At 63.0% G+C, this 56,114-nt stretch carries 53 protein-coding genes and 1 riboswitch (2 of these 54 running past the window's edge); of the genes, 20 read left to right on the forward strand and 33 right to left on the reverse strand.

Features of this window, described 5'->3' with window-relative positions:
• A protein-coding gene (locus B9N93_RS00705; protein ID WP_085209958.1) for a multifunctional CCA addition/repair protein crosses the window boundary here: on the reverse strand, nt 1-1,082 show its 5' portion. 172 nt of this gene lie to the left of the window's left edge; only the first 1,082 of its 1,254 coding nucleotides appear in the window; its start codon is at nt 1,080-1,082; its stop codon lies beyond the left edge, outside the window.
• Between the two features lie 67 nt (nt 1,083-1,149).
• On the opposite strand from B9N93_RS00705, the gene B9N93_RS00710 reads away from it, so the two are divergent.
• Entirely contained in the window at nt 1,150-1,428 is a 279-nt protein-coding gene (locus B9N93_RS00710; RefSeq protein WP_085209960.1) for an Rdx family protein, read from the forward strand.
• On the opposite strand, the gene B9N93_RS00715 is transcribed toward B9N93_RS00710, so the two are convergent.
• From B9N93_RS00715 to B9N93_RS00740, 6 genes are read right to left on the reverse strand one after another with little or no spacing between them, the layout of a single operon-like run.
• Nucleotides 1,425-1,865 (reverse strand): type IV pilin protein, encoded by a 441-nt coding sequence (locus B9N93_RS00715; protein ID WP_085209962.1) that lies wholly within the window; start codon nt 1,863-1,865, stop codon nt 1,425-1,427. The two genes, B9N93_RS00710 and B9N93_RS00715, sit on opposite strands and share 4 nt — an antisense overlap.
• Before the next feature lie 22 nt (nt 1,866-1,887).
• The gene (locus B9N93_RS00720) at nt 1,888-5,985 is read right to left on the reverse strand and encodes a pilus assembly protein (protein WP_176225077.1); all 4,098 of its coding nucleotides are present in this window, start codon (nt 5,983-5,985) and stop codon (nt 1,888-1,890) included.
• 10 nt (nt 5,986-5,995) lie between these two features.
• A complete protein-coding gene (locus B9N93_RS00725) occupies nt 5,996-6,556 on the reverse strand; it encodes a pilus assembly PilX family protein (protein WP_176225078.1) in 561 nt (186 codons plus the stop codon).
• Nucleotides 6,557-6,575: 19 nt separating this feature from the next.
• Complete coding sequence (locus B9N93_RS00730; protein WP_085209968.1) at nt 6,576-7,697, reverse strand: PilW family protein; 1,122 nt, start codon at nt 7,695-7,697, stop codon at nt 6,576-6,578.
• Nucleotides 7,694-8,188, reverse strand: a complete 495-nt coding sequence (gene pilV, locus B9N93_RS00735; RefSeq protein WP_085209970.1) for a type IV pilus modification protein PilV — start codon at nt 8,186-8,188, stop codon at nt 7,694-7,696. The genes B9N93_RS00730 and pilV overlap by 4 nt, the downstream gene beginning before the upstream one ends.
• Nucleotides 8,179-8,754: a GspH/FimT family pseudopilin gene (locus tag B9N93_RS00740; RefSeq protein WP_085209972.1), complete on the reverse strand. Its 576-nt coding sequence runs from the start codon at nt 8,752-8,754 to the stop codon at nt 8,179-8,181. The genes pilV and B9N93_RS00740 overlap by 10 nt, the downstream gene beginning before the upstream one ends.
• Nucleotides 8,755-8,974: 220 nt before the next feature.
• Between B9N93_RS00740 and B9N93_RS00745 the strand changes: the two genes are divergently transcribed.
• Nucleotides 8,975-9,175, forward strand: a complete 201-nt coding sequence (locus B9N93_RS00745; protein ID WP_085209974.1) for a hypothetical protein — start codon at nt 8,975-8,977, stop codon at nt 9,173-9,175.
• Nucleotides 9,176-9,221: 46 nt separating this feature from the next.
• Here the strand turns inward: B9N93_RS00745 and B9N93_RS00750 are convergent, their stop codons facing one another.
• Nucleotides 9,222-10,115 (reverse strand): phosphoribosylaminoimidazolesuccinocarboxamide synthase, encoded by an 894-nt coding sequence (locus tag B9N93_RS00750; protein WP_085216127.1) that lies wholly within the window; start codon nt 10,113-10,115, stop codon nt 9,222-9,224.
• Nucleotides 10,116-10,198: 83 nt separating this feature from the next.
• Here B9N93_RS00750 and djlA point away from each other — a divergent pair, with 83 nt between their 5' ends.
• Together djlA and B9N93_RS00760 are read left to right on the forward strand one after the other, a co-directional pair.
• Complete coding sequence (gene djlA / locus B9N93_RS00755; RefSeq protein ID WP_085209976.1) at nt 10,199-11,026, forward strand: co-chaperone DjlA; 828 nt, start codon at nt 10,199-10,201, stop codon at nt 11,024-11,026.
• A 17-nt stretch (nt 11,027-11,043) separates the two neighbouring features.
• Nucleotides 11,044-11,526 (forward strand): YajQ family cyclic di-GMP-binding protein, encoded by a 483-nt coding sequence (locus tag B9N93_RS00760; RefSeq protein ID WP_085209978.1) that lies wholly within the window; start codon nt 11,044-11,046, stop codon nt 11,524-11,526.
• Here the strand turns inward: B9N93_RS00760 and B9N93_RS00765 are convergent.
• From B9N93_RS00765 to B9N93_RS00795, 7 genes are all read right to left on the reverse strand, one after another.
• Nucleotides 11,473-12,252: a 16S rRNA (uracil(1498)-N(3))-methyltransferase gene (locus tag B9N93_RS00765; protein ID WP_085209980.1), complete on the reverse strand. Its 780-nt coding sequence runs from the start codon at nt 12,250-12,252 to the stop codon at nt 11,473-11,475. The genes B9N93_RS00760 and B9N93_RS00765 overlap by 54 nt on opposite strands.
• 2 nt (nt 12,253-12,254) lie before the next feature.
• Nucleotides 12,255-13,598 (reverse strand): adenosylmethionine--8-amino-7-oxononanoate transaminase, encoded by a 1,344-nt coding sequence (locus tag B9N93_RS00770; protein ID WP_085209982.1) that lies wholly within the window; start codon nt 13,596-13,598, stop codon nt 12,255-12,257.
• 154 nt (nt 13,599-13,752) lie between these two features.
• Nucleotides 13,753-13,965: a hypothetical protein gene (locus B9N93_RS00775; RefSeq protein WP_085209984.1), complete on the reverse strand. Its 213-nt coding sequence runs from the start codon at nt 13,963-13,965 to the stop codon at nt 13,753-13,755.
• Nucleotides 13,966-13,989: 24 nt separating this feature from the next.
• Nucleotides 13,990-15,039, reverse strand: a complete 1,050-nt coding sequence (gene hypE / locus B9N93_RS00780; protein ID WP_085209986.1) for a hydrogenase expression/formation protein HypE — start codon at nt 15,037-15,039, stop codon at nt 13,990-13,992.
• A 16-nt stretch (nt 15,040-15,055) separates the two neighbouring features.
• Nucleotides 15,056-15,511 (reverse strand): hypothetical protein, encoded by a 456-nt coding sequence (locus tag B9N93_RS00785; RefSeq protein ID WP_085209988.1) that lies wholly within the window; start codon nt 15,509-15,511, stop codon nt 15,056-15,058.
• Between the two features lie 105 nt (nt 15,512-15,616).
• A complete protein-coding gene (hypD, locus tag B9N93_RS00790) occupies nt 15,617-16,711 on the reverse strand; it encodes a hydrogenase formation protein HypD (protein ID WP_085209990.1) in 1,095 nt (364 codons plus the stop codon).
• On the reverse strand, nt 16,708-16,956 hold the full coding sequence (locus tag B9N93_RS00795) for a HypC/HybG/HupF family hydrogenase formation chaperone (protein ID WP_085209992.1): 249 nt from the start codon (nt 16,954-16,956) through the stop codon (nt 16,708-16,710). The genes hypD and B9N93_RS00795 overlap by 4 nt, the downstream gene beginning before the upstream one ends.
• A 158-nt stretch (nt 16,957-17,114) precedes the next feature.
• Between B9N93_RS00795 and B9N93_RS00800 the strand changes: the two genes are divergently transcribed.
• From B9N93_RS00800 to B9N93_RS00820, 5 genes are all read left to right on the forward strand, one after another.
• Nucleotides 17,115-20,186 (forward strand): DEAD/DEAH box helicase, encoded by a 3,072-nt coding sequence (locus B9N93_RS00800; RefSeq protein ID WP_085209994.1) that lies wholly within the window; start codon nt 17,115-17,117, stop codon nt 20,184-20,186.
• Between the two features lie 53 nt (nt 20,187-20,239).
• The gene (dhaL, locus tag B9N93_RS00805) at nt 20,240-20,866 is read left to right on the forward strand and encodes a dihydroxyacetone kinase subunit DhaL (RefSeq protein WP_085209996.1); all 627 of its coding nucleotides are present in this window, start codon (nt 20,240-20,242) and stop codon (nt 20,864-20,866) included.
• Between the two features lie 32 nt (nt 20,867-20,898).
• Nucleotides 20,899-21,888, forward strand: coding sequence for a dihydroxyacetone kinase subunit DhaK (gene dhaK, locus B9N93_RS00810; RefSeq protein WP_085216128.1), 990 nt, complete (start codon nt 20,899-20,901; stop codon nt 21,886-21,888).
• Between the two features lie 3 nt (nt 21,889-21,891).
• Nucleotides 21,892-22,734 carry an SWIM zinc finger family protein gene (locus B9N93_RS00815; RefSeq protein WP_085209998.1) on the forward strand — a complete coding sequence of 281 codons (843 nt, stop codon included), beginning with the start codon at nt 21,892-21,894 and terminating at the stop codon, nt 22,732-22,734.
• A gap of 66 nt (nt 22,735-22,800) precedes the next feature.
• Entirely contained in the window at nt 22,801-23,196 is a 396-nt protein-coding gene (locus B9N93_RS00820) for a hypothetical protein (protein WP_085210000.1), read from the forward strand.
• Nucleotides 23,197-23,361: 165 nt separating this feature from the next.
• Here the strand turns inward: B9N93_RS00820 and B9N93_RS00825 are convergent, their stop codons facing one another.
• The 7 genes from B9N93_RS00825 to metK all read right to left on the reverse strand — a co-directional run bounded on the left by B9N93_RS00825 (nt 23,362) and on the right by metK (nt 30,037).
• On the reverse strand, nt 23,362-23,907 hold the full coding sequence (locus B9N93_RS00825) for a flavodoxin domain-containing protein (protein WP_085210002.1): 546 nt from the start codon (nt 23,905-23,907) through the stop codon (nt 23,362-23,364).
• A 66-nt stretch (nt 23,908-23,973) separates the two neighbouring features.
• Complete coding sequence (locus B9N93_RS00830) at nt 23,974-24,447, reverse strand: BON domain-containing protein (RefSeq protein ID WP_085210004.1); 474 nt, start codon at nt 24,445-24,447, stop codon at nt 23,974-23,976.
• 87 nt (nt 24,448-24,534) lie between these two features.
• On the reverse strand, nt 24,535-25,392 hold the full coding sequence (metF, locus tag B9N93_RS00835) for a methylenetetrahydrofolate reductase [NAD(P)H] (protein WP_085210006.1): 858 nt from the start codon (nt 25,390-25,392) through the stop codon (nt 24,535-24,537).
• Between the two features lie 62 nt (nt 25,393-25,454).
• On the reverse strand, nt 25,455-26,498 hold the full coding sequence (locus B9N93_RS00840; protein ID WP_085210009.1) for a glycosyltransferase 61 family protein: 1,044 nt from the start codon (nt 26,496-26,498) through the stop codon (nt 25,455-25,457).
• Nucleotides 26,499-26,585: 87 nt separating this feature from the next.
• Nucleotides 26,586-28,010 (reverse strand): adenosylhomocysteinase, encoded by a 1,425-nt coding sequence (gene ahcY / locus B9N93_RS00845; protein ID WP_085210011.1) that lies wholly within the window; start codon nt 28,008-28,010, stop codon nt 26,586-26,588.
• A gap of 86 nt (nt 28,011-28,096) precedes the next feature.
• A riboswitch (S-adenosyl-L-homocysteine riboswitch) is annotated at nt 28,097-28,173 on the reverse strand.
• A gap of 58 nt (nt 28,174-28,231) precedes the next feature.
• A complete protein-coding gene (locus B9N93_RS00850; protein ID WP_085210013.1) occupies nt 28,232-28,852 on the reverse strand; it encodes a Uma2 family endonuclease in 621 nt (206 codons plus the stop codon).
• 3 nt (nt 28,853-28,855) lie between these two features.
• Nucleotides 28,856-30,037 carry a methionine adenosyltransferase gene (metK, locus tag B9N93_RS00855; protein ID WP_085210015.1) on the reverse strand — a complete coding sequence of 394 codons (1,182 nt, stop codon included), beginning with the start codon at nt 30,035-30,037 and terminating at the stop codon, nt 28,856-28,858.
• Nucleotides 30,038-30,314: 277 nt separating this feature from the next.
• Here metK and B9N93_RS00860 point away from each other — a divergent pair, with 277 nt between their 5' ends.
• On the forward strand, nt 30,315-31,052 hold the full coding sequence (locus B9N93_RS00860; RefSeq protein WP_217807246.1) for a tetratricopeptide repeat protein: 738 nt from the start codon (nt 30,315-30,317) through the stop codon (nt 31,050-31,052).
• A gap of 40 nt (nt 31,053-31,092) precedes the next feature.
• On the opposite strand, the gene hypB is transcribed toward B9N93_RS00860, so the two are convergent.
• Genes hypB through hflK form a run of 4 tightly spaced genes read right to left on the reverse strand, consistent with a single transcriptional unit; the run spans nt 31,093 to nt 34,360 of the window.
• Nucleotides 31,093-31,986, reverse strand: coding sequence for a hydrogenase nickel incorporation protein HypB (gene hypB, locus B9N93_RS00865; protein ID WP_085210019.1), 894 nt, complete (start codon nt 31,984-31,986; stop codon nt 31,093-31,095).
• 3 nt (nt 31,987-31,989) lie between these two features.
• On the reverse strand, nt 31,990-32,331 hold the full coding sequence (gene hypA / locus B9N93_RS00870; protein WP_085210021.1) for a hydrogenase maturation nickel metallochaperone HypA: 342 nt from the start codon (nt 32,329-32,331) through the stop codon (nt 31,990-31,992).
• A 59-nt stretch (nt 32,332-32,390) separates the two neighbouring features.
• Complete coding sequence (gene hflC / locus B9N93_RS00875; protein ID WP_254899312.1) at nt 32,391-33,368, reverse strand: protease modulator HflC; 978 nt, start codon at nt 33,366-33,368, stop codon at nt 32,391-32,393.
• Nucleotides 33,365-34,360, reverse strand: coding sequence for an FtsH protease activity modulator HflK (gene hflK, locus B9N93_RS00880; RefSeq protein ID WP_085210023.1), 996 nt, complete (start codon nt 34,358-34,360; stop codon nt 33,365-33,367). The genes hflC and hflK overlap by 4 nt, the downstream gene beginning before the upstream one ends.
• 179 nt (nt 34,361-34,539) lie before the next feature.
• Here hflK and B9N93_RS26140 point away from each other — a divergent pair, with 179 nt between their 5' ends.
• Entirely contained in the window at nt 34,540-34,674 is a 135-nt protein-coding gene (locus B9N93_RS26140) for a hypothetical protein (RefSeq protein WP_254899313.1), read from the forward strand.
• Nucleotides 34,675-34,699: 25 nt separating this feature from the next.
• Here the strand turns inward: B9N93_RS26140 and B9N93_RS00885 are convergent, their stop codons facing one another.
• From B9N93_RS00885 to B9N93_RS00905, 5 genes are all read right to left on the reverse strand, one after another.
• Nucleotides 34,700-35,905 (reverse strand): DUF4350 domain-containing protein, encoded by a 1,206-nt coding sequence (locus tag B9N93_RS00885; protein ID WP_085210025.1) that lies wholly within the window; start codon nt 35,903-35,905, stop codon nt 34,700-34,702.
• Nucleotides 35,902-37,419, reverse strand: coding sequence for a DUF4129 domain-containing protein (locus B9N93_RS00890; RefSeq protein ID WP_085210027.1), 1,518 nt, complete (start codon nt 37,417-37,419; stop codon nt 35,902-35,904). Before B9N93_RS00890 ends, B9N93_RS00885 begins: the two co-directional genes overlap by 4 nt.
• The gene (locus B9N93_RS00895; RefSeq protein WP_176225080.1) at nt 37,409-38,386 is read right to left on the reverse strand and encodes a stage II sporulation protein M; all 978 of its coding nucleotides are present in this window, start codon (nt 38,384-38,386) and stop codon (nt 37,409-37,411) included. The genes B9N93_RS00890 and B9N93_RS00895 overlap by 11 nt, the downstream gene beginning before the upstream one ends.
• Nucleotides 38,387-38,497: 111 nt before the next feature.
• A complete protein-coding gene (gene chrA / locus B9N93_RS00900) occupies nt 38,498-39,856 on the reverse strand; it encodes a chromate efflux transporter (RefSeq protein WP_085210031.1) in 1,359 nt (452 codons plus the stop codon).
• Complete coding sequence (locus tag B9N93_RS00905) at nt 39,853-40,812, reverse strand: chromate resistance protein ChrB domain-containing protein (RefSeq protein ID WP_085210033.1); 960 nt, start codon at nt 40,810-40,812, stop codon at nt 39,853-39,855. Before B9N93_RS00905 ends, chrA begins: the two co-directional genes overlap by 4 nt.
• 460 nt (nt 40,813-41,272) lie before the next feature.
• Between B9N93_RS00905 and B9N93_RS00910 the strand changes: the two genes are divergently transcribed.
• Nucleotides 41,273-42,088, forward strand: a complete 816-nt coding sequence (locus tag B9N93_RS00910) for a hypothetical protein (protein WP_085210035.1) — start codon at nt 41,273-41,275, stop codon at nt 42,086-42,088.
• 114 nt (nt 42,089-42,202) lie between these two features.
• Nucleotides 42,203-43,294, forward strand: a complete 1,092-nt coding sequence (gene thrC / locus B9N93_RS00915; protein ID WP_085210037.1) for a threonine synthase — start codon at nt 42,203-42,205, stop codon at nt 43,292-43,294.
• A 187-nt stretch (nt 43,295-43,481) separates the two neighbouring features.
• Here the strand turns inward: thrC and B9N93_RS00920 are convergent, their stop codons facing one another.
• Together B9N93_RS00920 and queF are read right to left on the reverse strand one after the other, a co-directional pair.
• The gene (locus B9N93_RS00920; RefSeq protein WP_217807247.1) at nt 43,482-44,570 is read right to left on the reverse strand and encodes an RES family NAD+ phosphorylase; all 1,089 of its coding nucleotides are present in this window, start codon (nt 44,568-44,570) and stop codon (nt 43,482-43,484) included.
• 40 nt (nt 44,571-44,610) lie between these two features.
• A complete protein-coding gene (gene queF / locus B9N93_RS00925) occupies nt 44,611-45,000 on the reverse strand; it encodes a preQ(1) synthase (protein WP_085210039.1) in 390 nt (129 codons plus the stop codon).
• A 142-nt stretch (nt 45,001-45,142) separates the two neighbouring features.
• On the opposite strand from queF, the gene smc reads away from it, so the two are divergent.
• The 7 genes from smc to B9N93_RS00960 all read left to right on the forward strand — a co-directional run.
• Nucleotides 45,143-48,652, forward strand: a complete 3,510-nt coding sequence (gene smc, locus B9N93_RS00930) for a chromosome segregation protein SMC (RefSeq protein ID WP_085210041.1) — start codon at nt 45,143-45,145, stop codon at nt 48,650-48,652.
• 382 nt (nt 48,653-49,034) lie between these two features.
• Nucleotides 49,035-49,844 (forward strand): cell division protein ZipA, encoded by an 810-nt coding sequence (locus B9N93_RS00935; protein WP_085210043.1) that lies wholly within the window; start codon nt 49,035-49,037, stop codon nt 49,842-49,844.
• The gene (gene ligA, locus B9N93_RS00940) at nt 49,841-51,874 is read left to right on the forward strand and encodes an NAD-dependent DNA ligase LigA (RefSeq protein WP_085210045.1); all 2,034 of its coding nucleotides are present in this window, start codon (nt 49,841-49,843) and stop codon (nt 51,872-51,874) included. The genes B9N93_RS00935 and ligA overlap by 4 nt, the downstream gene beginning before the upstream one ends.
• A complete protein-coding gene (locus B9N93_RS00945) occupies nt 51,871-52,797 on the forward strand; it encodes an Rpn family recombination-promoting nuclease/putative transposase (protein WP_085210047.1) in 927 nt (308 codons plus the stop codon). Before ligA ends, B9N93_RS00945 begins: the two co-directional genes overlap by 4 nt.
• A gap of 98 nt (nt 52,798-52,895) precedes the next feature.
• Nucleotides 52,896-54,362 carry a 4-hydroxy-3-polyprenylbenzoate decarboxylase gene (gene ubiD / locus B9N93_RS00950; protein ID WP_085210049.1) on the forward strand — a complete coding sequence of 489 codons (1,467 nt, stop codon included), beginning with the start codon at nt 52,896-52,898 and terminating at the stop codon, nt 54,360-54,362.
• 16 nt (nt 54,363-54,378) lie between these two features.
• Nucleotides 54,379-54,774: a HEPN domain-containing protein gene (locus tag B9N93_RS00955; protein WP_085210051.1), complete on the forward strand. Its 396-nt coding sequence runs from the start codon at nt 54,379-54,381 to the stop codon at nt 54,772-54,774.
• An 18-nt stretch (nt 54,775-54,792) separates the two neighbouring features.
• Nucleotides 54,793-56,114 carry the 5' portion of a ParA family protein gene (locus B9N93_RS00960; protein WP_085210053.1) on the forward strand. It continues 34 nt past the right edge of the window, so only the first 1,322 of its 1,356 coding nucleotides appear in the window; its start codon is at nt 54,793-54,795; its stop codon lies beyond the right edge, outside the window.

Here is a 56,114-nt window from a genome sequence, read left to right on the forward strand (position 1 = left end):
TCAGCCTGCGGATAAGGCCGTTGCTCGAAGCCGGTGCGGCCCTTGGCGTCGGCTTCGCAGGCCAGCAGGAAGGCTTCCAGGGCATCGCCGCGATGGAAGGCTTCCAGCCGCTGCAATAGATCGACCACCGTGCCGGGACGCAATTCCAAGGCCCGGTGGCAATGGCCGTGATAGCGCATGGTTTTTTCCGCCAGCTTGCGGAAGGCGTTGGGCACCTTAAGCCGGTGGCACAGGCTGTCCAGCGCGGGCAGTCCGGCTTGCTCGTGGCCGCGGTGCCGGGGCCATTGCTCCGGCGGGGTCAAGCCCTTGCCGAGATCATGGGTCAGGGCCGCGAACCGCACCACCGGATCGGGCGAGAGTTCCGCCGCCGCCGCCAGCACCAGGAGGGTGTGGACGCCGGTATCGATTTCCGGATGGTGCTGCGGCGGCTGCGGCACGCCGAACAAGCGGTCGATTTCCGGGAACAGCCGCGCCAGCGCCCCGCACGCCCGCAACACCTCGAAGAACCCGCCCGGCCTGGGTTCGTTCAGCGCCTTGAGCCATTCCGCCCACACCCGCTCCGGGACCAGGGCGTCCACTTCCCCCGTCTCGACCATACGCCGCATCAAATCCAGGGTCTCGTCCGCCACCCGGAATCCCAGCGGCGCGAAACGGGCGGCGAAACGCGCCGCCCGGAGGATGCGCACCGGGTCTTCGCCGAAGGCGGGCGAGACATGGCGCAATAAGCGGGCTTCCAAATCCCGTATCCCACCATAGGGATCGATCACGCGGCCCTCGGTGTCCATGGCGATGGCGTTGATGGTGAGGTCGCGCCGCAACAGGTCTTGTTCCAGCGTGACCCCAGGCTCGGCATGGACTGCGAAGCCGTGGTAGCCGGGGGCGGTTTTGCGCTCGGTGCGGGCCAGGGCGTATTCCTCGCGGGTTTCCGGGTGCAGGAATACCGGGAAATCCTTGCCCACCGGGCGGAAACCCTGGGCCACCAGACTGTCCGGGGTCTCGCCCACCACCACCCAATCGCGTTCCTTGACTTCGAGTCCGAGCAATGTGTCCCGCACCGCGCCGCCGACCAGATAGGTTCGCATGGTTTTTCCCCCTGGGGTTCCTGTTAGCATGGGGGCTTATTGTAAACAGCAACGGGAGGAGCGAAGCATGTCCGGGAAACCGCGGGTCGAGATCGAATATTGCACCCAGTGCCGCTGGCTGTTGCGGGCGGCGTGGCTGGCGCAGGAGCTATTGACCACCTTCGAGGAGGAACTGGGCGGCGTGGCCTTGATCCCCGGCACGGGCGGGGTGTTCGAGGTGCGTTGTGGGGACAAGACGCTATGGTCGCGTAAGCAGGAGGGGCGTTTCCCCGAGGCCAAGGAGTTGAAGCAGCGGGTGCGCGACGAGATCGCCCCCGACCGTTCGCTGGGCCATTCCGACCGCTAATTGCGCCAGCAATCGGCGACGGCCAGCCCCGGCAGCGCGTTGACGATGCCCCGCACATTGGTCGAACTGAGCGTCAGGGTGCCGCAACGGTCGTGGGCCTGGACGCCCACGGGCACGGCCTTCAAGGTGTAGCCGGTGGCGGTGAGGTCGGCGATCTGCAATTGGTAGTTCGGCGGACCACCCGATGGCACTTGGTCGGGGAAGATGGAACCGGGGGCCGAACCCAGGGCGGCGGTGGCGTAGCTGCTGTCGGTGGTGAACAGCCGCTCCAGGGCTTGTTGCAGGCCATATAAGGCACCTTCCGCGTCGGCCCGCCGCCCGCTCCGCACCTGCTCCGTGTAGCTCGGATAGGCGATGGCGGCCAGGATGCCGACGATGGCGAGGGCGACGATGACTTCGACCAAGGTGAAACCGGAAGGATGCGGAGGTCTGTTCATGGCGGGGTATCCCGTGGGGGGTTCAGCGGATTTGCCGCCAGGATTGGCGACCTGGGTTGTCGGCGCTATTGCCTTTTTGCACTTCCGCACCGGCCCGGCCCTCGTCGTCGACGCCGGTCGAGGTGTTGGTGATGCGGTGGATATGGCTGCCGTCGCGGACGATGCGGGTGGAACTGGGGATGGCGTCGAAGGCCAGCCCCGAGGGCGCCCCGCCGTTCCCGACATCCTCGCCGTCGATGTGGCCGTCCTTGTTCACGTCGAACAGCGGCGCATCGACGGGGGGCGCGCCCCCGGTGAAGGCGTCCAGTTCCATGATCCAGCCGCTGCCGCCGGCGGTGCAGTGCTGCTGGGTCGGCGCGAGGGTGGTATAGGTGATCTTGCCGTCGTGCAGCACCGGGTCGCTCACGGAGCGCTCGCCCTGGACCTCGCCGCCGGGGCCGATCAGGTCCAGATACCAGCCTTGCTGGGTGGCGTAATCGACCGGGTTGGACGAGGTGAAACGCGCCTTGTATAGCCCCAGGCGGGCTTCGCCGAGGATGGTTTGCCGGGCCAGCTTGGCCTTCGTCACCGGCGGGACCGCACCCGTGGCCGGGTTGGCGTCCCAGATGCCATAGAGGGTTTGTGGTTGCTGGCCGATGGGGGCATTGGGGTCGTTGTCGCCCTGGAGGAAATAGCGGCCCGTGCCGAAGTACACCATGAAGCCGGATAACTGGCCCTGGGCCAGCCCGACCTGGGGCTTGCCGGTGATGGGTTGGCGGTCGGCGTCGGCGCAAGGCGTGTCGTGGTTGACGCAGGCGACGAACAAAGGCGCGGGCCGACCGCCGGCATGATGGGCGAAATCCCAGTGGTCGAGTCGGGACGCGGTGAAATCGAGCTTCCAAAGGTTGCCGGTCAAATCCCCGGCGTAGACATAATCGGCCTTGCGGTCCTGGTTCATATCGATGGCGATGGGCGCGGACAGGCCGTTTTTGTCGATCCAGGCGTTGCCGCCCGCCTGGGTGTCGAAGCGCTTGAGGAGTGTGCCGCTGGCCAGGTCGAGGACGAACAACACCGCGTGGCCGTTCTGGCTGTCATAGCCGTTCGCCACCAGGGCCACCCAGGGATGCTCCTCGTCGTTGGTGCGGAGCAGGAGGGCTTGGGGCAGGCTATAGCCCAGGTCGGGCAGCGGGGTGCTGCCAGTGGCGGCGAATTCCCATAGCACGTTGGCGGTGCCGAACCCGCCCGGATGGCCGATGTCCAGCGCGAAAACGCCGCGCCCGCCCGCGCCGACCGTGCCCAGCAGCAGGGTTTTCCAGCGCCCGCCCAGATAGGCGTCGCCCACCCAGGGCGAGCCGTCCACGAAGAATTTATGGTGGCTGGAATCCTGGATATAGGCCGGGGAACTCAGCCGGTTCAGGTAGGCATAGGCGGTGCTGGGCACATAACCGAACACATCCTCGCCGCCCGCCGCGCCGTCGGTGGCGTTGAAGGCGTGGAGCATCCCGTCGTTGCCGCCGATATAGAGCATCGGAGGACGGTTGGCCTTGTCGTTGGCGAGATAATCGGCATAGGCGGCACCCTCGACACCGGGCAGCAAATCGTAACCGAAATCCTGGTCGCCGACGAAGGCCGGGCTGGAATTCACGAAGTCGCCGAGCAAGCGCTCCGTACTGCCCTTGGCGTCAGTGCGGTCGCGGAAGGGACCGCCGTGGCGCATTTCCTTCGAGGTATCGCCTTTGAGGAACTCCACCCGCGCCGGGCCGAGCCGGTCCGGCGGGAGGGTTTGGTCGGGATCGTACCCGCTGTCGAGTTGGGCCTGTTGATCGCAATTCAAGAATTCCCAGTCGAAGGGGATGGCCTTGCCGACCGCGCCGCCGCCGCAGGCGGTGCCCTGGGGGTTGTAGGAGAAGATGTGTTGTTGGCGGTAGGGATAGGAGGCGCTGGATAGTTGGGTGGAGGCTTGCCAAACCGGCGGGTCCGAGAGCCGCCCGTCGGCGAATCTGAAGGCGTAGACCTCCCCGCTCCAATTGCCGCTGTCGAAACCGGCCATGAACACCAGGGTATCGGCGCTCAGATAAACCGAGGTGGTGGCGACCGAGGAGGCGGAGCCCGAGTTTTGCGCGATGGTGTTGATGATCTCGCCCAGTTTGTCACGGAGGTCCACGGGGTTTTTGGCGCTGAACAACTGGCCCCGGCCATTGAGGGTGGCGTGCCAGAAGTCGTCCTCCTTGTCGGCGATGGTGAACGCGCTGGTGTTCGATGGCCAGTCCGCGGCGGTGAGCGCATAGGGGTCGAGGCTGGGATTGTCCGGCTTGAACAGCTTGCCCGGAACCCCCAGGCTGACCCCGTAGAAATTCATGTGGGGGTTGCTGTTGCAATCCAGGCCGGGATCGTGGCCCGGCTTGGCGCAGGCGCTGGGGATGGGTACCTGGCCTGGGGAGAGGCCTGGGGTGGCGGAATTGAGTCCGACATAATATTTCATGGCGATATCGGCGAGGGTATCCGAAGCGCCGTCTTTATAAGGGTCTATCCCCGAGAATATATTTTTCCCGTCGCCGCTCTTGAAGAGGCTGTTATCGACATTGCCGACGCCTATCGTGACATTGGCTTTATAGTCGTAGGCACCGTCCGTGAACAGGATGCCCGAGTTTTTTTGGCAGGCATATTGGATGGTGTCCGCCTGCTCGAACAGCATCCCCATATATTTCACCGCCTGCCGGTTGGGCGTGGCCCCGTTGAAGTTATAGTAATAAACCCCATCGCTATTATTGGTCAATAAGGAATTACGGTCGCCGACATTGCTCATATTCTTCAATGCCAGGCTAGGCAAAGGGTTTTTTATATTATTCACGCTGGGCGGTGGATCGATCACGGCGTTGATCCTGAAGATACCCAGGTTCATGCCCTTGATATGTTCCAGGGCGAAACCGATGGCTCCCCGGGTCGCCAACTGCCGACTCCGGTAATAGGTGAACCAATTGGCGAAATTCCGCAAGGCCGCCTCGCATTGGCCCAGGTCGGAGAAATGGGCGCTATCGCAGCGGATTTGGTATTGCTTCATCCGGGTCCGGCTTTGTCCGGCCAGGTTCCAGGCGCTCTTGTCCAGATAATCAGTGCCGCTGCCGTTATCCAAATCCCAATATAATGCCTGCAAAGCCGGGGGGCTGGCGGAATCTAATCCCTTGACGATGACGTCGTGATTGAGGTCGTGGATGTATGAACCGAAATATTTGGGGTAGGCGATGCGGATATCGAGGGTGTCCGGCAGATAGAAGGTCGCTGGATAATATTGAACCCCAAGCTTGTTCAGCGGCAGGAGCGATTTCGACGGGTCGTTTATTCTAAAAGGCGTTTTCAATAAGTCCGGGTCGGTTATCCAGGTACCGGCATTGACCGAACCATTCGATGTACTCCATTTGAAATAAGGGGTATCCGCAGGCAGAGTCGGGGCGTCCCAGGTTTTCGTGCCGTTTACAAGATAATAGCCCTTACCGCGGAAAGGGGTGCCGCCCGTGCCGGCATAGAAGGTATAACCCCAGCCGGCACATTTTATGGGGCTGTCGAGCGGGAAGGTATTGGGGAAATCCGGCGTCGGGGATGGACAAGCGGCGTTATTGCCATAGTTGGGTATGATATTTCCGGTCGGCCTGTTCGATTTGACCGGGTCCCAACGCGCCGCGGCGGGATCGGAGGGATTGAAAACCAGATCGTAATCGGCCCAGGGCTGGTAATCGATGCCGGGGTCGAAATACTGGCTATTGAACGCCGGGGAGCGGGCGTCGGCATATTCGGGGAGCGGCGGCACAACACCCGTGGTATATAGGTTGGAACCGCCCCCCTGCGTGGCCAAGCCGAAGGGGTTGTTATAGGCGTCGGGAAACAACGAAGCCTGTACATAGGTATTGGTGGCGAAGTAATAAGAGTCGTTCACGCCATAGGGCATCACCACTTCAGCGGTCATGCTGGACGAATCGTCCACCCCCATGATGACGTTGGGCGCTTCGGCGTTGCCGAGGAACAGCGGCACGTCGGCAATCGAACCCTCCCCCCACGCCGTCGGCATGCCGCAGGACAACACCAATACCGCCGCCCCGAGCGCACCGCGCCGGAACGGGATGGGTATATGGAATCCACTGTGCATGGCGATACCCCTAGTGGCTGGTTTTATAGGTGGATTGCACGATGGCGATGGCGTCCGGGGTGCCGCCGTTGCCATGCGCGGTGATGCGGTAATAATGATTCTGCACCGGCGGAGTCCCGGCGGTGAGTCCGGCGTTGCCGGGATCGTCCACGAATTGCAGCTTTTCCACGATGTAGCTAGGAGGCTGGGTGATTTGGGCTAGGGAACCCGCGTAGGGCGTCGCCCGGGCCGGGTCGTTCCAGGCGTCGGCGTTGTCGATCAGCTTCCAGACCGGGGTCGCTTGGATATTGCTGGCATAGCAGCCCGAACCGTCCAGGCCGTCGGCGGGGGTGCCGGTGCAGGGCACTTCGCCACCGGGATAGGCCAAGGCCTGGTTCCGCAACCATCGTTCGCCCTGCCGTAGCGCGGACTCGGCGGCCTGGAAGGCCAAATCCCGGCTACGGGCGTTGCCAGCCATTTTTTCTTCCAGCGCCGTGGTTTGCACCGCCGCCGCACCGATCACGGTCATGACCAGCAGTGTCACCAAGCCCACGATGAGGGCACCGCCGACCTGGGAGGCGATCCGGCGCACGGCTTGGGTTCGGCGTGGCTTATTGGACGCGGATGCCATTGCGTAGGGCGATGGTCGCGGTGAAGACCTGTCGCAACCGGCGGTCGTCGGCGGGGTCGATCCAGGTGCCGTTGAGGTCGTAGAGTCCGGTGTCCGGGTCTTTGCGCACGTTGTCCTCCACGCTCCGCAGCAGCAGGGCGATCCGCACGCTGACGACCCGGTTCCAATCGGCGATGCTGGAGGCGGGGGAATATTGGAGCGTGCCATTGCCATTTTGTACGCCGTAGACCAGTTGCATGTTCTCCACGCCCTCGACCACGGCTTCGCCGGGGGTGTTGGTGCCGCTGTTCCTGGGCTTGCGGTAGAGCGAGGTGCCGGGGTCGTTGTTGGCCCGCGACAGGTAATACAGTGTCGAGGCCACCCGGTAGACCTCGGCGGGCAGCGAGCCGTGGGGGTTCTGGAGCGAGGCGAGGTTCGCCGTTTTGATGGCGCTCCAGGTGGTGGTGGCGTTGCCGGGGTTGCCGCCCGCCGCGTGGCCGAGGGTGATGCCTGCCCCGGTGTTCTGGAACACATAGGCGGAGGAGCAATCGGCCACCATCACGAAATCGTCGGGCTGGAGGCCGGGTTGGCCGGGATCGCCCGAGGGCGCGACCGTCACCGTGTCCGGGGTCGCGCTTTGCAACGCATCGGGAACCCCGCTATCGGCCCGTCCGCGCACCAGCAGGATATCGTTGCCGAGGATCATGCTGGCGGGGAGCGCGGCGGGCAGCCTCGGGTTCCATTGGGCGGTCGCCCCCGAAGTCTGGGGGTTGCCGGGGATGGCCAGGCGTTCCCCCGGAAAGGAACCCATGGCCTCGTAACCCGTGAGCCGGTTGCCGAAGTCGTAGAAGGGATTGCCGTTGGCGTTGAGGGTGTTGGTCACGGTGGCCGGGGATTGGGAAGTGCAGCCCAGGGAGCCGGCCATGCGGATATCCCGCCCCATCCGGTCCAGGGCGTAGCGGGCGTTCTCCTGGAGCCGGGAGAGTTGCTCTTGGACGGTGTAGGTTTGTTTGGTCGCGAGATAGACCTGGCCGATGCCCGCCGTCAGTAGCAGCCCCGTCGCCAGGGCCACCATGATCTCGACCAGGGAGAAGCCCGCGCCGGGCCTGGGTGGGTCGCTCATGGCGAGAAGCTGGTCGAGAAGCGTTGGTATTGTTCCGCGTCCCCGCTGCGGTCATCGTCCCACCAGATTTTCACGGTGTAGGTGCCGCCGCCACCACAGCCGCTCGATGTCGGCGTGCCATCGTCGGGACTGCCATCGGTGCAAACCACGCCAGTGCCATCGGGCAGGCGCTTTTTCACCTCGGCGGCCCATTGGCTCAGGTCGTAATCCGCGGTTTGCGCGTCCGAACAGAGATTCCAAAGACAGTCGATGGAGCCGGTACCGGCTTGGTTGTCGTAGTTGCCGAGGGCACCGGGATTGGCGCGGATGCGGTCGATGATTTCGGCGGCGAGTTGGGTGGCGACGGAGCGTTGGACCGCGCTGAGGCTGCCGCGCAGCCCCAGGGTTTGCAGCCCGGCCAGTCCCAGCAGGCCGACGCCCAGGACCAAGGCGGCGATCAGGACTTCGAGCAGGGTGAAGCCTTGGCTGGTGCGGGCGGGATTCAAGGACATGCCGTGGCCCCCGTCTGCACCCTGGCGCGTCCCAGGCTGTTGAGGACGATGGCCCGGCCTTTCGCCATATCGCCGCCTTGGCAGAGGTTGAAGGTATCGTCCACCTGCCCGCCCGCGCCGCTGCCCTTGCCCGTCCCGACCGAATTGAACGCGACCCAATCCGCGTCGTGGGAACCCACCCGCAAGGTCAGCGTCTTCGGCAGGGGCTCGAACACCCGGATCAGGGTGTCCGCGTCGTCAGGCAGGTTGTTCGGCGGGCTGTTGGCGTCGGCCAAGACCAGCCAGCCTTTTTCCCAGCAGCCGCCGTCGGCGCAAGGGGCGGAATCGCAGGCGGGTTGTGCCGCCTCCGTGTCCGCCTTGCATAAGAACACCATCTGGCCGCGTTTGATCGCCTCGCTGCGCGCCAGGTTCAGTGCGCCCAGGAAGCGGTTGGAATGGGCGGCCATACGGTTGGCGCGGATCATGTCTTGGAAGCTCGGAAGGCCCAGGGTTAATACGATGGCCACTATCGAGACAGTCGCCACAAGTTCGATCAACATGAAGCCCGCCATTTTCGCTTTTAACATATCAACCCCGTCACTTTGGCTAGGACGATGCCGGAATATATCAGCCTTGACTGCCAAGTTCAGCGTAAACCGACAATCGGCTTATCCATATGGATGAAAGGCGTTGCTGTCCCTGCCGCCTGGGTTGGGCGGTCCAAGCACGATGGCGGCGCGGATCGGGATTGGCTAGGGCGGGGCTGGATCGTCCATAATCCGGGGTCTTCCCACGAGTAGGCTGGATATGGATACGAGCGAGATGGTTAAGCGGCTGCGGATCGGTTCCGCGCTGGGGGTCGGCTTTGTGCTGGGGCGGTTCCTCGCTACCGAGATGGGACACCATGCCTCCGAGTTTTTCATCGGTGGCTTCGGTTTGGGCGTGGTCTTGACCCAGGGGCTTTATTGGGCGGTGGACCGGCTCGCGGGCAAGAACGGTCCTGGATGAGCGGGATGGTACCGTCCGCAGGCGCGGACGGCTCGCGGGATGGGCTTTAGGGCCGGGTCAGCCGCGCTTGGGCTTCGCGGTATTTCTCGGCGGTCTTGGCGATGATCGCGGCGGGCAGGTGGGGGGCGGGCGGATTCTTGTCCCAAACCAGGCTTTCCAGGTAATCGCGCACGAATTGCTTGTCGAAGCTGGGCGGGCTGATGCCGACCTGATATTGATCGACCGGCCAGAACCTCGATGAATCCGGGGTCAGCGCCTCGTCGATCAAATAGAGCTTGCCCGCCGCGTCCAGCCCGAACTCGAATTTGGTGTCGGCGATGATGATGCCGCGTTCCAGGGCGTAGGCGGCGGCTTCGGTGTATAACCCGAGGCTGGTGTCGCGCACCTGGGCCGCGAGATCGGGGCCGAGCAGGGCTTCGGTCTGGGCGAAGTCGATGTTCTGGTCGTGCTGGCCGAATTCGGCCTTGGTCGAGGGCGTGAAGATGGGTTCCGGCAACCGCTCGGCCTGGCGCAAACCCTGGGGCAGGGCGATCCCGCACACCGCGCCGGTGGCTTGGTAGTCCTTCCAACCGGAACCGATGAGGTAGCCGCGCACCACCGCCTCCACCGGCAGGGGCCGCAGTTTCTTCACCACCACCGAGCGGCCCTCCAGCGGGGCGCGCACCGCCGGGTCGGGCAGGATATCGGCCAGGGATAGCCCGGACAGATGGTTCGGCACGATGTGCCCGAGCTTCCCGAACCAGAAATTGGACACCGCCGTCAGCACCCGGCCCTTGCCGGGGATGGGATCGGGCAAGATGCAATCGAAGGCCGAGATGCGGTCGGTGGTGACGATCAGCATATGGTCGGCGTCGATATCGAAAATATCGCGGACCTTGCCGCGGCCGCGCAGGGCGAGTCCGGCGGCCTCGCTATGATAAAGAGTGTCGGTGGCGTTCATCGCGATGGGTTGGGCTTTATGAAAAACGGTCAATCATGTAAGTTTCACGGCATTTCCGCAAGCACACCCAATAATCCGCGAATATGACATGGTTTGGCAAAGTCGTCGGCGGGACCTTCGGCTTGTTCATGGGGGGGCCATTGGGCGCGATCTTCGGCGCGGCGCTCGGACACCAACTCGACCGCAAGGCGGCGGAGGCCGTCCTCTTGGAGGCCGAGGCCAAGCCGGGCGAACGCCAGCGGGTGCAGGCGGCTTTCCTCACCGCCACCTTCTCGGTCATGGGGCATGTCGCCAAGGCCGACGGGCGGGTGAACGAGGCCGAGATCGACTTCGCCCGCGCCATGATGAACCGCCTGGAACTGCCCGAGGAGACCCGCCGCGCCGCCATCCGCCTATACGGCGAGGGCAAGCGGCCCGAATTCGCCCTCGATGGCGTGCTGGACCAATTCCAGGCCGAATGCCAGCAGCGCCACGCCTTATTGCGGATGTTCGTCGAAATCCAGCTGGAATCCGCCCTGGCCGACGGCGTCCTCAACGGCCCGGAGGAACGCCTGTTGCTGCGCTTGTGCGACCGGCTGCGGTTTTCCCGCTTCGAGTTCCACACGATGCGGGCGCGGATGGAGGCCGAGCGGCGTTTCGCCCGCCCCGGTGGCCGGGGCTACCAATGGGGGCGGCGCGAGGTGGCGGGTAGCCACGAGTTTTCGCTGGCCCAGGCCTACACGGCCTTGGGCGTTTCTCCCGCCGATGACGAAGACGCCATCAAACGCGCCTACCGGCGGCTGATGAGCCGCCACCATCCCGACAAGCGGGTGGCCCAGGGCGAATCCGAATCCCAGGTGGCCCACGCCAACGAAAAGACCCAGCAAATCCGCAAGGCCTACGAGACCATCGCCAAGGCCCGCAAGTTCTGAGAAAGGAGAATTCGCCCATGCCATCCTTCGACGTGGTATCCGAGGTCAATCTGCACGAGGTCGCCAACGCGGTGGACCAGGCCAACCGCGAGGTCGGCACCCGCTTCGATTTCAAGGGCACGGGTGCCCATTACGAGTTGAAGGAGGCGGTCGTCACCCTGCACGCCGAGAACGATTTCCAGCTCCAGCAGATGCTGGATATCCTCCGGCCCAAGCTGACCAAGCGCGGGGTGGATATCACCTGCCTCAAGATCGACGAACCCAAGATCAGCGGCAAGCGGGCCACCCAGGTCGTCACCCTGCGCCAGGGACTCGACACGCCGCTCGCGAAGCAACTGGTCAAGTTCATCAAAGACAGCAAGCTCAAGGTGCAAGCCGCGATCCAAGGCGAACAGGTCCGGGTGACCGGCAAGCAGCGCGACGATTTGCAGGACGCCATCGCCCTGCTACGCAAGGCCGAGGTCGATATGCCCTTGCAATTCACCAATTTCCGCGACTGACCCCCAATCCCCCCATAACACCTGCGCCGCCGCCAGGGCCGCCAATACCGCAGTTTCCGCTCTGAGGATGCGCGGTCCCAGCCGTACCGGTACGAACCCGGCCTCCCGCGCCCAGGTCCGTTCCCGTTCGGCGAAGCCGCCTTCCGGCCCGGACAACAGGCATACCCCGCCTTCCGGCGGCGGCAAATCCTTGAGGCGGGCCGTGCCCTCCGGGTCGAAGAACAGCTTGAGTCCCGCCTGCCCGCCGATCCAATCCTCCAGCTCGACCGGCTCGTCCACCTGGGGAACGCGGTTGCGCCCGCATTGCTCGCAGGCGCTGCGCACGATCTTTTGCCAATGGCTGTGGCGGTGGGTTTTGCGGGTTTCGTCCAGCCGCACCACGCAATGCTCGGTAAACAGCGGGGTGATGCGGGTCACGCCCAGTTCCACCGCCTTTTGGATGGCGAGGTCCATGCGCTCGCCACGGGCGATCCCCAGGCCGAGATGGGTCGCCAGCGGCGATTCGGCGTCGCGGTCGCGGCCTGCGCCGATGGCGAGGACAACGCCGTCCTTGTGGACTTCGGCCACGGTGGCGGCGTATTCGTGGCCGTCGCCGTTGAACACCGTCAAATGGAACCCGCGCTTCAGGCGCAGCACGGTCTTGAGGTAATGGGCGCTGTCCTCGTCGAGGCGCAGGGTCGCGCCTTCGGCCAGGGGTTCGGGCAGATACAGCCGGGAGATACGCATGGTCAATCCTGGGTGGCGATAGCGATGCCTTCCGCCGCCACTTCGGCCAGGAAGCGGATTTCCTCCGGCGCGATGACATAGGGCGGCATGAAATAGATGACATTGCCCAAGGGCCGCAGCAAGGCGCCGCGCTCCAGGGCATGGCGGTAAACCCGCAGGCCGCGCCGTTCTTGCCAAGCGTAGGGCGTGCGGCTGGCCTTGTCCCGGACCAATTCGATGGCGAGGATCATGCCGGTCTGGCGCACTTCGGCGACCTGGGGATGGTCGGCCAAGCCCGCCGTGGCCTCGGCCAGGTGCCGGGCCAGGATGCGGTTATGGGCCAGGGTGTTTTCGCGCTCGAACAAGTCCAGCGTCGCCAGCGCCGCCCGGCAGGCCAGGGCGTTGCCGGTATAGCTGTGGGAATGCAGGAAGGCGCGGAGTTTCTCGTATTCGTCGTAGAAGGCGGCGTAGACGGCATCGGTGGTCAGCACGCAGGACAAGGGCAAATAGCCGCCGGTCAGTCCTTTGGAGAGACACATGAAATCGGGCCGGATAGCGGCTTGTTCGCAGGCGAACAGCGTCCCGGTGCGCCCGAAACCCACGGCGATTTCGTCGGCGATCAGGTGGACGCCGTGACGGTCGCAAGCGTCCCGCAGCAAGCGGAGATAGATGGGGTCGTACATCCGCATCCCGCCCGCGCATTGCACCAAGGGTTCGACGATGACCGCGCAGACTTCGTCGGCGTGCGCGGCCAGCGCGGCCTCCATCGCCGCGAAGCTCCGGGCGCTATGCCCGGCCCAGGATTGGCCCGGTTCGCGCAGATAGCAATCGGGGCTTTGGACCGTGTAGGGCGTCAGCAGCAGGGGCGCGTAGGTGTCCTTGTACAAGCCCACATCGCCCACCGCCAAAGCGCCCAGGGTTTCGCCGTGATAGCTGTTGCTCAAGGCGATGAAGCGGGTTTTGCCGGGTTTGCCGCTGTTGCGCCAGTAGTGGAAGCTCATCTTCAAAGCCACTTCCACGGCGGAAGAACCATTGTCGGCGTAGAAACAGCGGTCCAGCCCGGCGAGCCAGGTCAGGCGTTCGGCCAGGAGGATCGCGGGTTCGTGGCTGAAACCGGCCAGGAGGACGTGTTCCAGCGTGTCGAGTTGGTCCTTGAGCGCCGCGTTGATGTAGGGATGGCCGTGGCCGAACAGGTTCACCCACCAGGAACTGATGGCGTCGAGATAGCGCCGCCCCTCGAAATCCTCCAGCCACGCGCCCTGTCCGCGCCGGATCGGGATGGGCGGGAAATCCTCGTGGTCCTTCATCTGGGTGCAAGGGTGCCAGAGGACGGCGAGGTCGCGGGCGGACCAGTGGGGGTTGTTCATCGTTGCGGGAAAGGGTGGTTATCGGCGGACACCGGCTCGGTCATGGCCCGTCTTCCCGGTTGCAGCGCCCGGTTTGGCAACGCCCCGGATCGATCCTTTGCACCATGAACCCGCGCCGCGATGCCGCCCATGAAGAGGGGTTCCCAGGTGGGTTTCAATCGGCCTGCATGGCCTTCGCGATCAGGAAAATCCCCAGCGCGAACACGATGCCGCCGAAGAGATCGAAAGGCACACCCGGCAAGAGCGTGGCGTTTTCCAAAGGGATGCCGAGCAAATCCGGGTACATCATGACATAGCCCACGGCGGCGGCGAGTCCGCCCGCGACGATGCGGGCCTGTTTTCCGGCCAATAGCGAGTTCAAATCCACGGAATATTCCTCCTGTCGTCGTTATCAACAAATCCGGGGCAGTTGTTCCCCGCTCAATAAATCCAGGACGCGCCCGACCCCGAAGGCGGTTTCCAAATGCACCGCCCCGCCATGGGCCGCCACCACCCGGCCTATGGCCTGGGCGTTTTCGCCCAAGGGATGGGCGCGGAGCCAAGCCAAGGCCCGTTCCGCGTGGGCTTCCGGCACAAAGGCCGCGAACCGCCCTTCGTTGGCGACATATAAGGGATCGAAACCCAGTATCTCGCAGGCACCGGCCACATCCTCCCGCACCGGCACGGCGGTTTCCTCAAGCACGATGCCCAGCCCCGCGCTTTGGGCGATTTCGATCAAGGTGCTGGCGAGTCCGCCGCGGGTCAGGTCGCGCAGACAATGGAGTTCGACACCGGCCTCCAGCAAGCCCGCCACCAGCCCCGACACATCGGCGCAATCGCTTTCCAGCGTGGTCTCGAACGCCAGTCCTTCGCGCTGGGCCATGATGGCGATGCCGTGGCGACCGATATCGCCGTTCACCAGCACCACATCGCCGGGCCGGACCTGGGCGGGCGAAATATCGACGCCGGGGCCGACCAGGCCGATCCCGGCGGTGTTGATGAACAATCCATCGCCCTTGCCCCGGTCCACCACCTTGGTATCGCCGGTCACAATCATGACGCCCGCCGCTTTGGCCGTCGCCGCCATGGAATCCAGCACCCGCTTCAAATCGGCGATGGCCAAGCCTTCCTCGATGATGAGCGCCGCGCTCAGGAACAGCGGCTTGGCCCCGGCCATGGCGAGATCGTTCAAGGTGCCGCACACCGCCAGTTTGCCGATATCGCCCCCTGGGAAGAACAACGGCTTGACCACATAGGAATCGGTGGTGAAGGCCAAACGCTGCCCGCCCGCCTCGAACACCGCGCTATCGTGGCGGGCGGCGAGATAGGGATTGGCGAAGGCCGGTTGCACCAGCCGTTCCAGCAATTGCTGCATCAGCCGTCCGCCGCCGCCATGGGCCAGGACGATATGTTCGTATTGGCCGATGGGGACGGGGCAGGCGGGTTGGAAGTCGTCGCTCATGATGGGGGTTCCGGGGCTATTGGGGATTGGCGGGGATCACGGGTCCGATGGTGACATCGCCCTCGAAGCCGCGCTGCTTGAGGCATTGGCGGAAAGCGGTCCGGTCCAGGCTGCCGCTGAGCTTGGTGCCGCCCGCTTCCGGGATGGCTTGCACGGGGCGTTCGGACTGGGCTTGGCATTTGGCGATGGCCTTGAGCAAGGGATCGGTGCTTTCGTCCTGCTTCCAGCCGAGTTTCTGCATACAGGCGAGGTATTGGTCTTCGTCCATGCCGCCATCGAGTTCCTGGGTGGAAATCCCCGCCATGTTCATGCGGACTTCGATGTGCTTGGCGCTTTGGGCGCGGCAGTTCTGGGCATCGCGGCGATATTCGGTGGGCAGGGTTTGATGCGGCTGGGCGGCGCAACCCGCCAGCAAGGCCAGCGGCAAGGCGAGCTTCAGGACTCGGAACGAAAGGGATCGCGGATGGTGCATGGTGTGGATTCCGCCGGATGGGGTTGAAAGGGCCGGTAAGGATAACGGATATGGATGACCACGGCAGATATGGCGTGCGAGGCCCGCCCCGCGCTCCGAAAGCGGTTAGGCGTGGGCGGCGTGGCGGTAGCGGTAATACGCCGCGCACGCCCCTTCCGAGGACACCATGGTCGCGCCCAAGGGATGTTCCGGGGTGCAGCGGGTGCCGAAGGCCGGGCAGCGGTCGGGTTTCAGCGCCCCTTGCAGCACCAGGCCGCTGCGGCATTCGGCGGGTTCCGGCGCGGACACCGTGCCCAGTTCGAAGCGGTTCTCGGCATCGAAACCGGCATATTCCGGGCTGAGGCCCAGACCGCTGGCCGGAATCACCCCCAAGCCGCGCCAAGGCCGGTCGATGACCCGGAACACCTGGGCCAACAAGGCTTGGGCGGGCTGGTTGCCTTCGCGCCGCACCGAACGGCGGTATTCGTTCTCGACCTCGTGGCGGCCTTCCTCCAATTGCTTGAGGCAACGGTGGATGCCGCCGAGGATGTCCACCGGCTCGAAGCCGGTCACGACAATGGGAATCTTATAGCGCCGGGCCAGGGGTTCGTATTCGGTATAACCCATCACCGTGCAGACATGGCCCGCCGCCAGGAAGCCTTGGACCCGGTTGTCGGGCGCGTCGAGGAGGGCTTCCATCGCGGGCGGTACCCGCACATGGCTGACCAGGAGCGAAAAATTGGCCAGCCCCGCCTGTTTGGCCTGGAACGCCGCCATGGCGGCGGCGGGCGCGGTGGTCTCGAAGCCGACCGCGAAGAACACCACCTGCCGCTGTGGGTTCTCGCGGGCGATCTTGACGGCGTCCAAGGGCGAATAGACCGCCCGCACATCGCCGCCCGCCGCCTTCACCGACAATAAATCCCGCCCCGAGCCCGGCACCCGCAGCATATCGCCGAACGAACAGAGGATGGCCTCGGGCCTTTGGGCGATGGCGATGGCCTTGTCGATACATTCCAGCGGGGTGACGCAGACCGGGCAGCCGGGACCGTGGATCAGTTCGACCTGTTCCGGCAACAATCGGTCCAGGCCGTACTTCATGATGGAATGGGTTTGCCCGCCGCAGATTTCCATGAGTGTCCACGGGCGGGTGACCAGGGCGGCGATATGCCCGGTGAGTTGCTTGGCGGTGGCGGGGTTGCGGTATTCGGCGAGGTGTTTCATGGGGTGTCGGCCTCGTCCGCATGCAGGGCCGCGAGGGCGGCGAATTCGGCCAGGGCTTCCGCCGCCTCGGCCTCGTCCAGCCGGGAAATGGCGAAACCGGCATGGACGATCACGTAATCGCCGACCTGGGCCTCGGGCACGAAGGCGAGGCTGGTTTCCTTGACGATGCCGCCGAAATTGACGCGGCCCGGCTGTTCGGGGCTGGCGGGGAGGCTGAGGATTTGTCCGGGGATGGCTAGGCACATAGGGATGGCTGCGTGGGTTGGGCGCGTGGCGCGGATTCAACAAAGGGTCGGGAAACACGATGGCGGCGCTAGCGGGCGCTGTCAAGCGCGGCAAAACCGTTCACGGCCCGCCCCGAACGGCTAAAATAGCCCGTTTTGCGCTCCGTTAAACACGCGACATGAAGGTATTGCATTGCGCATGGATTCCCGAATCCGGCGAAAGCTTCGTCCAGGCGGGCGATTTCTGGCTCTGGGCGGAACAGGGCGGGACGGGCGCGGAGCGGGGTGGACGCCGCCATCCCCGCCATCTGCCCAAGACCGAACTCATCGCCTTCCTGGAAAATCCCCTGGGGCTGACGATTTCCTCTTATGAACGGCGCTTCCATTTCCTGGCCCGCGGCCTGTCCCTGCCCACGGCGGAGGGACTGCCGGTGCCCGCGCCCGAATTCGAGCATGGCGGCGACGAGGAGCCGCCCCCCGCCGCGCTCGAACTGTGGGAACTCGATGCCTACCGCCTGACCCGCCCCATCCGCCAATTGGGCGAACTGCGCTTCCTGGCCTATTACCATGGTCCCGAGGCCAAGCCCGGCGGCGACCTGCTGTTCTGGCATTATTTCACCCAATCGCTGAAGGCGGTGATCCTGCGCGACCGCTATATCCCGGCCCTGGTCTACCGGGTGTCGCCCGAGGGCGGGCGCGAGCTGTACGCCGGTTGGGAGATCGTCTCCGACGACTACGAACGCCTGATCCACGACGCCGCCCAGCGGATGCCGGACGCCTGCGCCATCGTCGGCGGGTCGATGTATGAAAAAACCGGCCTGCTACGGCATTGCGCCGAGGTCTTGGTGAAACGCCTGGTGGCCCAGGCGGCGGAAGGTTCGGCCTTGGAACGCGGCCTGCGCGGCACCTTGCTCGAAGCCTGCGTGGCCGAGGGCGAACCCGTGCCGTGGAAGGCCGGCGAGCCGGTGACGCTGTACCGCCAATGGCAGGCGTGGCGCGGCAAGCTGGCGGCGCGGCGCGAGGAATCCGATTTCACCCTGGTGCTGCAATTGCACGAAGCCTTCGGCGAGCGCGAGGCGTGGCGGTTGGAACTCTTGGTCGCTCCGCGCCAGGAGCCTTCCCGCCAAGTACCGTTAGCCGAATATTGGCGCATGGACACAAAAGCCAAGCGGACGCTGGGCCTGTTGTGCGGCGGCGATTTGGACAAAAAACTCTTGCTGGCCCTGGGTCAGGCGGCGCGGATTTACCCGCCGCTGTGGGAAGGCTTGGACGAGGCCCGGCCTTGGGGCATCGCCCTGGGGCTGGAAGATGCCTTCGCCTTCCTGCACGAAGGGGCGTGGGTGTTGGAGGACGCCGGGTTCATGGTGCTGGTGCCCGCGTGGTGGACGCCGCAAGGCCGCCGCCGGGCCAAGGTCCGGCTCCGGGCCGGCGGTAAGCATCCCACCGGCAGCGGGCGACGCGATGCGCTCGACGTGAGCAGCCTCATCGCCTACCGCTACGACTTGGCCTTGGGCGACGAAGTCCTGGACGAACAGGAATGGCAAAGTCTGGTCGAGAGTAAATCGCCCTTGGTGCGGTTCCGGGGCCGTTGGCTGGCCTTGGACCGCGACAAGATGCGCGAAATGCTGGACTTCTGGCGTCGCCACCAACAGGGCGACAGCGGCATGAGCCTCCCCGAGTTGATGCGGAAGGCGGCGGAGGACGAGGACTTCTTCGAGATCGAGGCCCGCGACAACCTGGCCGAAATGCTGGACAAGCTCAGGGACCACAGCCGCTTGCAGCCCGCCGCCGACCCGCCCGGTTTCGGCGCGGCCTTGCGCGATTACCAGCGCCGCGGTTTGGCTTGGATCGCCTTCCTGGAAAGCCTGGGGCTGAATGGCTGCCTGGCCGACGACATGGGCCTCGGGAAAACCATCCAGGTGCTGGCCCGCTTGGCCGAGGAGCGAGTCGGCGGGGCCAAGGTCGCGCCGACTTTGTTGGTCGCGCCGACCTCGGTCATCGGCAACTGGAAACGCGAGATCGAGCGCTTCACGCCGGAACTCCGGGCCTTCATCCACCACGGCACGGTCCGGCTGCGCGACGCGGCCAAGTTCCAAGCCATCTGCCTGGACCATGACGTGGTCATCACCTCCTACGCCCTGGCCCGCAAGGACGAAAAAGTGCTGGCCCCCATCGCCTGGAAACGGGTGGTGCTGGACGAGGCCCAGAACATCAAGAACCCGCTTTCGGCCCAGACCAAGGCCGTGCTGAAGCTCAACGCCGAGCATCGCTTGGCCCTGACCGGCACCCCGGTGGAAAACCGCCTGCTCGACCTGTGGTCGATCTTCAACTTCCTCAATCCGGGTTATCTCGGTCGGCAATCGCATTTCCGCCAGCGCTACGAACTGCCGATCCAGCGCGACAACGACCCGCGTTCCGCCGAAACCCTCAAGCGGCTGATCGAGCCGTTCGTGTTGCGCCGGGTCAAAACCGATCCCGATATCATGCGCGACCTGCCCGACAAGTTGGAAAACCGCCAGTTCTGCAACCTGTGCCGGGAACAGGCTTCGCTGTACGAAGCCGTGGTGCGCGATGTGGAACGGCATTTGAACGAGGCCGAAGGCTTCAACCGCCAAGGCTTGATCCTCTCGACCCTGACCCGGCTCAAGCAAATCTGCAACCACCCGACCCAGTTCCTGCGCGATGGCAGCCCGTTCAGCCCGCTGCGCTCGCCCAAGCTGGAACGGCTGCGGGATATGCTGGGCGATGTGGTCGGCGAAGGCGAAAGCGCCCTGGTGTTCACCCAATTCGCCGAAATCGGCGAGCGCCTGGAAAAATATCTGGCCGAGGCGCTGGATTGCCCGATCTATTACCTGCACGGTGCGGTGCCCGCCGCCAAGCGCGAGCGGATGATCGCCGAGTTCCAAAATCCCGACACCGGCCCCGCCGTGTTCGTGCTGTCGCTCAGGGCGGGCGGGGTGGGCATCACCCTGACCAAGGCCAACCATGTGTTCCATTTCGACCGCTGGTGGAATCCGGCGGTGGAGGACCAGGCCACCGACCGCGCCTTCCGCATCGGCCAGCAAAAGAACGTGTTCGTCCACAAGTTCATCACGCTCGGCACCTTGGAGGAGCGCATCGACCGCTTGATCGAGGAAAAGAAGGAAGTGGCCTCGCTCATCGTCGGCAACGACGAATCCTGGCTCAGCCGCTTGGATAACGAGACCTTCCGCGAGTTGATCGCCTTGAACCGGATGGCGGTGTTGGAATAGCGGGCGGGTAGAATACCGTCGATCCGACATCGTCCATCAGCACGGGTAAGCCCATGAACACCGAATCCATCCTCCGCGCCGCCGAAGCCATCCAAGCCGCCCTCCTGGCTCACGAAGCCGATATCGAAGCGCTGGACCGCGCCATCGGCGATGGCGACCATTTCATCAATATGAAGCGCGGGGCGGCGGCCGTGGTCGCGCTGCGCGACGAATTGGCCACGCTCGCGCCGGACGCCGCTTTGCACAAGATCGGCATGAAGCTCTTATCCAGCATCGGCGGCGCGTCCGGGCCGTTGATCGCCAGCTTTTTCCTGGCGATGGCGAAAACAATGCAAGAGCGGGGCGCGGACGGCTGGCCGCAGATCGCCGCCGCTTTCGCCGCCGGGGTCGCGGCCATCCAGAGCCGGGGCAAGGCCGATGTCGGCGAGAAGACCCTACTGGACGTGCTGATTCCGGTGTCGCGCTGCTTCACCCGGCTGGCAGAGGCGGGCACCGAACCCGCCACGCTGTGCGCCGAACTCAAGCGCGAAGCCGAGCAAGGCATGGAATCCACCCGCGACATGATCGCCAGCAAGGGCCGCGCCGCCTTCCTGGGCGAACGCGCCATCGGCCATATCGATCCGGGGGCCAAGACCAGCCAAGTCATGATCTGCACCGTGTGCGATTTGGCCTCGACTTGAAATCCCATCCCCTCCATCAGGAACCCCAGCCCATGAAGAAATTTATCAACGCGGTGGACGACGTTTTGGTCGAGAGCCTGTCCGGTTTCGCGGCGGCCCATGCCGATCTGGTCCGGCTCCAACTCGATCCGCATTACCTGTGCCGGGCGCAAAAAGCCCAAAACAAGGTCGCGATCCTCTCGGGCGGCGGCTCCGGCCACGAGCCTTTGCACGGCGGTTTCGTGGGTTATGGGATGCTGGACGCGGCCTGTCCCGGCCATGTGTTCACCTCGCCGACCCCGGACCAGATGCTCGCCGCCGCCGAAGCGGTCGAAGCGGGCCGGGGCGTGTTGTTCATCGTCAAGAACTACGCCGGGGACGTGATGAATTTCGAGATGGCGGCGGAACTGCTGCCCTTCGACCACGCCACCGTGTTGACCAGCGACGACGTGGCGGTCGAGGATTCCACCTACACCACCGGACGCCGCGGCGTGGCCGGCACCTTGATCGTGGAGAAAGTGGTCGGGAGCCTCGCCGAAACCGGGGCCGATTTGGCGGCCTGCCAAGCCCTGGGCGAGAAGGTCAACCGCCGTACCGCCTCCATGGGCGTGGCCCTGAGCAGTTGCACCGTACCGGCGGCGGGCCGCCCCACCTTCGACATCGGCCCGGACGAACTGGAAATGGGCGTCGGCATCCACGGCGAACCGGGACGCCGCCGCGAAGCGCTGCGCCCGGCGGATGCCCTCGTCGGCGATTTGCTCGCCGCCCTCCTCGAAGACCTGAAACCGCAGCCGGATAGCCGGGCCTTGCTGTTGGTGAATGGCTTCGGCGGCACGCCCTTGATGGAACTGTATTTGCTCTACCACGCGGCGGCGCGGTGGCTGGCGGAACGGGGAGTGGCGGTGGAACGCTCCCTGGTCGGCAATTACGTGACCTCGCTGGACATGGCCGGGGCTTCGCTCACGCTGTGCTTGCTGGACGACGAAATCCGCGCCCATTGGGACGCGCCGGTACACACCCCAGCCTTGCGCTGGGGCCGCTAAGCCATGGCGATCAAGCAAGGCAAGACCTGGTGGGGCCGCCGTTTCCTCGAAGGCTTGGAAACCTTCACCGAAAGCGGGCGCTTGGCGCGGGGCCGGCAGTATGCCGCCGCCCAGCGCATCGTCGAATGGGGCATCCGTGGCAGCCGGGTCGAGGCGCAAGTGAAAGGGCAGGCCAGCCCGTACTATGGCGTCTATGAAGAGCCGGTGTATCGGACCCTGGTCGAATTCACGCCCATCCCCGACACGGCCTGGGACGAGGCCATCGGCCAGATCGGCGGCAAAGCCGGGTTCGTCTGCCGGTTGTTGTTCAACGAGATGCCGGACGAGATCGAGCGGCCCCTGGCCCAACTCGGGCTGTCGCTCCTGCCCCAGGGCCGCAAGGATGTCGCCACCGCGTGTTCCTGCCCCGACCCCGGAAAGCCCTGCAAGCATGTCGCCGCGCTGTATTACGCCCTGGCGGCCAAGCTGGACCACGATCCTTTCCTGCTGTTCGAACTACGCGGCTTGTCCCGCGCCGATTTGGCGCTGCGGCTCAAGGCCACGCCCTTGGGTTCGGCCCTGGCGGCGGCGCTGACCGAGAACCTGGGCGAACCCGAACCCGCCCGCACATTCTTCCACCGCCCGGAGCCTATCGCCTTGCCCGCCACGGTGTCGCCCAGGGATTTCTGGCGCGGGGCCAAGCGCTTGCCGCAGGGGGTGGAATCGCCGCCGCCCGCCGCTTTATCCGGCATCCTGATCCGCAAGGGCGGGGATTACCCGCCGTTCTGGGATAAGGAATTGTCCTTCGTCGAGGCGATGGACGGCTTCTACGAGCAGGTGCGCAAGAAGGCCAAGGATTGGATGTAAGACGGCAATAGGCCGTTTTTGCTATAGTCGGGCCTTTGCAACCATTACAAAAAGCGAGGGATTTTTATGGAATCGCAAGCCGTGAAGGCGGGTTTGGCGTTCGCCGTGCTGATGATCGTGGGCTTCATCCTGGTCGGCACCACCCGCGAGACGCCGCAGGAGAAAATGCAGGGCGCGTTCCTGCAAACCTCGAATATGCTGGCCACCCTGGCCCTGAAGAAATGCGGCGAGGCGGTGAAAGCCGAAACCGGCAGCGAGCCTTACACGCCCTCCCAAACCGATGGCGACCACATGTCCCATGTCACCTTGATCTGGGAGAACATCGGTTCCGCCAAACGGGCCGAATGCCGCTATGTCATGGACCAGGGCATCAGCTTGTTGCAGATCGACGACCGCAAGGTGATCGAGAATACCGCCGCCACCGGCACCGCCGCCCCGGCGCAGAAACCCGCGCATCATTGAGGCCGTTCCGGTCCCGCCGTGGTGGTCGGACGCAACGTCCCCGCATCGGTCCGGGACTACGAGCAATGACTAAGCTACCGGCGGGCCGGGCCGCGCCCTCAAGCTGGACGGAGTGCGCGAATTCACCGTCATCGTGCGCCTATGGGCGGAACGGCTGGACGCCCACTATCGGGCCGTAGCCCCGGATTCCGGGGCGGCGACCCGTGCCAGGAAATCCTCGGCGAATCCGTCCACCGCTTCCCAATCGGTATAGTCGTAATCGCGCGAGGCATCGGTATCTCCCCCCGCCATCCTGACGAACAAGCGCACCAAGCCCCGCGTGAACGGCGTATAGCGGCTATAAGGCAAAGCCCCGCCGAAAATGGCGGTCAGCGGCGGACGCCAGCGGGTGCGGGAAAGATAGGCCTCCAGATATTTCCGGGCCACCAAGGGCCGGGCACCAGGTCCGCCCCCCGTGAGGCTAACCGAGAAGAAGGCGGCGGGCCGGGCCGCCAGCGCCTGGCGGTGGCGGAAACCCCACAGGTGCGCGGCCAAAGAGTGATGCCCGTAGTGGATGGACGCCCCGACGATCACGGCCTCGTAGGCGGCGGGGTCGCCGTCGTCTGGACGGCACTCCACGTGGTGGCCCGCCCCGGCCAAGCGGGCCGCGATCCGTTCGGCGATGCGTCCGGTCTGGCCTTCGCGGGTGAAATAAACGATCAGTATACGCATGGTCGATTCTGGATTGGGTGAAGGAACCGGGCGGGTTTCCCGGCGGCCCGTCCGGTTCCCATGGGATCAGGGCTGGGGAATCCTGATTTTCTGCCCGACGAAAATGCTGTCCGGGTGTTTGATGACTTCCCGGTTGGCGTCGAACAATTTCATATATTGGCCGCCGTCCCCGTAAAAGCGCCGGGCCAGGGCCGAGAGGGTATCGCCCTGCTGGATCACATAATAGTCCACCGGGGTCGCCGCCCCACCGCCCGCCGATTGGAGTTCGGCGGGCGGTGGGGTCGGGGCATCGACCACCTGGATTTCGCTGATGGCCTTCCCCACGCCCTTGACATTCCCGGCCATGAGGATGGCTTTTTCCACCGCGTCCCAACTGCGGCTGGTGCCGCGCAAGGTCACGAAACCTTTCTGGTAAAGGACTTCCAGATTGTCGATGCCGGGATTGTCGGCCTCGATATAGGCTTTGATTTTCCCGGCGGCTTCCTCGTCGGAATGGAACAAGGCATTCCCGATATCGCGGACAAAATCGAACAAGCTCATCACCGTTACCTCCTTTGTAAGCGGTCGCACCGGACGGGCCGCGCCGGACTCCATGAAGCCGGCGCGTGGGCCTAAAGTAGCACCCGGCTAGGCCGACTCCAACCCCAAGTTCTTCCAAATCCCCAGCACCGCCTCGGCTTGGTTCAGGGTATAAAAGTGCAGTCCCGGCGCGCCCTGCTCCAACAAACGGCGGCACAAATCGCTCACCACCTCCAGGCCGAAGGCGCGGATGGCGGCGCGGTCGTCGCCCAGGGCTTCCAGGCGCTTCCTGACCCAGCGCGGAATATCGGCCCCGCACATCTCGGAGAAGCGCGCGATCTGGGTGTAATTGGTGATCGGCATGATGCCGGGGGTGATGGGGAGATCGAGGCCCAGCTTTTCGCAATCGTCGATGAAGCGGAAATAGGCTTCGGGATTGAAGAAATATTGGGTGATGGCGCTATTGGCCCCGGCGTCCACCTTGCGCTTGAAGTTTTTAAGATCGGCTTCGATGCCCTGGGCTTGCGGGTGCATTTCCGGGTAGGCCGCGACCTCGATATGGAAATGGTCGCCGGTTTCCTCGCGGATGAACGTCACCAGTTCGTTGGCATAGCGGAATTCCCCCGCCGACATCATCCCCGAAGGCATATCGCCGCGCAGGGCCACGATATGGCGGATACCCTGGCTCTGATAAGCGTGCAGCACCTCGCGCATATTGTCGCGGGTCGAGGCCACGCAGGAGAGATGCGGGGCGGCTTCCAGACCATAGGCGGTTTGCAGGTTCACCACGGTCTCGAAGGTCTTCTCGCGGGTCGAGCCCGCCGCGCCGAAAGTGACCGAGCAGAACTTGGGCCGGAGCGGGGCGAGTTTGGCCAGGGTGTTATTCAAGCTGGTTTCCGCCTCCGGGGTTTTGGGCGGGAAGAATTCCAGGCTGTAGACTTGGGAATATTGTTGTTGGGAGCGCATGGTATGGGGTGGCCTCGCTGATTAAGGGGGCGTTGTCTCGATAATGCCGGAATGGGACCGGATCAAAGCCGGGTTGCGATCTGGTTCAAATATAAGGCTTCCCTGGCCAGGAATTCCTCGGGATCGAAACCGGATAAACCGGCGAAACCATGGTCCCGGAGGGCGTCCAATAAACCCTCGATATTCTCGATCCTGGAGAGGGCGTTGGCGGGTTCCTGCCGGGTATCCTGGACGATGCCGACCACGGCAATCCCATCGAAGACCTGGAGTTTAGCGCATCTCGGCCCTAACACCCGTTCCGCCAGGATGCTTTGGGGCCGCCGGTTGATCACGAAAACCTCGGCTTGTAAACGGGGTAATAGTTCGAGGCCGTGGATGGCGCTGCCTTCGGTGAAGATCAATTTTTTGGCGTTGGCGTAATACTGCCATTGCCGGACCAGCGGATAATTTTCCGGTCGCAGGATGAAATAACCCTCTGCGCCCAGAAGCTGCTCCAGATAATCCTCCCCGCACAGGCAGCCATTTTTGATAAGGTGCGCCCGGCCCACGTAGATTTTTTCCGGGATATCATCGGCTTCCAGCGCTTGCGGATCGAGTCGGGCCAGGAAGTCCAAATATTCCTTGGCGGGACTCCGCCACAGCGCGGCGGCTTGCTGCGGAACGATCAAGTTTTGGAACCGGGTGGGTTGATTGACCAGTTTCACCTGTTCCGGGGCTATCCCGAAATGGGCCAAAGCCTCGGCTATGAAGCCTGGATAATCCCGCAATGGGTCGGATTGGCCGGGCCTGACGCCGTAGACGATGCCATCGACCTCGGGCCGGAGCCGGTGGAACGCCCACAGCCTATGGCAGCATTCCGCCATGAAATGGCCGAAATGCCTAATCAACGGCCCGGCGTAGACATAAGACCCCGCGATCACCGGCAGGGAATCCGGGGCGTCGATAAGGGTATCGACCTCGTCCATGATTTTCTTATTGCGATAATGCCGCACATAGGCCGGGGCATCGTCCGGGAAAACCGGACCACCTTTGAAGGGCGTGGGTTTCCCGCCCAACAGCCGGGAAAAGGGCTGGACAATAATATCCTTGAATTGGCAGTATTCCATGGTTTTCCTAGGCGGCGGGTCGCGGAGCTTTGGATTCCATCCTTGGATGGCGCGGGGAAAATCCCCGCGCCGCCGGTCAGGGCAGGATCAATAACGGTAATGCTCGGCCTTGTACGGGCCTTCCACCGGCACGCCGATATAAGCCGCCTGCTCCGCGGTCAGTTCGGTCAGTTGCGCGTTGAGCTTCTTGAGCTGCAAGCGGGCGACCTTCTCGTCGAGGTGCTTCGGGAGGGTATAGACGCCGATGGGATATTTGCCGGAATCGCGCTCGGTCCACAGTTCGATCTGGGCGATGGTCTGGTTGGCGAAGCTGGAGGACATCACGTAGGACGGATGGCCGGTCGCGCAGCCCAGGTTCACCAAGCGGCCCTTGGCCAGCAGGATGATGCGCTTGCCATCGGGGAAGATGACATGGTCCACCTGCGGCTTGATTTCTTCCCACTGGTATTTTTCGATGGCGGCGACTTCGATCTCGTTGTCGAAATGGCCGATGTTGCAGACGATGGCCTGGTCCTTCATCTTCACCATGTGGTCATGGGTGATGACGTGGTAATTGCCGGTGCAGGTGACGAAGATATCGGCCTTGTCGGCGGCGTAGTCCATGGTCACCACGCGGTAGCCTTCCATCGCCGCTTGCAGGGCGCAGATCGGGTCGATTTCCGTCACCCATACCTGGGCGGACAGGGCGCGCAGCGCCTGGGCGGAACCCTTGCCCACATCGCCATAACCGCAGACCAAGGCGACCTTGCCGGCCACCATCACGTCGGTGGCGCGTTTGATCCCGTCCACCAGGGATTCGCGACAGCCGTAGAGGTTGTCGAATTTGGATTTGGTGACGGAATCGTTGACGTTGATGCCGGGGAATTTCAGATCGCCCTTGGCATGCATCTGATAGAGGCGGTGGACGCCGGTGGTGGTTTCCTCGGTCACGCCCTTCACGGCGGCCAAACGCACGGAATACCAAGCCGGATCGGTCGCCAGCTTGGCCTTGATGGCGGCGAACAACACCCGCTCTTCCTCGGAACCCGGATTCGCCAGCACGGCAGCGTCGGCCTCGGCCTTCGCGCCCAGGTGCAGCAGCAAGGTGGCGTCGCCGCCATCGTCCAAGATCATGTTGGAATAGCCGCCATCGGCCCATTCGAAGATGCGGTGGGTGTAATCCCAGTATTCTTCCAGCGATTCGCCCTTGACCGCGAACACCGGGACGCCCTGCGCGGCGATGGCGGCGGCGGCGTGGTCCTGGGTCGAGAAGATGTTGCAGGAAGCCCAGCGCACTGCCGCGCCCAGGGCGGTGAGGGTTTCGATCAGCACCGCCGTCTGGATGGTCATGTGCAGGGAGCCGGTGATGCGCGCGCCCTTGAGGGGTTGGGCGGCGGCGAATTCCTCGCGGATCGCCATGAGTCCCGGCATTTCGGTCTCGGCGATTTTGATTTCCTTGCGGCCCCAATCGGCCAGGGCGAGGTCGGCGACGACGTAGTCGGTGAAGGTTTCGGATTGGACAGCAGCGTTCATGGTGTCTTGCTTCTCCAGAGAGGTTGCAATCCACCTTGCGTCCGCGGGCACGTAGCGTAGCTCGATACACCGCGGGGCGAGGTGGGTGTAATCGAGCGCCGTTGGGTTGAGGCCATCGCCCCGAGCCTGGCGGCTTCTGGCCGTCGCAGCGCTCCTCGGGGAAAGGTAATCTTAGTTCAATGCTTCAGTTCGGGACGCGGATTCACGGGATAGTGGGAGCGTTATTGCCATGGCGATTCACCCGGATTATCACCGCTAACAGGGGGCTGCCCGGTTACGATGTCGGTACCTTCGTACCAAGCGGCGATGGGCATATCCAGCCCGACCGATTTGAGTTCCACGGTTTCGCCAGCCTCATAACTCAGATAAACCCAGCCGATATCGCCTTCGCGCCGGTAGATTTCCACCTGCTGGCTATCCTGATTGACCAGGACGTATTCCTGCACCGTCGGCAAGCGCCGGTAGGCGGCGAGTTTTTCCCGGCGGTCGGTGGTTTCGGTGCTGGGCGATAGCACTTCCACCACCAGGACGGGATCGTCCAGGCTGTTTTCGTCGCCGGCGATACGTTCCGCCGCGCCGCAGGCGACCATCACATCCGGGTAGTAATAGGCATTGTCGCGGGCGATCTTCAGCTTCACATCGCTCATGAATACCCGGTAGGGTTTGCCGCGCAAGGCCGACAACAGGCTGGACGCCACATTGAGGGCGATACGGTTATGCCGTTGGCTACCGCCCGCCATGGCGTAGACTTGGCCATCGACATATTCATGGCGCACCCGGCTTTGTGCTTCCAAAGCCAGATATTCCGCTTCGCTCAGTAGAACCTGCCGCACCGCGCCCATGGCTTAGAGTCCGGCGGCTTCCCGCAAAAGAGCCGCTTTGTCGGTCCGTTCCCAGGTGAATTCCGGCTCTTCGCGGCCAAAATGGCCGTAGGAGGCGGTTTTGCGGTAGATGGGACGCAGCAGGTCGAGCATGTTGACGATGCCCTTCGGGCGCAGATCGAAATGTTCCAGCACCAGTTCGGTGATGCGTTCGTCGGAGATTTTGCCGGTGCCGTAGGTTTCCACCATCACGCTGGTCGGCTTGGCGACGCCGATGGCGTAGGACACCTGGATTTGGCAACGGGAAGCCAGCCCGGCGGCGACGATATTCTTGGCCACGTAACGGCCCGCATAGGCGGCGGAACGGTCCACCTTGGACGGGTCTTTGCCGGAGAACGCGCCGCCGCCGTGCGGGGCCGAACCGCCATAGGTGTCCACGATGATCTTGCGCCCGGTCAGGCCGCAATCGCCCTGCGGACCGCCGACCACGAAGCGGCCGGTGGGGTTGACCAGATAGTTGATATTGCCCTTGAGCATGTCTTCGGGCAGCACCGGCTTGATGATGTCCTCGATCACGGCCTCGATGGCTTCCTTCTTCATGCGGTCGCCGTCGGACATTTCCGGGGCGTGCTGGGTGGACAGGACGATGGTGTCGATGGCGTCGGGCTTGCCGTCCACATAGCGCACGGTGACTTGGCTCTTGGCGTCGGGACGCAGCCAGGGCAGCACGCCGCTATGGCGCAGATAGGCTTGGCGTTCCACCAAACGGTGGGCGAGGTAGATCGGCAGCGGCATCAGGGTCGGGGTTTCGTCGCAGGCGTAGCCGAACATCAAGCCCTGGTCGCCCGCGCCCTGGCCTAGATCGTCGTCGTAAGCCTTGTTGACGCCCTGGGCAATATCGGGGGATTGCTTATCATAGGCCACCAACACGGCGCAGCCCTTGTAGTCGATACCGTAGTCGGTGTTGTCGTAGCCGATGTCCTTGAGCACGTCGCGGGCGACCTTGATGTAATCGACATTGGCGCCGGTGGTGATTTCGCCCGCCAGGACCACGAGGCCGGTATTGCACAGGGTTTCGGCGGCGACGCGGGAATGTTTGTCCTGGTCCAGGATGGCGTCGAGGATGGCGTCGGAGATTTGGTCGGAGACCTTGTCCGGGTGGCCTTCGGAAACGGATTCAGAGGTGAAGAAGTAGTTATTGCTCACGGTGCGTCCTGTCGTAAAAAGCGGTGATGGTCGTGGATTGCGGGAGGAACGGATGATTATAAATTACGTGTGTCCCTCAACCAACTCGTGGAAAATACTAAAAAACCCTGTCCACCGTGACAGCCTCCCGGACCGCCCGGGCCGAGGTGACAGGGATAAGCCGGACGGCCTTTTTGTCTACATCGGCGTCGCGGGTATCCGTCCGGCCCGGTCGCGGGGGAATTCCCCCACGGCGGCGCATCGCAATAATCCCATCGTTAAAACCCCAAGAATCCCCATGGAAATCACCGGAATCCTGATGTTAGCGATCCAGATCGGTTTCGCCGTCCACGCCATGAAGCGCGGCTATCCTTTGTTCTGGGTTTTTTTGATTGTATTCGTGCCCTTGATCGGCTGTTTACTCTATATCGTGATGGTGCTGATCCCAGAAGCCAGCCAGAGCCGCGCCGCCCAGCAAGGCGGCAAGGTGCTACGCAAAGCCCTGGACCCCGGCAAGGAATTGCGCCAACTCCAGGAAGCCCTGGAACGCTCCGACACCGTGGGCAACCGCGTGGCCCTGGCCCAGGAATACCTGAAGCGCGGCCAGTTCGACGCGGCCATCCCCTTGTACGAAGCCGCGTTGACCGGCCTGTACCGCGACGACCCCGAATTGTTGCTGGGGCTGGGCCGGGCCTTGTGCGGGGCCGGGCGCTTCGGGCGGGCGCGGGAAATCCTGGAGCAATTACGGGAAGCCAACCCCGGCTACGACAACGCCGAGGCGCGGCTGCTGTATGCCAGGGTGTTGGAGGAAGTCGGTGCCACGGAACCCGCCCTGGAGGAGTACGCCGCCCTATTGGCGAAAGCCCCGTCGGCGGAAGTCAAATGCCGCTATGGCAAGCTACTGAAGCAAACGGGCCGGACCGACGAAGCCCGCGCCTTGTTCGAGGCGGTGGTCAAGGACGCCAAGGGCGGCAGCCAACACAGCTACCGGCTGAACCGGGAATGGGTGGAACTGGCGCGGCGGGAACTGGGCTGATTGGGACGGGGCGGCGCGGGAACCGCCGCCCCGGTTTCCATCACAACTGGGCGCGCAAAGCCGACAAGGCGCTTTCCAACTGGGCGGCGCGGGCTTCGAGCAAGGCCCGCCGCTGGTCCTTGATCCAGCCGTACCAGTGTTCCATACCCTCGCCCGTGGTCGCCGACACCCTGAGGATCGGCGCTTCCCGGTTCACCTGCCGCACATAGTCCAGACAGCGCTCTACGTCGAACTTCACATAGGGCAACAGGTCGATCTTGTTCAGGACGATCAGCGCCGCCCGGTGAAACATATCCGGGTATTTGATCGGCTTATCCTCGCCTTCGGTTACCGATAGCATCACCACCTTGCCCGCCTCGCCCAGGTCGAACAGCGCCGGGCACACCAGATTGCCCACGTTCTCGATGAACAGCAGGCTGTGGTCGGCGGGGGCCAGTTCGTCCAGGGCGTGCCCGACCTGATGGGCGTCGAGATGGCAACCCTTGCCGGTGTTGATCTGCAAGGCTTTCACCCCGGTGGCGCGGATGCGTTCGGCGTCGTTGGTGGTCTGTTGGTCGCCTTCGATCACCGCCAGGGCCATCTCATCGCGCAAATCCCCGAGCGTGCGTTCCAACAACGTGGTTTTGCCGGAACCGGGGCCGGACACCAGGTTCAAGGCCAGGATGCCGTGTTGCTCGAACCAAGCCCGGTTCTTGCGGGCATAGCCATCGTTCTTGCCCAGCACATCGCGCTCGATGCGGACGATGCGGTCCTGGCTGAAACCGGCCAGGGTCACGCCCGCCGGGCCTTGGCCGTAATGATGGTGGCCTGCCCCGGCGTGGTGATGGGAGTGATCGTCGCCGTGGTCGTGGGGATGGGCGTGGTCATGGCTATGGGAATGTCCATGGTCGTGGGCGGATTGATCCGGCTCGCCGCAGCCGCAGACGGTACACATGGTCTAAATAACCTCCAGTTCTTTCAGCTTGAATTGGGTGCCCCCGGTCACTTGCAGGCGGTGGCCCGCGCAATGCGGGCAGCCGTCCGGCAAAGCCTGGAGGACGACGGTACGCCCGCAATCGAAGCACCAAGCCTCGCCCGGCGGGGTCAGGATTTCCAGTTCCGCCCCCTCGGCGCAGGTCGCAAGCGCTGCCGCCTCGAAACCGAAGCGCAGGGCGGTTTCCTCCACCCCGGCCAACGCGCCGATTTCCAGCCAGGCTTTGCGGACACGGGTGAAACCGCCGCGCCGGGCTTCGTCTTCCATCAGTTCGATCAGGCTCTGGGCCAGGGAGAGTTCGTGCATGGCTGGACTCGCGGGGGAATAAGCCCACAGTTTACACGGGGATGGCCGGGACGGGGCGCTCAGGGTTTGCCCTGGGCCACCCCCCGTTTGAGCCAACCGAACAACTCGCTGTCGGTGGACAGCACCAGGGTCGAACCGCCGCCGATCACCTTGCGGTAGGTCTCCATGCTCTTGAGGAATTGGTAGAACTCCGCCGCTTCCGGTCTTTGGGTATAGGCGCGGGCGTAGATTTCGGTGGCCTTGCCGTCAGCCTCGCCGCGGATTTCCTGCACCCGCTTGTAGGCGGTGGATTCGATCTCGTTGATATCGCGTTCCTTGCGGCCCGAGATGCGGGCGGCCTCGCCCTCGCCTTCCGAGCGGAAGCGCTGGGCGATTTGCAGCCGCTCGCTGATCATGCGCTGGTAAATCCGGTCCAACACCTGCGGGTTGTAATTGATGCGCTTGAGCCGGATATCCAGTAGTTCGATGCCGAATTCCGCTAGTTTGGGCGCGGCGGCGTCGAAGATGCCCTTTTCGATTTGCAAGCGCCCGACATGGATGGGCCGCAACGCCCCGATGCCCCCGACCTCGGCCAGCGCCGCAGCCACGCTTTCATCCCGGAGCGGTTGGCGGTCCTTGTCGGTGCGGACCACCTCGATCAATTCATGCTTGGCGATGGCGGTGCGGGTTTCGCTGCCCAAAATATCCTCCAAGCGCGATTGGGCGCTGCGCTCGTCGCGGAGCCGCAGGAAATAGCGCATCGGGTCGGTGATACGCCAACGGGCGAAGGTATCGACCTGCACATAGGTCTTGTCCTTGGTGGACATTTCCACCATCGGCCCATCCCAGGCCAGATAGCGCTTGTCGATGCGGGTCACTTGCTGCACCAGCGGCAGTTTGAAATGCAGGCCGGGTTCGGTGATGGGGTCGCGCACCGGCCTTCCGAACTGGGTGAGGATCGCCTGCTCGGTTTGTTCCACCGTGAAGATCGAGAGATAGCCCAGCAACAGGACCAGCGCCACAGCGGTATAAACCAAGGCTTGTTTCAAAGGCATCATGGCCGTGGCTCCGGGACGATGGATGAGTTCGCGGGCAACAAGGGCAGGATTTCGCGCACGCTGTCGTCCACGATGATTTGCTGGTGGGCCAGGGGCAAGACTTCGCCCAGGGTTTCCAGATAGATGCGGGCGCGGGTTACGGCGGGGGCTTTGACGTATTGTTCCAACACCGCCCCGAAGGCGGCGGCGTCGCCCTCGGCCTCGTTGATGCGCTTGAAGCGGTAGCCCTCGGCGGCGCGGATTTTCTGGTCGGCCTCGCCCCTGGCGCGGGGCACGGCCTTGTTGTAATCGCCGTTGGCGAGGTTGATGGCGTTCTCGCGGTCTTGCTGCGCCCGGTTGACCTCGTTGAACGAAGGCTGCACCGGCTTGGGCGGATCGACGTTCTTGAGCTGGACTTGGTTGACCGACAGCCCCAGGTGATAACGCTTCGCCAGTTCGCCCATGCGGAGCAGGGCGGTTTCCTCGATCTCCTGGCGGCCGATGGTGATGATTTCATCGACGGTACGGTCGCCGATGATTTCGCGCATCACCGATTCCGACAAATCGCGCAGGGTCTGCCCAGGGTTCCGTACCTCGAACAGATAGGTTTCGGGTTCGGTGATGCGGTATTGCACCACCCATTCGACCAGGGCCGAATTAAGATCGCCCGTCACCATGGATTTTTCCTGTTCGGGAAATTCGCCGGTTTGGTCGGGATTGGTGCGCCCCAGGCTGGCGAAGCCGAATTCCATCTTGAGCTGGCGCTGGGTCGGTACTCTGAACACCTCGTCGATACCGAACGGTAGCTTGAAATGCAGGCCCGGCGGCACTTTGTCGATGTATTTACCGAAGCGCAGTAAAACGCCCTCGGATTCGGCGGGCACGGTGTAATAAGCGCTCCACAGGCCGGTCAGGATCGCGAGGGCGGCGAGGATGGGTCCGAGCGGAAGGGTGGGGAGTTGCGGGAACGAAGGCGGGGGCGGGGGGCTTTGGCCCCAGGGGTTGGTACTCATAGCGGTCCTCCGTAGGTGACAGTGGAAGCAGCGGTTTAGAACCTAACGCAGGGGAATCCTTGCCCACTTCCTGGCTCTCCTCTGCGTAAGCCTACTGATAGCCTCCAGGTTAAGCCTCGATTAAGTTAGCGGTTGCTACGGTACACAGACTTGGACAATTCAACAAAGCGAGGTGCGGGATGGCCGATTTGAGATTTTTGCTGCGGCGCATGAACCAGCGGCAGTCCATGCCACGGTCGGGAGACCTGGAAAGCGCGGCGACCACGACCCTGGCCTTGATGGTGGGCTTGGTGGTGCTGGCGTCGATTTTATGAACCCACCGGGCTGGAAACCCCGTCCTCACAGTCTGTGTACCAAGCGTTGCGCCGTTTGGGCCAAACGGGTGTAGTTCCCAGGAACATCCACCGCTTCGGGTTCCAAAAGCTCGGCGACCCGGTCCGGCGGCAGCCCGCCGATGCGGGCCAAAGCTTCGATCCGTCCGGCCTTGGGCAAGGCCGCGAGCTGCGGGTGCCGCCGGAGGAGGGCTTCCTTGACTTCCTGCCGTAGCACGTCCACCCAATGCCCCAAGCCTCCTTCCCGCCACACCGCCCGGCCCACGGCGGCGAGATGTCCCCCCAAATCCCGCCGCTCCGGGTCCACCACCGGCACCACGCCCCCGAATCTCGGCACGATGGCCCACAGCCAAGCCGCGATCCATAACCCCCCGCTCACCAACACCATCCAAGCCGAATCCACCAGCCATTCCCACAGCGTCGGCACTTGCAGCCGCGCCGCCAGCCGCACCGGACCCGCCGGGGCGTATTGCCGTAGCAAGGCCCACAGCAATTCGGCGTGGTCGTCATCGCCGATCCGCCAGTTGTTGAAGAAGGTGAAATCCGTCAGCACCGTGATCTGGCCTTGCCCATGGGCATAGTGCAGCAGGATGGCACCCGATTGCCCTGGCACGGGTTCCGCTTGCCAGACCGGCGCGGGCGTGCCGGGCCAAAGGCCGGGTTCCCCGGCCCAATCCTCGATATCAAGGGCCAAGGGCCGTTCGCCGCCGGGCCAGCGGACCGCCAGGGTATCCGGTGTGGCGGCTTCGGGTCCGGGCGAGGCGGGACATTGCCCGGCTTCGGCGGGGGGTTCGGCGGTGGGGGGTTCGTTGGGTTCGGGCGGACGCCGCCAAACCACGCCCAGACGTTTGAGGATGGGATCGTCCACCGAGGGCGTTTCCGCCGCCACGACCAAATAGCCGCCCCGCGCCACCCAATCCAGCACTTGATCGGCCCGCCGGGGATTGAGATGGATACGCCGCGCCCGGTCCAGCAATAGCGCCCCGCCCGGCGGCAAGGCGTCCAGGCTCAAGGCATCGCCCACTCTTTGCAAGGGACGGCCCATGCGTTCCAGATAGCGTTCCAAGGCCAGATAGGGATCGCGTACCGCCTCTTTGCCTGGACCTTCCCAGCGGATGGTCGGCACCCGCTCGTACTGTTCGACGAACCACGCCGCGCCCAGGACGGTCAAGGCCAACAACCCGAACACCGCCCAGAACCAGCCCCGGCTCATGTCGCGATCCTCCCGAAATGGTGCGGCCAGTCGGCACACAAGGCCCGTAGCCGTTCCGGCGGCGGCGTGGCGTGGGCGTAGGCGACGAGGGTCCAGGTTTCCAGCAATCCGGCGAAATAGGCTTCGGCCTCGTGGTCGATCCGGCCCCGCACCCGCGTCCGGCACTCACCCTCGGTGTCGCCGGGCAGGAAATCCACCCCATGCCCATGGATCAGCGCCACCAAAGCGCCCCGGTAGAGCAAGGACAAGGCCGGTAGGACCGACCCGGCATCGAGCAAGCGCCCGGCGGCCAGGGCGATATCCTCGGGCAAGGCATCCGGGCGCACATCCAGCCCGAACAGCGTGGACGGCACGATCCGCGTCTTGGGCGCACGGCCCGGCCACATCCCCCGATAACGGTACAGCAGCACGCCGAACCCACCCGCCAACACCGCCGCCGCCACATAGCCGGACAAGCGGATGCCCTCGGCGATCCATCCCAAGATAGTGTGGAGCCAGGAAAAATCCGCGGTCTTCCGCCGGGCGGGTGCCACGCCGTCCGGGTCGCGCTTGCGCCATTCCCAATCCTCGACCTTGTGGCCGAACACCGGGTCCGCCAGCACGGCCTGGATGGCTTGTTTGGCGGGGCTGGGCGGAACTTCCGGTCCGCTGGCGGCGGTGGGTTCCGCCGCGTGGCCGTCCGGTGGATATTGCGCCAACAGCAGCCCCGCCAAGCCCCATCCCGCCAGCCCCGCCGCCCGGCCCAGTCCTGGGCCGCGCCGTTCCGCCGCCACGCGCCGGCTCAGTTGGCGGAAACCCAATTCAATATCCCAGCCTTCCAGGTCGTTGCGGCGGTTGAGATAAAGCACGAACCCGGCGGCGACATAGAACGGCTCGACCAGGCTTTCCCCGAATACCCAGGCCAGATGCGACAGCAGCGATTCCCACAGGCCGCTGTCGCCATGGAACAGGGCTTGCCAATCGAACACCGCCGGGGCTTCGCTGGGCCAGAGCAGCTCCAGCAGCAGGATGATGGAGATTTGCAAGCAGGCCGAGAAATTCGAGCAGAGGAAGGTCAGCCAGAACGCGCAGCCACGGGCTTTGTAACCCAAGACCTTGCGCCGCGCCTGGGCGGCCTTGCCGCGCTGGCGTTCCAGTTGGTGGACCGGCAGATGGAAGGAACGCGCCATATCGCCGCGGCCCCAGGTCAACGCCGCCACGAGGCCGGTCCTCCGGCACAAGTCCGGCAAGGCCCGCCAAACCGTGCCCAAACCGGGCGGCTGGCCGAACACCGCCTCGGCATAAACCTTGAGCAAAACCCGGTCGAACAGCGGTTTGCACCACCACGCGATCATGGCGGCGACCAGCGGCCAGCGCCACAGCGCCAGGAACAGCAGCAGATTGAACGGGATAAAGGTGGCGAACCACGCCCGGTAGACCGGACCGCACCAGCGCCGCAACCAAGGCAGGCCCAAGTCCATCGCTTCCCAGGGCGTGCGGTGGCGGAGTTCCAATTCGAGGCGCTCAAGGTCCATGGCGTTCCCGACCCAACAGGGTGAAATAAGCCAGCAACACCAGCCAGAACCCGACGCCGACGCCGTATTTCACCGCGACCGGGACCGCTTTCAGCGGCGACCAGAAGGCTTCGATGAACGCGGCCCCGAAAGTGAGCCCCGCCGCGCCATACAACAAATGCACGGCGGGCCGGGCGGCGCGTTTGAGCGCCTCGGCCCGGCTCCAACGGCCCGGCGCGATCAAAGCGGCACCGAGCTTCAAACCCGCCATCCCCGACAACACCACGCCGGTCAATTCCGGGGCGCTATGTCCGGCCACGAAACCCCAAAAAGTCTGGATGAAGCCCAATTGGGTGAGATGCCCGGCCACGGCCCCGATCACCAGCCCGTTATAGACCAGGAAGAACACGCTCCCCAGCCCGAACACGATCCCCGCCGCGAAGCATTGGATATCGATCTGCACGTTGTTGGCGAGGTAATGGCCCAGCATCATCACATCGTCGGTGGCGTCGCGGGGCCGGCCGGGAACCAGGGCGGTGGGCGAATACATTTCCTCGATCCGGCCCACGGTTTCCGGCGACAGCAGGAAATACACGCCGTCCGGGTAGGTTTGCAGGGCGATGAGGGTGGCGAGCAGCGGCAGGAAGAACAACAGGGCGGAGAGCGCGGCCAGCCTGGCCTCGCGCCGCACCAACCGCGGCAGTTCGCGGAGGACGAAGCGGGTGGCGTGGCGTTCCTGGGGACGGTGGGCACCGTAGATGCGTTGGTGCGCCGCCAGCACCCGGCTTTGCAGTTCGTCGAGCAAGGGTTCGGAATAGCGGCGGTCGCGGGCCAGCGACAAATCCTGGCACAGCGCCCGGAATTTCCGGGGCAGGGCCGCGACCGGCAAGGCCGCCTGGGCCTGGACACCGCCGCGCCGGGCTTCGAGCCAACGGTCCCAGGCTTCCCAGTCGGCGCGTCTATCGGCGATAAATTGGCATTCCTTCACGCGGGCGGCCCGTTGTGGACGAGAGGTCGCCAGTTTATCAGCCCAGGCGGCGCGTGGGCCGGATTCCGCCGGGTGTTTTGGGATGGGCGCACCCCGGCGAATGAAAACGCGCTAGGCCAGCCAGGTCTGGGCGAAAGTAAGCAACAAACCCGCCCCGCCACAGGCCAGGATCACCGGGATGACCGCGACCTTGCAGCGCAGCAAAGCCAGCAAAGCACATCCGCCGATCACCGCCGACATCGCATCGAAGCCCCCGCCGAAGCCTTGCGGCCAAAAGACGTGGTAGGCGAAAAACCAGGCCAGATTCAAAATCACACCCACCACCGAGGCGGTGATAGCGGTGAGCGGTGCGGTGTATTTCAAATTACCGTGGGTGGATTCGACCAGGGGACCGCCGGCCAGGATGAACAGAAAACTGGGCAAAAAAGTAAAATAGGTCACGACCAACGCCGCCATCACTCCCGCCAACCCCGGATGCTCCGGCCCAAGCCAGGCCTGTCCCCAACCCGCCACGAAGCCGACGAAAGTCACCACCATGATGAGCGGCCCCGGCGTGGTTTCCCCCAGGGCCAGCCCGTCGATCATCTGGGCCGGGGTCAGCCAGTGGTAATGCTCCACCGCGCCCTGGAACACATAGGGCAGCACCGCGTAAGCCCCGCCGAAGGTCAGGAGCGCCGCCTTGGTGAAGAACCAGCCCAGTTGGGTGGGCGTGCCCTGCCAGCCGAATTGCCCGCATAACAGCCCGATCCCCCCCGCCCAGAGCAGCAGCGCCACGCCCACCGTCCACGCCAGCCGCCTCCAGCCAAACCGGGCGTGTTCCGGTGGCGGCATATCGTCGTCGATCAAGGCCGGGCCGTAACCCTGCTTGGCCGCGCCATGCCCGCCCCCCAAGGCGAACCGCCCCGGCGCGAGTTTGCCACCCACCGCCCCCGCCAGCGCCGCCGCCGCCACGATCAGGGGAAATGGCGCATCCAGGGCGAAAACCGCGAGGAAGGCCAAGGCCGCGATGGCCCACAACGCGGCGTTCTTGAGCGCCCGCGTGCCGATACGGTAGGCCGCGCACAACACGATGGCGGTGACGGCGGGCTTGATGCCGTATAAAACCCCGGCCACGGCGGGCACCTGCCCGAATTCCAGGTAAATCCAGCCCAGGATCATCAGGATGAAGGTGGCCGGCAGCACGAACAAGCCGCCCGCCGCGATGCCGCCCCAAGTGCCGTGCATCAGCCAACCGATATAGGTCGCCAATTGCTGGGCTTCCGGCCCCGGCAACAGCATGCAGTAGTTCAGGGCGTGCAGATAGCGCCGCTCGGAAATCCAGCGCCGCCGTTCCACCAAATCCTGATGCAGGATGGCGATCTGCCCGGCGGGTCCGCCGAAACTGATGAAGCCCAGCTTCAGCCAATAACGGAAGGCTTGGCCGAAGCCGACGGGGGCGGGGCGCGTCCGCGCCGGGTGGGGATCGGTCATGGGTCGGTTCCTGAATAGGCGTGGTAGAGCGCGTCGAACAGCGTTTCCGCCGCAGCCAAAAAGGCATCGTCATCCCCGACCCAGCGTTGGCCCAAGCCCTGGATCAATAAGGACAGCCCGGCGGCTTCCGGCAGCGGAATCCCGCCGACATCCAGGTAATGCACCAGCCCAGCCAAATGCCGCAACGCCGGGTCCGCGTCCAGGCCGAAGCTGGTCAGCAGTACCTCGAAGCTGACCTTGGGACCGGTATGGGTGAAAGCCGCGCCGTCGAAATCGAAGCCCAGGGCGTCGGCGGGACAATCACCGGGTTCGGCCAACCACAGGAAACGCGCTGCGGGATCGATATGGCGGCGGATCAGCCAAGCGCTGGCGAGGCGGTCGATCCAAAGGCGGCGGCGGGTCGCCCAGGTTCTGCCTTGGTAATCCTCGCGGCGTAGCGCTTGGGTTTGGCCGGGGCCGGGAAGGTTGCGGGGCTCGTCCGGGTGGAGTCGCCGGTCCAGGGCCAGTTCCAACTCTTCCAAGCGGGCGGCGGCTTGATCCCGCGCCGGTCCCGGAAAAAAATCCACCGCCGCCAGCGCCTCGAATTCCTTGCGGTGCCGTTGGACCTGCCGCCGGAAGCCCGCGAGGTCGTCCGGTCCGGTCTCCGGCATGGCTTGGCGGATGGCCCCGCTCAATTGGGCGTAATCCTCGGTGCGGTCGAACAGCGCTTCGAAGCCGTCCTGTCCCGCCGTGTCCGCCGGGTCCAGCGCCAGGAGATAGGCATTGCCGCCGCCCGCCTTGACTGCTTCGGCCTGGGCCGCCAGCAAGTCGTGGAAACCGGGCCGGTTCGGCAGCAGGTAGACGCCATCGCGCAGGACGCCGCAGCCCAGGGCTTTGAGCGCCCGCCAGACCCGCATCCGGCCCGCCGCGTGCTGGGTCGGTAGACTGGTGATGAGAAGGAGCCAGGATAGATTCATGTGCGTATGCTACTTATTTGTTGAATTTTTTACAAAAAAGCGTGGCGATGGCGGGGCGCATCTGCGGCGGGTGCCCAAAACATCAAAACGGCGGTGATATCGCAGCACAGGGCTCGGGAACCCACGGCGGCGGAATTCGCCACCACCCAAGCCGAAACGGTGCTTCGCCGGATAAGCGATTGATTAATATGTGGATTCCGCATCCAGGCCGCTTAGCAAACCCCCTCGGAACCCATAGAAAGCCCTCAATTAAACCCGCCTCTACTTCGATGGGCTGGATTACGCGGCCCCCCGCATATCCGGGCAGAATCGCGGTTTAGGCAGTGATCCCGTGGGATGGGCAGGGGGTGAATTTTCACGGGCGCAGGCGGTAATCGCTAACTGAGGCGGTTTTGGGATGTAGGCAAACTATCTCCACCAAGCCAAACAACAACCTCTTTCAGCCCAGTAGAGAACAACGATGAAAACCCAACTGCTTTGCGCCACCGCCTTGATCACCCAGGTCTTCGCCGCTTCCATCGCCCAGGCCGACGCCACCACGCCCGCCCATGTGCAAAAGGCCGCGCTCTATGTCGGCCAGGTCGCGCCCAATCACAATGTCTACGGCAGCCCGGCCCAGCTTGCCTACGACAACGCCAACGTCCTGCACGCCACCACCCGTTGCGGTTCCTTCACCGCCCTCCTGTTCAAGAACACCTATGCCGCCGTCACCGATGCCGCGCTGATCGCCCTGACCGGCTCCAATTCGCCCTATGCCGACGAGTGGTACAACGCCATCAAGAACCAGGTTTCCGACCCGATCTCCGGGTTGGCCTTGGTGAAGCGGTCCACGGTGGGCGATCTCCAGGCCGGGGATATCCTGTCCTCGATCTACACCACCAGCGGCGATACCGGCCATGCCATGACGGTGGCCGAAGTGGTGAAATGGCAGGAAAATATCGCCCCGCCCCATCCGATTCCGGGCGTGGCGGCGGTCAACAAATACCGGGTAAAGGTCTACGATTCCACCAAGAGCGTGCATGGCGGCTATGCCAGCAATCCCTACCCGGATTCGCGCTACCAGACCCAGACCGCCAATAATGGGGCGGTGGTCAACGACGATGGCATCGGCTATGGCAGCATCGTGATCTACGAGGACGTGGCCGATGGCCGGGCCGTGGCCTGGGCCTGGAATGTCAGCCCGACCACCGACTCTTTCTATTACGCGGTGGAGAAACCGGAAGGCAGCACCTACGATTACCGCCCCATCCAGATGGGGGTGATGACCGGGCTGTGAAGTGGGAAGACGGGTACCGGGCGCGGGATTTGGCGGGGGCCGCAAACCCCCGCGAGTACGGTAAGATGGCGGCTTTTTCCAGGGCCGCCGCGCCCCCCATCCCCCCCGAACGCCATGACCACCTCCAAACGCTACACCGGACTCATCGAACATTACCGCGACCGCCTGCCCATCGGCCCCGAGACCCGCCCCGTCAGCCTGTGCGAAGGCAATACCCCGCTGATCCAATTGGTGAACCTCCCCCGCTTGATCGGCAAGGAGGTCGAACTGTATGTGAAATTCGAGGGGCTGAACCCCACCGGCTCGTTCAAGGACCGCGGCATGACCATGGCCGTGACCCAGGCCGTGGCAAGCGGCAGCCGCGCCATCATCTGCGCCTCGACCGGCAACACTTCCGCCGCCGCCGCCGCCTACGCAGCCAGGGCCGGTATCGCCTGCTTCGTGCTGATCCCCGATGGCAAGATCGCCCTCGGCAAACTGGCCCAGGCCATGATCCACGGGGCCAAGGTGCTGCAAATCCAGGGCAATTTCGACGACGGCATGAGATTGGTGAAGGAAATCGCCGACCACGCCCCCGTCACCATCGTCAATTCCATCAACCCGTTCCGCATCGAGGGCCAGAAGACCGCCGCCTTCGAGATCGTGGACGCGCTGGGCCGCGCCCCGGATTACCACTGCCTGCCGGTCGGCAACGCCGGCAACATCACCGCCTACTGGAAGGGCTACACCGAATACGCCCTGGGCACCGCCAGCCACGCCGCCGTCACCGACCGCCGCCCGGTCATGTGCGGCTACCAGGCCGCCGGGGCCGCGCCCTTCGTGGCCGGCGCTTTCGTCGAACACCCGGAAACCGTCGCCACCGCCATCCGCATCGGCATCCCGCAATCCTGGGACGGGGCGTGGAACGCGCAGAAGGAATCCGGGGGCTGGTTCGCCCCGTTCACCGACGCGGAAATCCTCGCCACCCAAAAGCTGCTGTCGGAAAAGGAAGGCATCTTCTGCGAACCGGCCTCGGCCACCTCGGTGGCGGGCGCGTTGCACGATATCCAGTCGGGCAAAATTCCCGAAGGCAGCGTGGTGGTCTGCACCCTGACCGGCGTGGGCCTGAAAGACCCGGACACCGCCATCGGCCAATGCGATGTGAAACCCGCCAAAATCCAGGCCACCCTGGACGCGGTGAAAGGGGCGATATTGGAGACGATGTGATGTAAGCGAGAAGCAGTCGATCCACTCAGGAACGATCCAAGCGGAATGGCCGGGAAACCGGTTATTCCGCCTTTATTTTGGCGGGATACCCAATTCGTAGTTCGTAGGCTGCGGTGAGGGTAGGAACCGCATCTTTCGTGATGGATGCGGTTCGCAAGCTCCCCATATCCTACAAACTATTTTTCCTTTAAAAACTGACCGGCCCAAAATGGAAGTCATATACAACCCTGCTTAATACAAGCTTATTAATGCACTTTAATTTTAAATCTCCAGATTCAATGGGACGACCGAATAGCGCTAAGTTTGGGACTGAAAATTCTTCTTCTTGCGTTTGAAGTTCAGCAATGCGTCTATGGGATATTCCATATGATGTGCGAAGAGGCATTATTCCCAATCTGAGCAAACTGAAATAGGACGGATATATAAGCCCATCAAATCCCGCCTCAAATGCTGATAAAGCAATAGCCCGTGTGATATCATAGGAGTGTTTGCCCGCCATAAACAACATATGTACAGCTATATCCAGACTTTCGAACTCAGTAACTCTTGGCTCCTCGGTAAGCACAACAGAAAGATCAAGAACTTTAAGTGAACGCGCCGGCATTAATGTCGCAACATATAACTCATCGGCTGCGGCAACACGGCACTCATGAATGCAAACTTCAAGATCGGGTGATACATACATAACTGGCAAGGTGTCTGAATCAAGACGACCTGTACCCAAGAATTTTTTAGGTGGGCTATCATATTCATCAGGCATCTCAGGAAACTCCGGGCCTTTGCGAATTCGATAAAAAGTCTGTGAAGGCTCAATTTGGCGTGATGGATACTCGCTAATAATACGCTTAATAATTCTGTTACGTGCGGATTCAACTCCAAGCGCTTTAAGAGGCTTAATTTCACCAAACATCCAAAGACGAGGACCATAGTGAAAAAAACCAACCCCTAGAATTCTTTCAAACAATTTCACATCAGGCTCAAGCCATGAAGAAAAGGTTATATCAGTCTTCTGGTGCTGGTTAAATTCAAGAATAGGTGCGCCACCATATTTTGTTCTCGAAAATGAACCCCAAACAAAAAACCGATATGCTAGAGCATAAACTAATTCTTTTGATAATTTTTTCCCTTTCGTGCTTCCACAATTTGGGCAAGTTTGATCTTCTAAGTTACCTAGCATTTCAGCATCGAGACGCAGTCCTTGATCGTTAAAGCATTGTGAACATGCAACTGAGTCCATATTTTCCCCCGAAATTAACAAAAAAAGCGGAACAGCCATTCCCCGGCTATTCCGCCTTTCCCTTCCGAATCAAAACCCCCTACGGCAACGCAACCACCGCAGGCGCGACCCATTCAGGATCGCGATGCTCCGCCACCACCGTCGTATAAATCCCGCCTCGCACATTGAACTTCGCGGTCAAACGCATGAAGCGGGGCCGGGTCGCCGCCACCAAATCATCCAAAATGCGGTTGGTCACGGCCTCATGGAACGCGCCCTCGTCGCGGAACGACCAGGCGTAGAGCTTCAAGGACTTCAGTTCCACGCACAACCGGTCCGGCACGTATTCGAGCAGGAGGGTGGCAAAATCCGGCTGGCCGGTCTTAGGGCACAGGCAGGTGAATTCGGGCACATCGATGCGGATGGTGTAATCGCGGCCCGGCTGGGGATTGTCGAAGGTTTCTAAGGCTTTGCTGGGTAGTGTGGACATGGCTCGGAATAGCTGAAAAAGGGCGGAACAAACCCCGCCAGGACGCAGAACGCCTTGCGGAATAGCCGGTTATAATAGCCCCGCCCCTTCCCCCGAACCACCCAGCCACGCCCAAGCCCTTGTTTTCCCCACACACCGCCTGATGCGCCTCGAAAAGATCAAACTCGCGGGCTTCAAATCCTTCGTCGATCCCACCACCCTCCCGCTGCCCGGCAATTTGGTCGGCATCGTGGGACCGAACGGCTGCGGCAAATCCAACCTAATCGACGCCGTGCGCTGGGTCATGGGCGAAAGCTCGGCCAAGCACCTGCGCGGCGAAAGCATGGCCGACGTGATCTTCAACGGCTCATCGAGCCGCAAGCCGGTCGGCATGGCCTTCGTGGAACTGGTGTTCGACAATGGCGAAGGCAAAGCCCCCGGCGAATTCGCCCAATACCCGCAAATCTCCATCAAGCGCCAAGTCACCCGCGACGGCCAGTCGGTCTATTTCCTCAACGGCTCGCGCTGCCGCCGCAAGGACATCACCGACCTGTTTTTGGGCACCGGGCTGGGTTCGCGCAGCTACGCCATCATCGAACAAGGCACCATCTCCCGCCTGATCGAAGCCAAGCCCGACGAACTGCGCTCCCTGATCGAAGAAGCCGCCGGCATCTCCAAATACAAGGAGCGCCGCCACGAAACCGAACTGCGCATGGGCCACACCCAGGAAAACCTCGACCGCCTCATGGACGTGCGCGACGAGGTGGCGAAACAACTGGAAAGCCTCAAACGCCAGACCAAAAAGGCCGAAAAATACCTCGCCCTGCGCGACGAGGAACGCCGCCACAAGCAACAACTCTTGGCCCTGCGCTGGCTCAAATACGACCAACTCGGCCAAAGCCTCAAAACCACGCTAGCCGGTCACGAAACCCGTTTCCGCGAGTTATACAGCGCAGGCCAAGCCCTGGCCGAAACCCTGGAACAACACCGCGCCCAGCACGAAAATCTGCAAACCCAACTCGGCGCACAGCAAGCCCGCTTCTACGAACTCGGCTCCGAAATCAACCGACTGGAACTCGCCCTGCAACACGCCCAGCAGACCCGCGACACCCTGCTGCAAGAAGAAGTGCGCCTGGGCCAGGAACAACAACTGGCCCTGCGTGATCTGGACCAGGATCAAACCCAACTCGCCGCTTTGCGGGAAGAATTGGCGGCGGTGGCCCTGTCGCTGGAAACCACGCAAGCCGCCGAACACAGCGCCGCCGCCCGCCGCGCCGAAGCCGAACACGCCCTGCAAGCGGCCCGTTTGGCCTTCGAGCAATCCAGCGGCGAACTTGGGCGCTTGCACAGCCAGGCCGAAATCCAACGCGCCCGCCTCAAGCAACTCGAACAACAACAGCGCCAATTGGACACCCGCCGCGAACGGCTGGACCATGAGCGCGAAGAACTGGAAGACACGCTCCAGACCGAAGGTTTGGAAGATTTGCGGCAGGAAACCGCCGAACTCGAAGCCGAACGCGCCGAACTGCAAGCGCGTCTGCCCGCTTTGCACAGTGCGATCCAAGCCGACCGCGCCCATGGCAAGCAATGCCAGGAAGACCTGAATGCCCGCCGCGCCGAACTCCACGCCCTGGAAGGCCGCATCAGTTCGCTGGAAACCCTGCAACAGCACGCCATGGGCAAGGACCGGGCCGGGCTGAAACACTGGCTGGCCGAACACGCCCTGGACCCAGCCGGACGCCTCGCCGAACACCTGGACGTGGCTCCCGGTTGGGAAACCGCCGTCGAAAGCGTCTTGGGCATCCATCTCCAAGCCCTGTGCGTGGAAACCGCCGCGCCTTATCTGCCGCATCTGGCCGCCATCGGCGACGAGGCTTTGGGCCTGATCGAAACCCGCGCCGCCGCCCAGGTTGCCGCCGCGCCGAAAGCGTCCCGGCTGTTGGACCGGGTGCGGTCGCCGTGGAATCTCGGGCCGCTGTTGGGTTCGGTGTATTGCGCCGACGACTTGGACAGCGCCCGCGCCCTGAGCGAAGCCGTGGCCGAACATGAATCGGTGGTGACGCCCGACGGCGTGAAACTCGGCCCCGGCTGGCTGGCCGCGCCCAAAACCGACGACGGCAAAGCCGGCGTCCTCAAGCGCGAACGCGATCTGCGCGAACTCAAAGCCCGCCGCGACGAATGCCAAGCCCAGGCACTAACCCTGGAACAAGCACTGGCCCAGGCCGAAACCTCGATCCGCACCGCCGAGCAAGAACGCGAACGCCTGCAAACCGACGAACGCCGCCTCGCCTCCGAACACGCGAAGCTCAAAGCCGAACTCAGCGCCGCCGAAGCCCGTTGCGAACAAGCCAGCAAGCGCCTGCGCCAACTGGAATTGGAAGCCGAAGACCTGGACTCCCAACGCGCCGAGAACCACGAGGAAACCGCCGAAGCCTGCGGCCTCCTGCTCGATGCTGAAGACCGCCTGACCGAACTCGGTCCCAAATCCACCGAGCAAGCCGCCCGCCGCGCCGCCTTGGAAAGCCAATTGCAGGAAGCCGACGCCGCCCTCCGCGCCGAACGCGACCGCCGCAACGCCCTCAACAGCCGCCGCGAAAGCCTCGTTTCCAACGAAAGCCTCACCCTCAAGCATTTGGAGCGGGCGCAAACCCTGTACCGGCAAGCCCTGGAACGGCTGGAAGCGCTAAACCAACGCTTGGCCGAAACCGCCGCTCCGGTCGAAGCCGAAGCCACCGAGCTAGACCACCTTATCGAACGCCGCACCGCCGCCGACCGCGATCTCAACGCGCTGCGCCGCCGCGATCAAGAAACCAGCGCCGAAATCCGCCGCCTCAACGAAGCCCGCCTCCAAAACGAGCGCGACCTGGAAGCTCTCAAGGAACAGTTGGAACAGGCCAAACTCGAACTCTCCACCAACGAAGTGCGCTGGCAAACGGTGCGCGAGCAATTCGAGGAACTCGACGCCAAACCGGACGAAGCGATAGCGAGCCTTCCGCCCGAAGCCGAGGAAAAGGCTTGGCAACAGCGCGTCGCCGAATTGGCCGAGGAAATCTCCCGCCTGGGCGCGGTAAACCTGACCGCGATGGAGGAATACCAAGCCCAGGACGAGCGCATGAAATTCCTCGAACAGCAGCACCAGGACTTGAGCCAATCGCTCGCCACCCTCAAGGAAGCCATAGCCAAGATCGACCAGGAATGCCGCGCCCGCTTCAAGGACACCTTCGACCAGATCAACGCCGGTTTGCAGCGCATGTTCCCCAAGCTGTTCGGCGGCGGACAGGCGTATTTGGAACTGACCGAGCGCGAATTGCTGGAAGCCGGGGTCAGCGTGATGGCGCGGCCCCCTGGCAAGCGCAATAGCTCCATCCACCTGCTCTCGGGCGGCGAAAAGGCGTTGACGGCGGCGGCCTTGGTGTTCGCCATCTTCGAGCTGAATCCCGCGCCGTTCTGCCTGCTCGACGAAGTGGACGCGCCCTTGGATGACGCCAACGTGGGCCGGTTCAGCCAGTTGGTCAAGGAAATGTCGGAGCGGGTACAATTCCTGTTCATCTCCCACAATAAGGCCACCATGGAAATCGCCCAGCATTTGGCCGGCGTGACCATGAAAGAACCTGGGGTATCTAGAATCGTCGCGGTGGATATTGATGCGGCGGTGGAAATGGCGGCGATGTGAGTATACCGCCCTCCACAAATACTAGAAATTTGGACCACAGGACGACTCAAATGGAAGATGGCGAAGCGGAATCTCACAGGTAGCTTATCAAATAAATTTCCCTCTTTCGACCCGCCCGGATATTCAAAACGCCATGCGCTATCTTTATTCGATAAGCCGCCCATCGATAACACCAAGTCCATCGGATATATCCAGAGATTGGAAAAATTGAGCCGGGAATCGACAACCGGAATATTTGGGAAATCATCGTCCGCAGCCATCGGATCATTTATCGCATCCATCATGAACAGAACGAACCCCGCACCATCCGGTTCTGACATGAAAAACGCGGCGCTCCAATACTTGCTTCATAAATAACCAACCTCCCATCCGAGGAAACCCAATGGACAGAGACACCATTCGCATCGTCCTCTTGGTGATCGGCCTCCTGGTGATCGCCGGCATCTATATCTGGGGCCGCCACCGGCAGAAACTGCTGGATTTCCTCCAACGCCGCGGCGAATACGACGAATTGGGCTACGATCCCGGCCAGGAAGCCCCACCGTCCAAATCCCGCTATCAAGACCCCGACGACGACGAATTCGAAAGCCTGGGCTATAAGGGCCGCAAACCCGCCACGCCGGAACCCGCCGCCTACGGCCTGGACGACGATCTCGACAACGATCTGTTGGACTTCGGGGAATCCAAGCCCGCCCCCGAGCCACCGCCGGCCAAACCCAAACCCGAACCCACCGCGAAAACCCCACCGGAACCCAAGAAAACCACCGGCAGCGCCCCGATCCCGGTCTTGATCCAGGTCAGCGTGGTGGCGAGCGGCGGACGGCGCTATTTCCAGGGCGACGACCTCCGCGACGCGCTGCTCGACCTGGATTTGATCCACGGCAGCATGGGCATCTTCCACCGCTACGACCGCAAGTTCCGGGAAACCCTGTTCAGCGTCGCCAGCCTGGTCGAACCCGGCACCTTCCCGATGGACAATATGGAAGCCTTCGAATGCCCAGGCGTGGTGCTGTTCTTCCAGCCCGACCGGGTGTCCAACCCCATCGCGGTATTCGACGACTTGGTCCGCACCAGCCACAAGCTGGCGAACCGGCTGGGCGGGGCCGAATGGGATGAAAAACGCCAGCTTCTGACCCAGGACAAAATCGCCCATATGCGCGGCCTGCTGGAAGACGCCTGCGAAGACTCATGAACACTCCCGAATCCGCCCGCCACCGCGCCGCCGAATTGCGCGGACAGATCGAATTCCACAACGAGCGCTATCACAAGTTCGACGCGCCGGTGATTCCCGACGCCGAGTTCGACGCCTTGATGCGCGAACTCGTCGCCCTGGAACACGACCATCCCGAATTGCGGACCGCCGATTCGCCCACGCAACGGGTGGGTGCGGCCCCGCTCAAGGCGTTCGCGGAAGTCCGCCACGAAGTCGCCATGCTGTCGCTGGACAACGCCTTCACCGACGAGGACGTGGCCGATTTCGAGCGGCGGGCGCAAAAACCCTTGCACGGGGCGGCGCTGGATTATCTGGTCGAACCCAAGCTGGACGGGCTGGCGGTCAGCCTGATCTACGAAGACGGCGTCCTGGCGCGGGCCGCGACCCGCGGCGATGGCCAGACCGGCGAGGACATCACCCACAATGTCCGCACCATCCGCGCGGTGCCGCTGCGCTTGGCGGGCGCGGGCTGGCCGGCGCGGTTCGAGGCGCGGGGCGAGGTGTTCATGCCCAAAGCCGGTTTCGAGGCGCTGAACGAGCGGGCGCGGCGGCTGGGCGAAAAAACCTTCGCCAACCCGCGCAACGCCGCCGCCGGGAGCCTGCGCCAACTCGATCCCAAGATCACCGCCGCCCGGCCCCTGGCGTTCTTCTGCTATGGCTATGGCGCTTATCCCACCGCCGAACTACCCGCCACCCAAAGCGAACTGATGGCGCGGTTCAAAACCTGGGGTTTGCCGGTCAATCCCGAATCGCATGTGGTCCAGGGCAGCGCGGCCTGCCTCGATTATTACCGCGATCTGCGGGCGCGGCGGGCCGGGCTGGATTACGACATCGACGGCGTGGTCTACAAGATCGACCGGCTGGACCAGCGCGAAATCCTGGGTTTCGTGGCCCGCGCCCCGCGCTGGGCCATCGCCCATAAATTCCCGGCGGAGGAAGCCACCACCCGCGTCACCGCCATCGAGGTGCAAGTCGGACGCACCGGGGCCTTGACCCCGGTGGCGCGGTTGGAGCCGGTGTTCGTCGGCGGCGTCACCGTCACCAACGCCACTTTGCACAATATCGACGAGGTCCGGCGCAAGGATATCCGGGTCGGCGACACGGTCGTCGTGCGGCGGGCGGGCGATGTCATCCCGGAAGTGGTGAAAAGCCTCCCGGAATTGCGGGACACCGAAGTCCCGCTGTTCGAGTTGCCCCCACAGTGCCCCGTATGCGGCTCGGAGGTGGAAACCGCCGAGGGCGAGGCCATCGCCCGCTGTAGCGGCGGGCTGTATTGCCCAGCCCAGCACAAGGAAGCCATCAAGCATTTCGCCTCGCGCCGGGCCATGGATATCGACGGCCTGGGCGACAAACTGGTGGACCAAATCCTCGACAAGGCTCTCATCAAAACCGTGGCCGATCTTTACCGGCTCCAGGTCGATGAACTGGCCGGTTTGGAGCGCATGGGCCGCAAATCGGCGGAAAACCTGGTCGCCGCGCTGGAAGCCAGCAAGCACACCAGCTTGCCGCGCTTCCTATACGCGCTAGGCATCCGCGAGGTGGGTGAAGTCACCGCCCAGACCTTGGCCGCGTATTTCCGCGAACTCAGCGCCATCCAAGCCGCCGACGAAGAAACCCTGCAAACCGTGCCCGATGTGGGTCCGTCGGTCGCCCATCATATCCACACCTTCTTCCGCCAGCCGCATAACCTGGAAGTGGTCGCGGCGCTGTTAGCGGCGGGAATACAGTGGGAACCGATGCCCGAGTTGCCGCCCGCCGCCGAATTGCCGCTCAAGGGCCAAACCTTCGTCGTCACCGGCACGCTGGAATCCCTATCCCGCGAGGAGGCCAAGGCCAAGCTGCAAGCCTTGGGCGGCAAGGTCGCGGGCAGCGTCTCCAAAAATACCCGCGCCGTCATCGCCGGGGCCGATCCCGGCTCGAAGCTGGCCAAGGCGCGGGAATTGGGCGTCGAGGTCTTGGACGAGGCGGGGTTCCTGGCCTTGTTGGATGGCGGGGTACAGGCCCAATGAAACACCGCATCGATCCCAAAATCGACTGCGTCTTCAAGGCGCTGCTGGGCGCGGAGGAAAACCGTAACCTGCTCATCCATTTCCTCAACGCCGTGCTGGACGGGGAATTGCCCGCGCCCATCACGGAAGTCCAAATCCTCAACCCCTTCAACGAGAAGGAGTTTTTGGACGACAAGCTCAGCATCGTCGATGTGAAAGCCCAGGACGGGGCAGGGCGGTTCTACCAGATCGAAATCCAGTTGGTCGCCTACCGCAACCTGCCCGCCCGCATGGCCTACACCTGGGCCGACCTTTATACCCAACAATTGCGTAGCGGCCAGGATTACGAAAAACTCACGCCGACCTACGCCATTTGGTTGCTGGCCGACGATTTGTTCAGGGACGATGGCCGCTATGCCCGCCACTACAAATTACGCGACGAACGCGGCCAAGCTTTGTTGGACAACGGCGGCATCTGGACGCTGGAACTGGGGAAATTCGCGGCGGAACGGGTCGAAACCGAAGAACAGCGCTGGCTCAAGCTGTTCAACGAAGGCGACCGGCTCAACGACACCACGCTCCCCGATTGGATGAACACCCTGGAAATGAGGCAAGCCATGGAAACCTTGAGAAAGTTTTCCGAAAAGGAATTGAACTACTTCGCCTACCAAGCGCGGGAGAACTTCCTGCGCGAGCAACGCACCATCGCATTGGAATTGGAGGAGGCCCGGCACGAACGCGAGCAGCAACGCTTGGTCCTTGAGCAACAGCGCTTGGCGCTTGAGCAACAACGCTTGGCGTTTGAACAGCAAAGCTTGGCACTTGAACAAGAACGCATCGCCAAAGAGCAAGCCGAACAAGGCTTAGCACGGGAACAAGCGGAAAAAGCCGCCCTCCTGGCCGAACTCGAACGGCTCAAAGCGGCGCAACCGAAATCGACCTAATCCTCCCAAAGGCCGCCCTCAGCGGCCTTTTTCATGCCCTGACCCCGCACCCCGGCGACGCGTTAGAATGCCCCTCCCGCCCACCACGCGCCACTGCCATGAAATACCACGACCTCCGCGACTTCATCCAAGCCTTGGAAGCCCAGGGCGAACTCAAGCGCATCAAACTAGAAGCCGACCCCTACCTCGAAATCACCGAAATCTGTGACCGCACCCTGAAAGCCGCCGGCCCCGCCCTCTTGTTCGAGAAACCCAAGGGCAGCCAACACCGCCTGCTCGGCAACCTGTTCGGGACGCCCCGCCGCGTGGCCCTCGGCATGGGCCAGGAATCGGTGGACGCCCTGCGCGAAGTCGGCAAACTCCTCGCCTTCCTCAAGGAACCCGACCCACCCAAGGGTTTCCGCGACATGTTCGACAAGTTGCCGCTGTTCAAGCAGGTGTTGAACATGCCGGCCAAACTGGTGAAACATCCGCCCTGCCAGGAAATCGCGCTGGGCGGTTCCGACATCGACCTCGGACGCTATCCCATCCAAACCTGCTGGCCGGGCGACGCCGGGCCGCTCATCACCTGGGCCTTGGTCATCACCAAGGGGCCGCACAAGGAACGCCAGAACCTCGGCATCTACCGCCAGCAGGTGATCTCGCCCAATAAAACCATCATGCGTTGGCTGGCACATCGTGGCGGCGCATTGGACTTCCGCGACTGGCAAGCGGCCCGTCCGGGCGAACCCTTCCCGGTCGCGGTAGCCTTGGGAGCCGATCCCGCCACCATCCTGGGCGCGGTGACGCCAGTACCGGATAGCCTATCGGAATACGCCTTCGCGGGGCTCCTGCGCGGCTCCAAGACCGAGGTCGCCCAATGCCTGACCTCCGACCTGCAAGTACCCGCCAGCGCCGAAATCGTGCTGGAAGGCTTCCTGTATCCGGGCGAAACCGCCCCGGAAGGCCCGTTCGGCGACCACACCGGCTATTACAACGAGGTGGACGAATTCCCGGTGTTCACCATCGAGCGCATCACCCAGCGCAGCGACGCCATCTACCACAGCACCTACACCGGCCGCCCGCCGGACGAACCCGCCGTCCTGGGCGTGGCGCTGAACGAGGTGTTCGTGCCGATCCTGCAAAAACAATACCCGGAAATCGTCGATTTCTACCTACCACCCGAGGGCTGTTCCTATCGTCTGGCGGTGGTCAGCATGAAAAAGCAATATCCGGGACACGCCAAGCGGGTGATGTTCGGGGTGTGGGGGTTCCTGCGGCAGTTCATGTACACCAAGTTCGTGATCGTGGTGGACGACGACGTGGACGCCCGCAACTGGCAGGATGTGATCTGGGCCATCACCACCCGCATGGACCCGGCGCGGGATATAACCCTCATCGAAAACACGCCCATCGATTATCTGGATTTCGCCTCGCCGGTGTCCGGGCTGGGTTCCAAGGCCGGTTTCGACGCCACTAATAAATGGCCGGGGGAAACCCAGCGGGAATGGGGCACGACGATCCAGATGACCGAGGCGGTGAAAAGGCGGGTGGACGAGATATGGGAAAGCTTGAATATTAAATAGAAGGGGGTAAGAAAAGATGGCACAGGATTATCGTTATGACGAAAACGCGGGGAGTGCGGCTAATCGGCATTTCCATGATGCCAAAAAGCTGGAAGAAGACCACCGCTATGACAATGCTGGATACCATTATGGATTTGCAGCGGAATGCGCCGTAAAGCACGCTCTTATTCAAACCGGAATATTGAAAGGTGACCCCATAATTAGGAAACTGCATTTCCCGGAGTTACGGGGAAATGCTGTTTTGGCTTTGCAAGGGAGGACATCCAGAGGCTTGCTTAATCTGTTACAACCCAGCTTTATGCAGCATTGGGATGTGGCGATGCGATATTCCAGCTCAGGCATGATTGACCGCGAAAAAGCCGAAAAATGGCGCATAGACGCGAACAAAGCCATTGGGCTTATGTTGTTTTAACCGATACCAGGAGGAATCATGCGCTTTGATGAAAGCCTAGCTGCCTTTGTGGCAGCGCTATTACCTATTTTAAACAAAGAAACTCTTGAAACTGGCTGGATCATCCGTGACGCTTCAGGTCGGCTTGCTTTCATCGCGGACAAAGCGCTTTCCGCGGACGAGCGTTCCCAAGCCGCGATAGCGGTAAAAACAAGCCTTGGGGAATATTGCCGCGAGTCTGGATGCGTCTTCGACAATGAACAACCAGGTATCCAAAGCGTGATTGAATCGGCAAGGGTATTTACCGAAACCATCAATAACGTGGCCGTTCGCCTTATCGACCGGCGCATCGTCGGCCAGGATTGGCTGATCGAACCCGCCCCCGGTTGGCAACCCCCCGCCCCCGCACGTTGGGTATTCGCCAGCTTGAAAGGGGGGGTTGGGCGTTCCACGGCTTTGGCCGTGGCCGCCACCGAACTGGCACGGCAGGGACGGAAAGTATTGGCGGTGGATTTGGATTTAGAGGCACCGGGTCTTGGAACTTTGTTGATCGAAGAATCGGATAAACCCAAATACGGGGTTTTGGATTGGTATGTCGAGCAGGGTATAGGAAGCATACCCGAAGAAGAAAATAACGAGTTTTTAGGAGATATGGTGGCACCCAGCCCGTTTGGCCGGGGCAAGGGATTAATCGACGTGGTGCCAGCGATAGGCCGTATTTCCGACGACTATCCAGGAAATGTGCTTGCAAAACTAGCCCGTGCCTATCTCGATCTACCTCAAGAAGTAGGACAATCCCTAGGCTTCCTAGACCGGACCCAAAAACTGATAGATGAACTTGCCAGCCGCAGACAATATGACGCGGTTTTAGTGGATGCGCGGGCGGGTTTGAATGAAAGCACGGCTGCCGCAATACTAGGGCTGGGCGCGGATGTGTTGCTATTTGGTGTCGATACTCCCCAAACCTTCGCAGGTTATCGGTATCTGCTCGCCCATTTAAAAAAATTTATAAAACCCGATGACGATGACTGGTGGCTTAGGCTGCGTATGGTTCATGCCAAAGCCTCCCCGGACGAGCGGCGTAAACAGGGATTCCGTGATAAGGCATATAGGATTTTTTCCGAGTCGCTCTACCAGGATCGGCCCATACTGGATAACGACGATAATCCTTTGCTTAGCGGGATTAGTGAACCCATTTATACCCAGATGTTTGACGTGGATAGCCGGGAAGCTCCCCATTATGCATGGCCTATTTTAGATGACTCCAATTATGCCGAGTTCGACCCCTTAGCCGAGCGCGTGCAAATGGACGAAGGCTTTTATGGTAGAACTTTCGCTGGCCTTGTTGAAGGCATTGGTGA

Source organism: Methylomagnum ishizawai (genome assembly GCF_900155475.1).
In the GTDB taxonomy this organism is placed as follows: Bacteria; Pseudomonadota; Gammaproteobacteria; order Methylococcales; family Methylococcaceae; genus Methylomagnum; species Methylomagnum ishizawai_A.

What these genes read in the sequence shown, in the direction of transcription:
- B9N93_RS00765 (WP_085209980.1), bottom strand. Translation starts at nt 12,252, where the DNA reads ATGCGTATCTCCCGGCTGTATCTGCCCGAACCCCTGGCCGAAGGCGCG.
- B9N93_RS00715 (WP_085209962.1), bottom strand. Translation starts at nt 1,865, where the DNA reads ATGAACAGACCTCCGCATCCTTCCGGTTTCACCTTGGTCGAAGTCATC.
- B9N93_RS00850 (WP_085210013.1), bottom strand. Translation starts at nt 28,852, where the DNA reads ATGGGCGCGGTGCGGCAGGTTCTACTGAGCGAAGCGGAATATCTGGCT.
- B9N93_RS00955 (WP_085210051.1), top strand. Translation starts at nt 54,379, where the DNA reads ATGGCACAGGATTATCGTTATGACGAAAACGCGGGGAGTGCGGCTAAT.
- B9N93_RS00945 (WP_085210047.1), top strand. Translation starts at nt 51,871, where the DNA reads ATGAAACACCGCATCGATCCCAAAATCGACTGCGTCTTCAAGGCGCTG.
- djlA (WP_085209976.1), top strand. Translation starts at nt 10,199, where the DNA reads ATGACATGGTTTGGCAAAGTCGTCGGCGGGACCTTCGGCTTGTTCATG.
- B9N93_RS00740 (WP_085209972.1), bottom strand. Translation starts at nt 8,754, where the DNA reads ATGTTAAAAGCGAAAATGGCGGGCTTCATGTTGATCGAACTTGTGGCG.
- B9N93_RS00820 (WP_085210000.1), top strand. Translation starts at nt 22,801, where the DNA reads ATGGAATCGCAAGCCGTGAAGGCGGGTTTGGCGTTCGCCGTGCTGATG.
- B9N93_RS00730 (WP_085209968.1), bottom strand. Translation starts at nt 7,697, where the DNA reads ATGAGCGACCCACCCAGGCCCGGCGCGGGCTTCTCCCTGGTCGAGATC.
- B9N93_RS00815 (WP_085209998.1), top strand. Translation starts at nt 21,892, where the DNA reads ATGGCGATCAAGCAAGGCAAGACCTGGTGGGGCCGCCGTTTCCTCGAA.
- B9N93_RS00910 (WP_085210035.1), top strand. Translation starts at nt 41,273, where the DNA reads ATGAAAACCCAACTGCTTTGCGCCACCGCCTTGATCACCCAGGTCTTC.
- B9N93_RS00800 (WP_085209994.1), top strand. Translation starts at nt 17,115, where the DNA reads ATGAAGGTATTGCATTGCGCATGGATTCCCGAATCCGGCGAAAGCTTC.
- B9N93_RS00745 (WP_085209974.1), top strand. Translation starts at nt 8,975, where the DNA reads ATGGATACGAGCGAGATGGTTAAGCGGCTGCGGATCGGTTCCGCGCTG.
- metF (WP_085210006.1), bottom strand. Translation starts at nt 25,392, where the DNA reads ATGCGCTCCCAACAACAATATTCCCAAGTCTACAGCCTGGAATTCTTC.
- smc (WP_085210041.1), top strand. Translation starts at nt 45,143, where the DNA reads ATGCGCCTCGAAAAGATCAAACTCGCGGGCTTCAAATCCTTCGTCGAT.
- B9N93_RS00885 (WP_085210025.1), bottom strand. Translation starts at nt 35,905, where the DNA reads ATGAGCCGGGGCTGGTTCTGGGCGGTGTTCGGGTTGTTGGCCTTGACC.
- B9N93_RS00920 (WP_217807247.1), bottom strand. Translation starts at nt 44,570, where the DNA reads ATGGCTGTTCCGCTTTTTTTGTTAATTTCGGGGGAAAATATGGACTCA.
- B9N93_RS00770 (WP_085209982.1), bottom strand. Translation starts at nt 13,598, where the DNA reads ATGAACAACCCCCACTGGTCCGCCCGCGACCTCGCCGTCCTCTGGCAC.
- ligA (WP_085210045.1), top strand. Translation starts at nt 49,841, where the DNA reads ATGAACACTCCCGAATCCGCCCGCCACCGCGCCGCCGAATTGCGCGGA.
- hypE (WP_085209986.1), bottom strand. Translation starts at nt 15,039, where the DNA reads ATGAGCGACGACTTCCAACCCGCCTGCCCCGTCCCCATCGGCCAATAC.
- hypA (WP_085210021.1), bottom strand. Translation starts at nt 32,331, where the DNA reads ATGCACGAACTCTCCCTGGCCCAGAGCCTGATCGAACTGATGGAAGAC.
- dhaL (WP_085209996.1), top strand. Translation starts at nt 20,240, where the DNA reads ATGAACACCGAATCCATCCTCCGCGCCGCCGAAGCCATCCAAGCCGCC.
- ahcY (WP_085210011.1), bottom strand. Translation starts at nt 28,010, where the DNA reads ATGAACGCTGCTGTCCAATCCGAAACCTTCACCGACTACGTCGTCGCC.
- thrC (WP_085210037.1), top strand. Translation starts at nt 42,203, where the DNA reads ATGACCACCTCCAAACGCTACACCGGACTCATCGAACATTACCGCGAC.
- hypD (WP_085209990.1), bottom strand. Translation starts at nt 16,711, where the DNA reads ATGAAACACCTCGCCGAATACCGCAACCCCGCCACCGCCAAGCAACTC.
- B9N93_RS00710 (WP_085209960.1), top strand. Translation starts at nt 1,150, where the DNA reads ATGTCCGGGAAACCGCGGGTCGAGATCGAATATTGCACCCAGTGCCGC.
- B9N93_RS00830 (WP_085210004.1), bottom strand. Translation starts at nt 24,447, where the DNA reads ATGAGCTTGTTCGATTTTGTCCGCGATATCGGGAATGCCTTGTTCCAT.
- pilV (WP_085209970.1), bottom strand. Translation starts at nt 8,188, where the DNA reads ATGTCCTTGAATCCCGCCCGCACCAGCCAAGGCTTCACCCTGCTCGAA.
- dhaK (WP_085216128.1), top strand. Translation starts at nt 20,899, where the DNA reads ATGAAGAAATTTATCAACGCGGTGGACGACGTTTTGGTCGAGAGCCTG.
- B9N93_RS00750 (WP_085216127.1), bottom strand. Translation starts at nt 10,115, where the DNA reads ATGAACGCCACCGACACTCTTTATCATAGCGAGGCCGCCGGACTCGCC.
- chrA (WP_085210031.1), bottom strand. Translation starts at nt 39,856, where the DNA reads ATGACCGATCCCCACCCGGCGCGGACGCGCCCCGCCCCCGTCGGCTTC.
- hypB (WP_085210019.1), bottom strand. Translation starts at nt 31,986, where the DNA reads ATGTGTACCGTCTGCGGCTGCGGCGAGCCGGATCAATCCGCCCACGAC.
- B9N93_RS00840 (WP_085210009.1), bottom strand. Translation starts at nt 26,498, where the DNA reads ATGGAATACTGCCAATTCAAGGATATTATTGTCCAGCCCTTTTCCCGG.
- B9N93_RS00905 (WP_085210033.1), bottom strand. Translation starts at nt 40,812, where the DNA reads ATGAATCTATCCTGGCTCCTTCTCATCACCAGTCTACCGACCCAGCAC.
- B9N93_RS00795 (WP_085209992.1), bottom strand. Translation starts at nt 16,956, where the DNA reads ATGTGCCTAGCCATCCCCGGACAAATCCTCAGCCTCCCCGCCAGCCCC.
- hflC (WP_254899312.1), bottom strand. Translation starts at nt 33,368, where the DNA reads ATGATGCCTTTGAAACAAGCCTTGGTTTATACCGCTGTGGCGCTGGTC.
- queF (WP_085210039.1), bottom strand. Translation starts at nt 45,000, where the DNA reads ATGTCCACACTACCCAGCAAAGCCTTAGAAACCTTCGACAATCCCCAG.
- B9N93_RS00720 (WP_176225077.1), bottom strand. Translation starts at nt 5,985, where the DNA reads ATGCACAGTGGATTCCATATACCCATCCCGTTCCGGCGCGGTGCGCTC.
- B9N93_RS00825 (WP_085210002.1), bottom strand. Translation starts at nt 23,907, where the DNA reads ATGCGTATACTGATCGTTTATTTCACCCGCGAAGGCCAGACCGGACGC.
- B9N93_RS00785 (WP_085209988.1), bottom strand. Translation starts at nt 15,511, where the DNA reads ATGCACCATCCGCGATCCCTTTCGTTCCGAGTCCTGAAGCTCGCCTTG.
- ubiD (WP_085210049.1), top strand. Translation starts at nt 52,896, where the DNA reads ATGAAATACCACGACCTCCGCGACTTCATCCAAGCCTTGGAAGCCCAG.
- B9N93_RS00935 (WP_085210043.1), top strand. Translation starts at nt 49,035, where the DNA reads ATGGACAGAGACACCATTCGCATCGTCCTCTTGGTGATCGGCCTCCTG.
- hflK (WP_085210023.1), bottom strand. Translation starts at nt 34,360, where the DNA reads ATGAGTACCAACCCCTGGGGCCAAAGCCCCCCGCCCCCGCCTTCGTTC.
- B9N93_RS26140 (WP_254899313.1), top strand. Translation starts at nt 34,540, where the DNA reads ATGGCCGATTTGAGATTTTTGCTGCGGCGCATGAACCAGCGGCAGTCC.
- B9N93_RS00890 (WP_085210027.1), bottom strand. Translation starts at nt 37,419, where the DNA reads ATGGACCTTGAGCGCCTCGAATTGGAACTCCGCCACCGCACGCCCTGG.
- B9N93_RS00760 (WP_085209978.1), top strand. Translation starts at nt 11,044, where the DNA reads ATGCCATCCTTCGACGTGGTATCCGAGGTCAATCTGCACGAGGTCGCC.
- B9N93_RS00860 (WP_217807246.1), top strand. Translation starts at nt 30,315, where the DNA reads ATGGAAATCACCGGAATCCTGATGTTAGCGATCCAGATCGGTTTCGCC.